Raw genomic sequence first — 55,250 nt, 5'->3', positions numbered from 1 at the left:
GTTCACCAGGAGCTCCTCGCGCGACCGCCGCCGTCCGTGGCGCCAGACGCGCTCGCGCAGCCAGCCGGCGAGGGGGGCGTAGTCGCCCGTCCGCAATCCGTCGGCGACGGCGGCCTCCCGCGTCGCCGTTTCGAAGAGCTGCGCGGCCATGACGTTGCCCACCGTGTAGGTGCAGAACGACCCGATCATGCCGGACGACCAGTGGATGTCCTGCAGGACGCCCTGCCTCGGGTCCGGCGCGTCCAGGCCCAGCCGCGCCTTCACGGCGGCGTTCCACGCCTCGGGAGCGTCCGCGACGGAGAGGCGGCCATTCGTGAGGGCGGCCTCCAGCTCGACCCGCAGCATGATGTGGAGGTCGTAGGTGAGCTCGTCGGCGTCGGTGCGGATCAGGCCCGGGTTCACCGTGGTGACGGCCCGGTGGAAGGCGCCGGCGTCGACGTCGGACAGAGCTTCGGGAAAGAGCGCCCGCAGGTCTCCGAAGTGCAGCTCCCAGAAGCGCCGGCTTCGGCCGACATGGTTCTCCCACAGCCGCGACTGCGACTCATGCGCCCCAAAGCTCGTCCCGCCGACGGCGTAGAGGCCCACGAGATCGCTGGCGAACACCGTGCGGGTGAAGGCCGGGTCGACGTTCTGCTCGTAGAGACCGTGGCCGGTCTCGTGGAAGGCGCCGAACAGCGCGGGGCTGAGGAAGGACTCGTTGTAGCGGGTCGTGATGCGCACGTCGCCGCGCGTGAAGGAGATCTCGAAGGGGTGGACCGTGCTGTCCAGCCGGCCCCGGTCGAAGTCGTAGCCGAAGCGGCGCGAGAACAGCAGCGCGGCCTCGCGCTGCTTCTCGACGGGGAAGCGCCGGCGCAGGATGGCGGCCGCGTCCTGGGGCCGCCGGCGCGCGCCGGCGAGGATGCGGGCTTCCCCGGCCTCCAGCGTGGCGAAGAGCCGGCGCAGGCTGGAGAGGGTCTCGCCCGGCTCGTAGAGGCCGAGCAGGGCGTCGTAGGGGTGCTCGGTCCAGCCCAGGGCGTCGGCGTAGTCGCGCGTGTTCCGGACGGTCTCGGCGAGCCAGGGCTCGAAGATGGAGTAGTCGTTGCGCTCGCGCGCCTCCACCCAGGCGGCGTTGGCGCGGGCCCGCACGGCGGCGCGCCGCTCGATGAGGTCGGCGGGAACGCGGCGGTGCAGGTCGACCGCCCGCCGGATTTGGCGCAGCGCCTCGCGGTCGTCGTGGTCGTCCGGCAAGGAGCGGGCCTGCGCCTCCGCCGCCTCGAGGTCGCGCAGCATCCCGTCGGAGGCGAGCTCGTCGCGCGCCAGCCGGGTGATGGTGGCGATCTGCCTGCCCCGGCTCTCCGCGCCGCCGGACGGCATCATGGTGCGGGAATCCCAGACCAGGAGGTTCAGCGTGCAGAGCAGGTCGGAGACGGTGGCGATGCGGTTCTGGACGGCTGACAGGGTCATGGAATCCGACTCGGGTTCTGGCGGGGGGCTCAGGCGCTCACGGCGGCGCGGGCGGGCGCGGACGCGACGTCGCCGGCCAGGTGGCAGGCCACCTCCCACGCGCCGCCCCGCGGATCGAGCGCCGGGACGATCTCGCGGCAGCGCGGCTCGGCGAGGGGACAGCGCGGATGGAAGGGACAGCCCGGCGGCGGCGCGACGGGGCTCGGCAGCTCGCCGCGGACGGCTTCCCGCTGCGATCTCAGCCCCACCGCGACCTGCGGGACGGCGGACATCAGCGCCCGCGTATAGGGGTGGCGCGGCGCGCTGAAGAGCGCCTCGGTGGCGCCGATCTCCACGACGCGGCCGAGATACATCACCGCGACCCGATGGGAGATGTGGCGCACCAGGCGAAGATCGTGGGTGATGAAGAGCAGCGCGAGGCCGAGCCGCTCCTGCAGCTCCAGGAACAGGTTGACGATCTGCGCCTGCACGGAGACGTCGAGCGCCGAGACGGGCTCGTCGGCGATGATCACGGACGGCTCGACGGCGAGCGCGCGGGCGATGCCGACGCGCTGGCGCTGGCCGCCGGAGAACTCGTGCGGGTAGCGCGAGGCGGCGTCGCGCGGCAGGTGCACGAGGTCGAGCAGCGCGCCGACGCGGGCGGCGATCTCTCCCGACGGCACGATGCGGTGCACCGAGAGGGCCTCGCCGAGGGCGTCGCCCACGCTGATGCGCGGGTTGAGCGAGCCATAGGGGTCCTGGAAGACCATCTGGACTCGCCGGTTATAGGCCCGCCTGTCGTCGCCCGAGAGGGCGAGCGCGTCCCGCCCGCCGAAGCGGACGGAGCCGGCGTCGGGCTCGTAGAGCCGCACCAGGCAGCGCGCCAGGGTGGACTTGCCGCAGCCCGACTCGCCCACGACGCCCAGCGTCTCGCCCCGGGCGACCGACAGCGAGACGCCGTCGACGGCGCGCAATGTCTTGACCGGGCGGCGCATCAGCACGTCCAGCGTCGGACGGCGCAGGGCGAAGCTCTTCTTCAGCCCCTCGACGACGAGGATGGGCTCGGCCGTGTCGGCGGTCCCGATCATGCGCCCGTCTCCCGGGCCGCCAGCCTGTCGGCCGCCCAGCAGGCCGCCCGGTGGTCGGGCGCGACCTCGGCGAAGGGCGGCGCGATGCGGCCGCAGCGCTCTTCCACGAAGGAGCAGCGCGGCGCGAACGGGCAGCCCTCGATGGGCCGGTCGAGCCGCGGCGGCTGGCCCGGGATGGGCGCGAGCGGCTGTCGCGCGGCCAAGCCGTGCGGCATGGAGCGGAGGAGGGCGTCCGTGTAGGCGTGCCGGGGATGGGCGAAGATCGTCTCCACCGGACCGGTCTCGACTACGCGGCCGGCATACATGACGCTGACGCGGTCGCAGGTCTCGGCCACCACGCCGAGGTCGTGCGTGACGAGGATCATCGCCATGCCGAGATCCTGCGTCAGCCGCACCAGCAGCTTGAGGATCTGGTCCTGGATGGTGACGTCGAGCGCCGTCGTCGGCTCGTCGGCGAGGAGCAGTCGCGGCTCGGCGGCGAGCGAGATGGCGATCATGGCGCGCTGGCGCATGCCGCCGGAGAATTCGTGCGGGTAGCTCGCCAGCCGCAGCTCGGGCGAGGAGATCCCCACCAGATCGAGGAGCTCCCGGGCGCGCCTTCGACGGGCGGCCTCGTCGAGCGCGGTATGGGCGACGAGGCTCTCGTCGATCTGCGCGCCGATGGTGAGCACCGGGTTCAGCGCCGTCATCGGCTCCTGGAAGATCACCGCGATCTCGCGCCCGCGGATCTCGCGCAGGCGCCGCTCCGGCGCGGCGAGGAGATCCTGTCCGCGCCACATCACCCGGCCCGTCGCGCGCGCGTTGGAGCGCAAGAGCCGCAGGATGGCCCGCATGGTGACGCTCTTGCCCGATCCGGATTCGCCCACCAGGCCCAGCACGTCCCCGGCCTCCAGGCTGAGGTCGACGCCGTCCACGGCGCGGACCACGCCGCGGCTGGTGTCGAAGGCGACCCGCAGGTCCTCGACGCGGAGCATGGGCTGCGCTGCCGACGTCGCGGCGGCGCCGGCGGGCATTTCCCGGACGCTCATCGCTTGACGTCCAAGAGATCGGCCATGCCGTCGCCGACGAGGCTGAAGCCGATGCCGCAGAGCACGATGGCGAAGCCGGGGAACACCGTGATCCACCAGGCCTGGGTGAAGAAGTTCTTCCCGTCGGCGATCAGCACGCCCCATTCGGCGGCGGGCGGCTGGGCGCCGAGGCCGAGATAGCCGAGGCTCGAGCCGAGCAGGATGGCCAGCGCCATGTCGGTCATCCAGTAGACGAGCACCGGGCGCGCCGCGTTGGGCAGGATGTGGCGGAACAGGATCCGGGCCTCCGAATAGCCGAGCACCTTGGCGGCCGAGACATAGTCGTGGCCGCGCAGCACCAGCACCTCGCCGCGCATGAGCCTGGCGTAGAACACCCAGCCGACCACGCCGACCGCGATATACATGTTGAGCAGCCCCGGCCCGAGCACGGCCACGATGGCGATGACCAGGACGAGGAACGGGAAGGTCACCACGAGGTCGACGAGCCGGCCGAAGACGGCGTCCGCCCAGCCGCCGTAATAGCCCACTAGGAGGCCGATGATCGTGCCGATCGCCAGCGGGCCGACGGTGGCGAAGAGCGCGATCTGCAGGTCGATGGTGGAGGCCGCGATGGTCCGCGAGAGGATGTCGCGGCCGAACTGGTCGGTGCCGAAGGGGTGAGCCGCGCCGGGCGGCTGCAGCAGGGCCCCGTAGTCGAAGGCGAGCGGGTCGTAGGGCGCCACCCATTGCGGCGCGACGGCGCAGATCACGAAGACGAGGACGAGCGCGGCGCCCAGCGCCAGGGAGGCGGGCGTCCTGCGCCAGGTGAGCGCGACGGCGGTCATCGCGCCACCCGCGGGTCGAGCCACATCTGCAGGAGGTCGGTGATCAGGAAGGCGATCGAGACCACGACGGCCAGGATCAGCGTCAGCGCCTGGATGACCGGGTAGTCCCGGGCGAAGATGGAATCGACCATCAGGCGTCCCACGCCCGGCACCGCGAAGACGCTCTCGGTGATGACGGCGCCGCCCAGCAGCGACCCGACATGCAGGCCCACCAGCGTGACGGTGGAGATGAGCGCGTTGCGCAGCACGTGCCGGACCAGGATCACGCGCCGGGGCAGTCCCTTGGCGCGGGCGAAGTCGACGAATTCCGAGTTCAGCACGTCCAGGATCGAGGCCCTGAGATTGCGCATGATCACGGCCGAGAAGCTGAGCGCCAGCGTGACGGCGGGCAGGAACAGGTGCCACAGATTGTCGAGGAGGCCGTCGCCATATCCGCCCACCGGGAAGATCCGCAGCCAGGCGGCGAAGACTGTGAGGAGCACGAGGCCGACATAGAACACCGGCGAGGACAGGCCCACCTGGAACACCGAGCGGATCAGGTAGTCCGGCCAGCGATTGGCGTTGAGCGCGGCCACGAAGGCGAGCGGGACCGCCATGACGAGCGCGAACAGCGTCGCCAGCCCGGTGAGCATCAGCGTCACCGGCAGCCGCTCGACGATGATGGAGGTGACGGGCACCCGGAACGCGATCGAGGTCCCGAAATCGCCCTTCAGCATGCTTTCCACGAAGATCAGGAACTGCGTCCAGATCGAGCGGTCGAAGCCCATCTGCTGGCGCAGGCGCGTCACGGCCTCGTCGGAGGCGCGGTCGCCCAGCATGGCGCTGACCGGGTCTCCGGGCAGCAGGCGGGCGAGCACGAACACCACCACGCCGATGGCCAGGAATGTGGGCGCGATCTGGAACAGCCGCGCCGCGATGACGCCGGCGCGGTTCACGTCGTGGGGTCCGCGGGAGCGGCTCGCGCCGCCCCCGGTGCTTCAGCTGGCGACATCACTTCTCGACGTAGGCGGCTTCGAAGAGGTTGTTGCCGAGCGGGATCTGGACGAAGCCCTTGGCGTTCTTGCGGAACGCGACCGGGTAGGGCGTCTCGTACAGGTACACGATCGGGGCCGCCTCGTTGTAGCGCTGCTGGATCTCCTTGTATTGCTCCGCGCGGGCCTTCGGATCGATTTCCTGCTGGCTCTTCTCGAAGAGCTCGTCCACGCGCTTGTCCTGCCAGTTGGAGTGCAGCGAGTGGATGTTGGGCCAATAGGCGAAATAGGACGTGATCTGGCTCGGGTCGGAGATGTCGTTGGTCCATGCGGAGGTCCGCATGACGAAGTTCTCCTCGCGATAGCGCGCCGTGCGGGTGGCGTTGTCGACCTGGTCGATGCGCAGCTTGACGCCGACCTGGCCCCACATCTGCTGCACGGCCGCGAGGTCGTTGGCGTCGTCGCCATTGCCCGACAGGCTGTAGATCGAGATATCGAAGCCGTTGGGGAAGCCCGCCTCGGCGAGCAGCGCCTTGGCCTTGGCGAGATCGTATTTGTAGAGATCCTGGCCGACGAAAAGCGGCGTCGTCGAGGACATGTAGGAGCGCATCGGCTTGCCGAGGCCCAGCGTGGTGATCTGGATGATCGCATCCTTGTTGACGGCGTAGTTCAGCGCCTGCCGCACCTTCGGATTGGAGGCCGGGTTCGGCTTGCCGTCCTTGAAGGTCGGGCCGGCGTAGAAGGTGAGGTAGCGCACCCGGGTGGACGGCCAGAGCTCCATGCGCAGGTTGGGGTCCGCCTGAAGCTCCTTGACGCGCGCATAGGGGATGAACTCGGTCCCGTCGACCTCGCCGGCCTTCAGCTTGAGGAGCCGGGTCGCGTCGTCCGGGATGATCTGGAATTCGAGCTCGTCCAGATAGGGCAGCGCCTTCCCGTCCTCGCCTTGCTTCCAGTAATGGGGGTTGCGCTTCAGCGTCATGGAGACGCCGCGCTTCCAGGCGGTCATCACGAAGGGGCCCGTGCCGATCGGCTTCTCGGCGAAGGCCTTGGCCTTCTCCTCCGGCGTGGCGCCGGCGGCGGCCTCGAAGAGCTTCTGCGGCAGGATCGCGCTGTTGAAGGTCGCGAGCGCCGGGATCAAGGTCGGGTCGGGATGCTTCAGCGTGAGGACGACGGTGTCGGGCTCCTTGGCGGAGATCGACTCGATGGAGGCCAGCGACGACGACCATGCGCCCGCCTTCGGGTCGCGGGCGCGGTCGAGCGACCACTTCACGTCCTGGGCGGTCAGCGCCGACCCGTCGGCGAATTTGACGCCCTGCCGGAGCGTGACCGTGAGGCTCTTGCCGTCGGCGCTCGGCTCCCACTTGGTGGCGAGGCCGGGCTGGACGCCGAGGCCGTCATTGGTCGGCTGGAGCAGCGTGTCGTAGAGGTTGGTGAGCACCCAGATGTCGACGTTCGCGTCGTTCAGGACCGGGTCCAGGAACAGCGAGTCGGTGTAGCGCGCGTAGACCATCTTGCCGCCGCGGGTTGCGGCTTCGGCCGCGAAGGGCAGGCTGTGCAGGCCGGCGCTCAACGCGACGACAGCTAGGCTCGCCTTCAGGAATGTGCGTCTCATCACTTTTCTCCCCTCGTGGCCTTTTCGGCGACTGTTCTTATGCCTTAGGATGCTAGAAGGACCGCTGGTTGCACGTCAACAACCAGTTCGCGAATATTCCGCCCGATTGCAGCGCCTTGGCGCGGATCGCCTCGCAACTGTGCTAACTGCCTAATACAATGCCAGGCTCTGCACTCCTCAACGACATCGCCAGCGCGCTCGACCGCTCGCTGCCCGTCTCCCTGAGCCTGCAGCTCAAGGGGCTGATCGAGTACGGCATCGCTTGCGGCGAGCTGCCGGCCGGCGCGAGGCTGCCCTCCGTGCGCGAGCTGGCCGACGCCGGCGGCATCGCCCCGATGACGGCGGCGGCCGTCTACAAGGACCTGCGCCGGGCGGGCCTCATCGTGGCGCGGGCCGGCTCCGGCACCTTCGTGGCGGACGGCGCGCGGCCGAACTCGGCGCCCGAATTCGCCCGCATCCAGGCCCATCTCGACGCCGCGCTGGCCGAAGCCGAAGCGCTCGGCGTCGGCGCGCACGAGGTCGCCGCCCTGCTGAGCGCGCGCATCGGCCGGGGACGGGCCCGGGAAGGGCGTTCCGTCCGCATCCTGATGGTCGGCGTGTTCGAGGACGCCACGCGCGCCTACGCGGCCGAGATCGGGCGCCAGCTGAAACCCGGCGACGCCATCGAGGCCGCCACCCTGGAGACCCTGAAGCAGGGCCGGCACGAGCCGGCCGACGTCTATGTGACGCTGGCCAACCGCCGCGCCGAGGTGGAGGAGATCGTGGGCGGGCGCGCGCCCGTGACGACCGTCAGCTTCATGCCGTCCGAAGAGACCAGGGCCAGGCTGGCGGCGGTCGATCCTCTGGCGCGGGTGGGTCTGGTGAGCGTGTTCCCCGAATTCCTGGCGCTGATGAAGCCCGGCGTGCTGCGTTTCACCCCGCATGTGCGCAGCGTCGACGCGGTGCTGCTCGACGACCCGGACCTCGCGCGCTTCCTCGCCGATGTCGACGTGGCGGTCTACGCGACCGGCGCCCAGGCGGCGCTGGAGCGAGGGCCTCCGGGGCTCGTGGCCATCGAATACCGGCACGTGCCCGATCCGCACGCGGTCAAGGGCGCGCTGCTGCCCCTGATCGAGAGCATTCGCAGCGGCGCCGCGCCGGCCATGGGCCGGGACGCGTTTCCGAGGGAGAACATCGGATGAAGATCACCGACATGAACTGGATGCAGGTCGAGGAGCGCGTGAAGCGCGACGACCGCTGCGTCGTGCCGCTCGGATCCACCGAGCAGCACGCCTATCTGTCGCTCTCGGTGGATTCGATCCTGTCGGAGCGCGTCGCCACGGAGGCGGCCGAACCGCTGGGCGTGCCGGTCTTCCCGGTGCAGCCCTATGGGCTGACGCCCTATTTCATGGCCTTCCCGGGCACCGTGACGCTGCGGCTGGAGACCTATGCGGCGGTGATCCGCGACATTCTGGACTCGCTCTACCGCACCGGGTTCCGCCGAATCCTGCTGTGCAACGGGCATGGCGGCAATTCGCCCGCCCAGACCGCCGCGGTGGAGTGGATGGGCGACAATCCCGGCGCGTCCGTCCGCTTCCACAACTGGTGGAACGCGCCCCGGACCTTCGCCAAGGTGCAGGAGATCGACAAGGTCGCCTCGCATGCGTCCTGGATGGAGAACTTCCCCTGGACGCGGCTGCCCAACATCCGCGGGCCGGAAGTCCAGAAGCCCATGGCCGATCTCGACCTGATGCGCCTGCACGACCCGGCCGGGGTCCGCCAGGTGCTGGGCGATGGAAATTTCGGCGGGCTCTACCAGCGCCCGGACGAGGACATGCTGGCGATCTGGTCGGTCGCCGTCGAGGAGACCCGCGCCCTGATCGAGGGGCCGTGGCCGGAGCAGGCCGGGGCGCAGGCCGCCGCCGCCGGGCGGTCCGACCGATGAGCGCCGGGTTTCAGCCGTCCGGGCGGGATCCCATCCTGATCTGGGGCGCGGGGGCCATCGGCGGCACGGTCGGGGCCTATCTGGCCCGGGCCGGGGTCCCGGTGGTCTTCGTCGACCGGGATCTCGATCACGTCGCCGCCATCAACGCGCAGGGGCTCCGCATCGAGGGGCCCATCGAGGAGTTCACGGTCCGCGCGCCGGCCTACGGGCCGGACGACGTCCCGGGCGCGTACCGGCGCACCCTGCTCTGCGTGAAGGCGCAGCACACCGAGGAGGCGGCCCGCAGCCTGGCGAAACACCTGGCCGATGACGGCTACGTCGCCTCGTTCCAGAACGGGCTGAACGAGCTCGTCATCGCGGACGTCGTCGGGCGCGAGCGCACCCTCGGCGCGTTCGTGAATTTCGGCGCCGACTACATGGCGCCGGGCGTGGTCCAGTTCGCCGGCCGCGGCGCGGTGGTGCTGGGCGAGCTCGACGGCGCGATCACGCCGCGCCTGCAGGACCTGCACGCCCTGATGCTGCTGTTCGAGCCGAACGCCATCACGACCTCCAACATCATGGGCTATCTCTGGGGCAAGCTCGGCTACGGGGCGCTCCTGTTCGCGACGGCGCTCACCAACGCCTCCATCTGCGAGGGGCTCGGCTCGCGCGAGCCGCGGGCGCTCCTGCGGGCGCTGGCCGGCGAGGCGGTCGAGGTCGCCACGAAGCTGAAGGTCGACTGCCTGGGCTTCAACGGCTACGACCCCGCCGCCTTCGCGCCCGGCGCGTCCGACGAGGCGGCGGACGCGTCCTTCGACGCCATGGTGGCGCACAACGCTAAGTCGGCGAAGACGCATTCGGGCATCTGGCGCGACCTCGCGGTGCGCAAGAGGCGGACCGAGGCCGACGCGCAGCTCGGCCCCATAGTGACCTTCGGCCAGCAGGTCGGCGTGCGCACGCCGGTCACCAGCAATCTCATCGCCATGATCCACGAGATCGAGGACGGAACGCGGCCGTTCGCCTGGGAGAACCTGGACGAGCTCGGACGCCGCGTCTGGCGCGCGGCCTGAACGGAGACCAGACCCATGCAGATCCAATTCGAAGGCCGGCGCGCGCTGGTGACGGGCGCGGCCCACGGCATCGGCCGGGCCATCGCTGCGGCGCTCGCGCAGGACGGGGCGCAGGTGACGGCGGCCGACATCCTGGCCGATGAGCTCCAAAGCGTCGTCGCCGATGGCGGCGGAAAGATCACCGCGGCGGCCTGCGACCTCACCCGCAAGAGCGACGTGCAGGCGCTGGCGGCCCAGCATGGCCCGTTCGACATTCTCGTGCACAGCGCCGGCGGCGTGTGCGGGCAGGCCGGACGGCCGCTGGAGGAGATCGAGGAGGGCGACTGGGACGCCATCGTGGCCATCAACATGAAGGCCGCGTTCCTGCTCGCCCAGGCCGTCGCGCCGGGCATGAAGCAGAAGGGCTACGGGCGCATGGTGTTCATCTCGTCCGGCGCGGGCCTCGGGGTCAGCCTCACCGGCATCCAGGCCTATGCGTCCGCCAAGGCGGGGGAGATCGGCCTGACGCGGCAATTGGGGCACGAACTCGGTCGCTTCGGCATCACGGTCAACAGCGTCGCGCCGGGCTTCGTGCGCTCCAACCCCAGCACGGAGCGGCAGTGGGAGTCCTACGGCCCGGAGGGCCAGCGGGCGCTGGTCGAGCGCATCGCCACGCGTCGGCTCGGGCGCGCCGACGACATCGCGAACGCGGTGCTGTTCTTGGCCAGCGAGCAGGCGAGCTGGATCACCGGGCAGACCCTGCCGGTGGACGGCGGCAAATGAGCGGCGCCGGCGCAAGCTCCGGATGGGGCGTCGAGGCGATCGAGGCGCGGCTGCGCGCCGGATTGCCGGAACTGGTCGAGACCCTGAAGGCCTTCGTCCGCATCCCGAGCGTGTCGACCGATCCGGCCTATGCGGAGGGCATCGCCGCCGGGGCGCGGTTCGTGGCGGACCAGCTGCGCGCGGCCGGCGTCCCGGACGTCGCGATCAGGCCCACGGGCGGCCATCCGGTCGTGACCGGGGCTTGGCGGGGGGCGCCGGGCGCGCCGACCGTCCTGGTCTACGGCCATTACGACGTGCAGCCGCCGGACCCGGTCGCGGCCTGGCGCTCGCCGCCCTTCGAGCCGGAAATCCGCGACAACCGGCTCTACGCCCGCGGCGCGTCCGACGACAAGGGGCCCATGCTGATCCCCATCGCCACCGTCGCCGCCTTCATGGCGGAGGAGGGGCGCCTGCCGGTCAACATGGTGTTCCTGTTCGAGGGCGAGGAGGAGGTCTCCAGCGCCCATCTGGAGGACTTCGTGTCCGCGAATGCGGACCTGCTGCGGGCTGACTTCGCGCTCTCGGCGGACGGCGCGCAGTGGCGGGCTGACCTGCCCAGCGTCATCGTCGGCAGCCGCGGCATCTGCGCGCTCGAGGTCGTGGTCACGGGCGCGGCCAAGGACCTGCATTCCGGCCGCCATGGCGGCTCGGTGGCGAATCCGATCCAGGCGCTGGCGCGCCTGATGGCCAGCCTCCACGCCGACGACGGCTCCGTCGCAGTCGCGGGCTTCTACGACGATTGCGAGCCCGTGACCCCGGAGGAGCTCGCCGCCATCGAGGCGATCCCCTTCGACGAGGCCGCCTATGTGGCCAGCGTCGGCGCGCCCGAAGGGGCGGGGGAGGCGGGCTACACCCTGCTGCAGCGCAACTGGATCCGTCCCACGCTGGAGTTCAACGGCGTCGTGGGCGGCTACACGGGCGCGGGCAAGAAGACCGTGATCCCCTCGCAGGCCTCCGCCAAGATCAGCTGCAGGCTCGTGCCCGGGCAGAAGCCGGAGCGGATCGTGGCGCTCATCTCCGAGCATCTGATGCGCCGCGCGCCGCGCGGGGTGCGCGTCGAGGTGCGGCCCGAGACGGGAGGCGCGCCGGCTTCCGCCGTGCCGGGCGACCATCCGGGCCTCGCGCTGTCGGAGGACGTGCTGGAATCGGTGCTGGGCCGGCGGCCGGTGCGCGTACGGATGGGGGCGACCATCCCGGTCGGCGACATCTTCAAGCGCGCGCTGGGGCTGGACACCGTGTTCTTCTCCTTCGCCACCGTGGACGAGGACTACCACGCTCCCAACGAGTTCTTCAGGCTGAGCAGCCTGGAGCAGGGCCTGACCGCCTGGGCGCGGTACTTGAGGGCGCTGGGCCAGCGCCGCCCGGCGTGAGACGTCGAGCGGAAGCGGCGGGGGCCGGCCCTTGCGGCTGATGATCCTCGCCCACGCCCTCGCCCAGTCTTGGGCGCGTCAGGACCGGCCCATGCTGGGGCGGAACAGGCGGCCCTTCTCGGCGTAGAGCACGCAGACAAGGGCCAGCACGCCGCATCCCGAGAAGCCCAGCGTCAGGGGCGCGACCGTGCCGTTGAAGCGCTGGCCGATGAAGAAGCCGATCAGGGCGCCGCCGATCGTGGTGATGAAGCCCTGCACCGACGAGGCCGTGCCGGCGACATGGCCCAGCGGCTCCATCGCCATCGCGCCGAAATTCGGGCCGATGAGCCCGAAGGCGAACATCGTGCAGGACTGCAGCGCCGCGAAGGTCCAGAGCGACTCGTGGCCGGCGAGCGCCACGGCCGCGTGCAGGCTGGTGAAGGCGATATAGGCCAGCAGCGCCACATGCGAGACGCGCCGCGTCCCGACCGCGCCGACGATGCGCGAATTCAGCAGCGACGCCAGCGCGATGAACACCGCCACGAGGGCGAAGACGGTGGTGAACAGGTGGGCCGCATGGAAGGCCTCGGCGAAGACCTGCTGGGCCGAGTTGATGAAGCCGAACAGGCCGCCCAGCACGAAGGTCATCGCCAGGATGTAGCCCATGGCGATCCGGTTGCCGAGGATGATGCGGAACGAGGCCGTCACGGCCGCGAAGGAGATCGGCTTGCGGTCCTCCGGATGCAGCGTCTCGGGCAGCCGGATCGCCGACCACAGCGCCACCGCCATCCCGAACGCCGCGAGCAGCCCGAAGATGCCCTGCCAGGGGGTGAACCACATGATCGCCTGGCCCAGCGACGGCGCGATGATCGGCACGCCGAGGAACACGATGAAGGCCAGCGACATCACCCGCGCCATGGTGCGGCCCGAATAGCAGTCGCGGACGATGGAGACGGCGAGCACGCGCGTCGCCGCGGCGCCGATCCCCTGGATGACCCGCGCCAGCAGGATGATCTCGAAGGAGCTGGTGAACACCGCCAGGACGCTGCCCAGCACATAGATGACGAAGCCGGCCATCAGGACGGGCTTGCGGCCGTAGCGGTCGGCCAGGGTGCCGTAGATCAGCTGCGCAGCGCCGAAGCCGAGCAGGTAGATGGTGACGATCCACTGCCGGTCGTTCGGGTTCTGGATGCCGAGCGTGTCGCCCATGGCCGGCAGGGCGGGCAGCATCGCGTCCACGGCGAGCGCGTTGGTCGCCATCATGGCGGCGGTGAGCGCGACGAATTGCCGAAACCCCATGCCGGGGTGGGGGACGCCCGACGGGTCTGGGTGAGGCTTCACGTGCGGCTCTGCGATTGGGGAAGGGATCTCGTGCCGTTGTAGCGCATGCGGCCGCGAAGCAAACCCGCGCCAGCGCATGGCCCCCATCCAGGGCGGCGGCGCGGCGCGTCCGCGCCGCCGCCTGAGGGCTACGCCGCCGCCGCGGGCGAGCCGCGCCGGATCCGCCTCAGCCCGACATATTCGGCTTCGGCCAGCCCGAGCACGAAGAGCGCCTGGGCGATCACGAAGGCGGTCCCGAGGGCGTTCGGGGCGACCCAGCCGGTGGCGAGCATCAGGAGGCTCTCGGCCGACCAGGCGAGGTTCAGCCCGATGACGGCCCAGACGGCGGGTCGCGACGGCTCCGGGCGCGAGGCCAGCCAGCCGACGACGGCCGCGAAGGGCGCAAGCAGCAGGCCGGCGTCCCGCAGGAGCGTCATGGGCAGGCTCAGAAAACCGGAGAGCGGTGAGGCCGCGGCGGCGAGCAGCACGCCCATGGCGGCGCTGGAGACGGCGTCGACTGCGAGCGCGGCGCGCAGGAAGCGGTGGGGGGCGGCGTTTTGCATGATCGGATCCTCCGTGAGTGACCCGCGAAGCCTGCCGTCATCGGCGAGGCGGGTCGATTACCTCCCGGGTCATGGCGCCGCGCCGGGGCTCGGCTATGCTGGCGGCATGACGGTTCAGCATGTGTCTTCCTTCGGCGACGGGCTGCGCAGATGGCGCCAGCATCGCCGCCTGAGCCAGCTCGATCTGGCGCTCGACGCGGAGGTGTCGCAGCGCCATCTCAGCTTCGTGGAGAGCGGCCGCGCCTCGCCCAGCCGCGAGATGGTGCTGCGGCTCACCGAGCGGCTCGACCTGCCGCTGCGCGACCGCAACGCCCTGCTGCTCGCCGCCGGCTACGCGCCGATCTTCCCGGAGCGGCCGCTCGACGACCCCGCGATGGGGCGGGCCCGCGACGCGATCCGGCGGCTGCTGAAGGGGCACGAGCCTTATCCCGCGCTGGCCGTGGACCGGCTCTGGCGCATGGTGGCCTCCAACGCGGCGGTCGCGCCGCTGCTGGCCGGGGTGGCCGACGCGGCGCTGCTGGCCCCGCCCGTCAACGTGCTGCGGCTCAGCCTTCATCCGGACGGCCTCGCGTCCAGGATCGTCAACCTGCCCCAGTGGCGCGAGCATGTTCTGGACCGCCTGCGGCGGCAGGCCGACGCCGCCGCGGACGCCGCCCTGCTGGAGCTGCTGCGGGAGCTGGAGACCTATGCGCCGCCCGCGAGGCCGGCCCGGCGCCGGCCGGCCCGGGAGGAGGGGCCGCATTGGATCGTGCCGCTGGAGATCGAGACGCCGGCGGGCGTGCTGTCCTTCATCTCGACGACGACCGTCTTCGGCGCGCCCATGGACGTGACGCTGGCGGAGATCGCCATCGAGGCCTTCTTTCCCGCCGACGAGCGCACCGCGCAGGCGTTGCGGACGGGGTGATCCGCCTCAGGCCTGGACGGGCGGGGTGCCGTGCGTATGGAAGGACGGGACCGTCTGCAGGCCCCAGGCCTGGCCCTTGCGGCGCTCCGCCTCGGTCCAGACGATGGGCTTCCAGTCGGGCGCGAGCATCAGGCGCGCCCCGGCGTTGGCGAGCTCCACCCGGTTGCCGCCAGGCTCGTAGACATAGAGGAAGAAGGTCTGCTGCACGGCGTGCTTGTGCGGGCCGGTCTCGATGAAGACGCCGTTCTCCAGGAACACGTCGGCGGCGCGCAGGATGTCCTCGCGCGAATCCAGCGCGTAGGTGACGTGGTGGAAGCGTCCCGACGTTCCCGTGTGGTCCTTCGTGAAGGCGATGTCGTAGGTCTTGTTGGTGCAGGTCATCCACGCGCCGGCCTCGACGCCGCTGTCCAGGACGATCTGCTCGGTGAGGCGCATGCCGAAGCCGCGGGCCAGGAACTCGCGCGTCGCGCCGACGTCGACCACCAGCAGGTTGAGGTGATCCAGCCGGCGGGCGTTGCACCCCCGCGCCGGGTAGCGCATGGCCTGGTTCTTCAGGGCCGGCTTCAGATCGTCCGGGGCCTCGTACCAGCGGGTGTCGTAATAGACCTCGAAGACGTGGCCGTCCGGCCCACGCGCGCGAAAGGCCCTGCCGTGGCCGAGGTCGCCGTCGGTCCACCCGATTCCGCGCCCCATGGCCTGCAGCTCGGCGACGCGCCGCTCCAGCGCCTGGGGGCTCGCGGCGCGGAAGGCGACATGGCCGACGCCCGACGTGTTGGAGGCGGTCAGTTTCAGCGTGTGGAACTCGTAGTCGTCCCAGCCGCGCAGATAGACGCTGTCGCCCTCGCGCCCGCTCTCGGTGAGGCCGAGGACGTCGACGAAGAAGCGCAGGCTTTCCTCGGGCTTCGGGGTGAACATCTCGACATGGCCCAGATGGGCGAGGTCGCGGCAGGGCTCTGGCGTGGTCTGTCCGACGGACATCGGCGGGTCCTCTGGGATCCGTCCAGACATGCCCGCCGGCCCGGGCTTGAATCAAATCTGAAGTTTGTCGACATTGATGAGATCGGCGCACCAATCCCGGCGGCGCCCGGGATCCCGCGATGCGCATCGACTATCTCGGCCTGGAGGCCTTCGTCAGCATCGGCGACCGCGGCAGCTTCAACCGGGCCGCGGCCCATCTCAACCTGTCGCAGACGGCGCTGAGCCATCGGCTCAAGAAGCTCGAGGACGATCTCGGCGTGAAGCTCCTGGCGCGCACCACGCGCTCCGTCTCGCTGACGCCGGCCGGCCTGGAGCTGCTGCCCAAGGCGCGCCGGCTGATCGAGGACCTTCAGGCGTCCTTCGAGGACCTGCGCCGGCAGGGCAAGGAGAAGCAGCAGCGTCTCGTCGTGGCCTGCCTGCCGACGCTGGCCGTGCACTACCTGTCGCGCGTGCTGAAGGAGTTCGGGGACGCGCATCCGGGGCTGTCGGTCCGGGTGCATGACAACTCCGCCAGCGAGATCGCCGAACTGGTGAAGTCCGGCCAGGCCGAGTTCGGCCTCACCATCGTGTCGGCCAACCGCTGGGACCTCGACATCGAGCCGCTGGTCAAGGAGCCCTTCGTGCTGGCCTGCCCCAAGGACCATCCGCTCGCCGCCCAGGCGGTGGCGTCGTGGGGCGACCTGGAGGGGCTGCCCCTGGTGCGCATCAGCGCCCAGACCGGCAACCGCACCCTCATCGACGACGCGCTCGGCCCCCGGCGCGAGCAGATGACGTGGCGCTACGAGGTCCAGCATCTGGCCAGCGCGGTCAGCCTGGTGGCGGCGGGGGTCGGGCTCGCCATCGTGCCGCGGCTGGCGGTCAGCGAAGCGGACACGCCCGGCATCGTGGCCCTGACCCTGCGCAATCCGGGCGTGAGCCGGACCCTGGGGCTGATCACCCGCCGCGGCCATCCGCTCTCGCCGGCCGCCTCGGCGTTGCGCGGCCTGATCGAGCGCCGGATCCGCCAGGAGGCCGGCCGCGACTCCGCAAAGAGCAAGACAGGCCGAAAGCCCGCCGCGGCGGAGGCGTGAGCCGGACCGAATTGGTGCATCGGACGCATGAATCCGTCCGGACTGATCATTTGAGCGCGCCGCCCGGCTCCCCCAAGGTCTCCCGACATGGAGGACCGCATGGCGAACGACACCGCCGCGACGACGCGCATCGGCTTCATCGGCTTCGGCGAAGTGGGGGACCTGTTCGCCCGCGGCCTCCTGGCCAGCGGCCGCGTCGCCATCGCGGCCTATGACCTGAAGCTGACCGATCCGGCCCAGCGCGGGCCGATGGCGGAGCGCATCCGCCGGGCCGACGCGCGGGTCGCGTCGACGGCGCAGGACGCCGCGGGCGACGCCGACATCGTCCTCTCGGCGGTGACGGCCTCCGCGGCCGTGGAGGTCGCGGCGGGCTGCGCCGCAGCCCTGCGGCCGGGCGCCGTCTTCTTCGACGTCAACTCCGCCGCGCCCTCGACGAAATGGCGCGCGTCGGCCTGCGTCGCGGCCCATGCGGGCGACTATGTCGAGGGCGCCGTCATGGCCCCCGTGAAGGGCCCCGGCTTGCGCGTCCCGATCCTCACGGGCGGGGAGCGAGCCGCCGAGCTGTCCGAGCGGCTGAACGGGCTCGGCATGAATCTCACGCCGGTCTCCGACGAGATCGGCCGGGCGTCCGCCACCAAGCTGTGCCGCAGCATCGTCATCAAGGGCCTGGAGGCGCTGATGATCGACTGCGCCGCCGCCGCCCGCCGCTTCGGGGTCGACGAGGACGTTTTCGCCAGCCTTGCGGCGACGTTCCCGTCCATCGACTTCGCCGCGCTGGCGGACCTGATGGCGGGCCGCGTGGCCCAGCATGGCGTGCGCCGGGCCGCCGAGATGCGGGAGGCCGCCGAGATGCTGGCCGACGCCGGCTTCGACCCCTCGCTGAGCCTCGCCATCGCGGCGGCGCAGGAGCGGGGCGCGGCGCGCGGCCGGGACGAGCGGAGCGACTGATGCAGGCCAGGATCCGCTGCGCCCTCATGCGGGGCGGGACGTCCAAGGGCGCCTATCTCCTGGCGCAGGACCTGCCGTCCGATCCCGCCGCGCGAGACGCCGTGCTGTTGGCCCTGATGGGCTCGCCCGATCCGCGCCAGGTGGACGGCCTTGGCGGCGCGCACCCGCTCACCAGCAAGGCCGCCGTCGTCAGCCCCTCCTCGTCGCCGGACTGCGACGTCGATTTCCTGTTCGCGCAGGTCGGCGTCGCCGATGGGCGGGTCGACGTCACGCCGAATTGCGGAAACATCCTCGCCGGGGTCGGTCCCTTCGCCATCGAGCGGCGACTCGTCCGGGCCGAATCGCCGGTCACGCGCGTCAAGGTGCGCACGCTCAACACCGGCACCATCGCCGAACTCGCCGTCGAGACGCCCGGAGGTGTCGTGCGCTACGACGGCGACGCCCGGATCGACGGCGTCCCGGGCTCGGCGGCGCCGATCGCCATCGACTTCCTCGACGCCGCCGGGTCCGTCTGCGGCGCGCTGCTGCCGACCGGCCGCGCGGTGGACCATGTCGCCGGGGTCGACGTCACGCTCATCGACAACGGCATGCCGGTGATCGTGCTGGCGGCCGCCTCGGTGGGGCGCACCGGCCGCGAGAGCCGGGACGAACTCGACCGCGACGCCGCGCTGAAGGCCAGGCTCGAGGAGATCCGCCTCGCGGCCGGGCCGCTGATGAATCTCGGCGACGTCTCCCGGAAAGTGGTGCCGAAGATCGCGCTCGTGTCGCCGCCCCGGGCCGGCGGCGCGGTCTCCACTCGCAGCTTCATCCCGCATGAATGCCACGCCTCCATCGGGGTGTTCGCCGCCGTGACGGTGGGGGCCGCCTGCGTGTTGCCGGGCTCCCCCGCGGCGCGCGTCGCGCAGGTCCCCGAGGGCCGGACGAAGACGCTCTCGATCGAGCATCCCACGGGCGAGTTCACGGTGCGGCTGGAGGTCGGCGGCCCGCCCGAGCGCCCGATCGTGGAACGGGCGGGGCTGCTCAGGACCGCTCGTATGCTCTTCGACGGCTACGCCTTCCTGCGGCCTGGCGCCCTGCCTGCGGAACCCGCCGCCGCGCCCCATCCCGGAGACCGGAATGCCTGACCCAAGCACGCAAGCGCCCCCCAGGTCGGGGCTCGTGATCACCGCCCATCCGGGCGACTTCGTCTGGCGCGCGGGCGGGGCCATCGCGCTGCACGCCGCCAAGGGCTACCGGATGAAGATCGTCTGCCTCTCCTATGGGGAGCGCGGCGAAAGCCAGTTCGCCTGGAAGACGGCCGGCGTGCGCCTGGAGGACGTCAAGGCGCAGCGCCGGCGCGAGGCCGAGGACGCGGCCGAGATCCTGGGCGCGGAGATCGAGTTCTACGACGCCGGCGACTATCCGCTGCGGATCACGCCCGGGATGCTGGAGCGCACCATCGACGTGTTCAGGGCCGAGCGGCCGTCTTTCGTGCTCACCCACGCGCTGGCGGACCCCTACAATTTCGACCATCCCACGGCGGCGCATCTCGCCCAGGAGGCGCGGATCGTCGCGCAGGCGGCCGGCCACAAGCCGGACCCCGATCGGGCCTACGCCGCGCCGCCCCTGTTCTGCTTCGAGCCGCACCAGCCCGAGCAGTGCGGCTTCCAGCCCAACGTGATCCTCAACATCACGGACGTCTGGGAGACCAAGCGCCGGGCCTTCGAGATCCTGGCGGCGCAGAAGCATCTCTGGGACTACTACACCCGCGTCGCGCTCAACCGCGGCGTCCAGGGCGGCCGCAACTCAGGCCGCCCCATGACCTATGGGGAAGCCTATCAGCGCATCTTCCCCGCCGTGCTGGAGGAGCTCGCCTGACGCTCCCCGGATCGCGGTCGCCGCCCTAGTTCAGGGCCATGCTTCCCGTCGTCCATCACCCGGCCTACACCGCCGACATCCCCCACGATCACCGGTTCCCGATGGGCAAGTACCAGCGGCTGGCCGAGATCCTCGTGGAGGAGGGGGTGGTGAGCCCGGGCGGCTTCGTCGAGCCCGAGCCGGCCTCCTTCGAACTGCTGGCCCGGGTGCACGCAGCCGACTATGTGCGGCAGGTGTTCGAGGCGCGCGTGCCGCGCGAGATCGAGCGCCAGATCGGGCTCCCCATGACGGCGTCGGTCGCCCGCCGCGCCCGTGCGGCGACGGGAGGCACGCTGCTCGCCGCCCGGCTGGCGCTGCGGCACGGCCTCGCCTGCAACACGGCGGGGGGCAGCCACCACGCCTCGGCTCCGCACGGGGCCGGGTTCTGCACCTTCAACGACGTCGCGGTCGCGGCCGCGGCGCTGCTCGACGAAGGGGAGGCGGGCCGGGTGCTGGTCGTCGACCTCGACGTGCACCAGGGCGACGGCACCGCCTCGATCTTCGCCGACGACCCGCGCGTGTTCACCTTCTCGATGCATGGAGAGAAGAACTACCCCGTGCGCCGGGCGCGCAGCGACCTCGACATCGACCTGCCGGACGGGACTGAGGACGACGTCTATCTCGACGCCTTGCGAAAGGTCCTGCCCGACCTCGTCGACCGCGTGCGGCCGGACCTGGTCTTCTACAACGCCGGCGTCGATCCGCACCGGGACGACCGGCTGGGGCGCCTGGCGCTGAGCGACGACGGGCTCGCCGAGCGCGACGCCTTCGTGCTGCGCGCCTGCCTGGGCAAGGGGCGCCCGGTCTGCGGCGTCATCGGCGGCGGCTATGACCGGGACGTCGAGCGCGTCGCCCGCCGGCATTCCATCCTGCACCGCACGGCGGCCGGCTTCGTCCGCCGCGCACGCTGAGCGGGCCCTGAAGAGCGGGTCGGCCCCGGCCTGGAACGACAAGGCTCAGGCGCGGGTTGTCACGAGCCTTCAGGACAGCACGGGGACGAAACATGGACCAGGATTTCCACTCTGAGACGCGGCAGACGACCGCGTTCTTCGCCACCCGGGAGGCCGCCGACAAGGTCGTGCGCGACCTCGGCGCCATCGGCTACGGGCCCGACCGGGTCAAGCTGGAGCCGAGCGCCGCCGCCGAGGGCGGGCTCGTGCAGTCCGACGCCGAACGCGGCGAAGCGGGCGCGGCGAGCCACGGCTACATCGTGCGGGTCACGGTGACCAACGCCGACTTCGAGCGGGTGACCGCGATCCTTGACGACGACGCCACCGTCACGCTCGACGCGCGCACGGCGGTGCGCACCGGAGCCCGGTCGTTCTCGGGCGGGCAGGGCGGCGGCTCGACGGGACGCACCGCGTCGCGGCAGGGAACGGCCAATCCTCTGGCGTCGCTGAACGTGGACTCGGTGGTGGACTACATCCGCGAGAAGCCGCTCCAGGCGGTGGGCTTCGCGTTCGGGATCGGGCTCTTCCTCGGCCGTCGCTGAGCCGACCTCTCCCGGCCGGCGGGGCGCTCCTCCGCGCCGGCCGCGGCGGCTCTCTCGCGGAGCGCCTTCGTCCGGCGTCCTTCAGTTCGCGGCCGCCCGCTTCGCCTCCGCTTCGGCCCGCGCCAGCAGGGCCGCGGAGGGATATCCGTCCGAGGGCGCGTAGCCGACGCGGCGCTGGAACGCGTGGATCGCCTCGCGGGTGACGGGGCCGAATCGGCCGTCCACCACCCCCTTGTAGTCGCCGAGCGCGACCAAGAGCCTTTGCAGGCGCTCGCGGTCCTGCTGCGGCAGGATCGTCTCGCCCTTGGGCCAGGGAGCGCGCACGCCGGGGCGGCCGGCGATCCGGTCGGCGAGGATCGAGGCCGCCATGGCGTAGCTGTCCGAGAAATTATAGGCCTTCAGCACCCAGAAATTCTGAAACAGCAGGAAGGCCGGCCCGCCCGCCCCCGAGGGCAGGAACAGCATCGCCTCGCCGGCCGTCGGCATCGCCGTCCCATCCGCGGGCCGCAGGCCCGCTCGAGCCCAGGCGGCTGCGCCCTGGCGAAGCACCGGGAAGTCGAAGCCGGCCGGCAGCGTCACCTCGAGCGCGGCCGGCGCGCCGGCCGTCCAGCCCGACTGCCGCAGGAACGAGCCGATCGAGGCGAGGCTGTCGGGCACGGAGCTCCAGATGTCCGGGTTCTGGCGACCCTCCAGCGACACCGCATATTTGAGATAGGCCGAGGGCAGGAATTGCGGGTTGCCCATGGCGCCGGCCCAGGAGCCGCGCAGCCGCTCGCGGGCGACGCCGCGCTGGATCATGACGAGCGCCGCCACGACCTCGTCGCGGAAGCTCGGCGTCTGCGGACGCGCATAGGCCAGCGTCGCCAGGGAGCGCAGGACGTCGCGCGAGCCCTGGTCCCGGCCGAAATCGGCCTCCATGGCCCAGAGGGCCAGCAGCATGGGGCCGGCGACGCCGGTCCGGGCCTCGGCGGCCGCGATGTCCCCCGCCCATTGCGCGGCGAACTGTCGCCCCCTCGCGGCGCGTCCGGGCGAGGCGGCGTCCGCCACATAGGCCTGCAGCGTGCGCGAGAACTCCGGCTGCCGGGTTCCCTGACCGAGCAGCGACGGGTCGGGCGTCAGGCCCTGGAGGTTCTGGTCGATCACGGCCTGGCTCACCCCGGCCGCGAGCGCCTGCTGGCCGATCTGCTGCAGAAAGCCTTGAAAGGCGGCCGTCGCCTGGGCGGCCGCGGGCGTCGCGGCCGCCAGGCCCGCCAGCGCGGCCGAGAGGCTCAGCGCCACCGCCAGAGCGCACAGCTTCGATCTCATGCGGACATCCTCTTGAGGCGCGGCCGGCGCGCCGCCGTCGGCAGGGAACGCCCGCGGCGGCCGAAACTCAAGGGCCGCACTCCCCGTACCGGAGCGTGTGCTGGGTTGCAAAGCTCATGTTCGTGCTAGACTGCGCCTTGCGATCCCAACGCTGGCTGCCGCCTTGAATCTCACCCTCCGGCAACGACTGTTCGCCCTTGCCGTCGTGGCGCTCGTCCCCGCGATCGCCATCATCGTCTCCAACGAGATCACGCTGCGCCGCTCGAGGGTCGCCGAGGTCAACGACATGGCGCTGCGGAGCGCCCGCCTGGCCGCGTCGGAGCTCGACCGGGTCATCGAAGGCGTGAACGGGCTGCTCCTGGCGGTCAGCTCGGCGCCGGGCGTCCGCAACCTCGACGCCGAAAACTGCGCGGATTACCTCAGTCACCTGCAGAACCAGGTGACGCTGGTGACCGGCATCGTCGCCATCGACCTGCAGGGCGGGCTGCGCTGCAGCCGCAATTCCCCGCGCCCGCTGGAGAACTATGCGGATGCAGCGTTCTTCAGGTCCGCGCTGGAGAGCGGCAGGCCGACGGTGGGCGGATACTCGGTGGGGCGCCAGAGCGGCAAGGCGACGCTGCCCGTCAGCTTGCCGATCCGCGGCGTCGACGGGGCCGTCATGGGCGTCTTGGCGGCCGGGATCGATCTCCAGGCGCTCGGCCAGCGCCTTCGCGAACGCGGGCTCTCGCCGGGCGGCGCGCTCACCATCGCGGACGCGGATGGCGTGATCGTCTTCCGCGAGCCCTTCCCGGACCGGTTCCTGGGCACGCGCATCCCGGACGCCTTCCAGCGCCTCGTGCACGCGCCCTCGCCCGGCGTGGAGACCGTCGTCAGCCAGGACGGGACCACGCGGGTGATCGGCTACATCCCGGCCACGCCCCGGCTCCCGCTCTATATCAGCGCGGGGCTCTCCTCCGACGCGAGCTTCGAGGCGATCGACCGCTCGACCGGCGTGGGGCTGCTGATCGCGCTCCTGGGCGTCGCCGGCGCCCTGCTGGGCGCCAGGGAGTTCGGCGAGCGGTTCGTGCGGCGCCCCATCCGCCGCATCCTCGACGCCATCCGCGCCTGGCGGGGCGGCGACCTGACGGCGCGGGTGGGCTCGAGCCCCGAGCAGGGCGAGATCGAGGCGGTCGGCGCCGCGTTCGACGGCCTCATGGACGAGATCGCCCGCCGGCACGAGGAGCGCGACCTTCTCATCCACGAACTCGACCACCGGGTGAAGAACAACCTCGCCATCGTGCAGGCGCTCGTCACCCAGACGCTGCGCCGGGAAGGGGTGAACCCGGCCATCACGGCCAAGCTCGACGACCGCCTGGCCGCGCTGGCCAAGGCGCATGAATTGCTGCTGCGCGAGAGCTGGGAGAGCGCCGGTCTGGACGGCATCCTGGAGGCCGTGCTGTCCCTGCAGCCGCCCGGGCAGCGCGAGCGGATCATCCGCAGCGGGCCGCCGGTGCGCCTGGAGCCGCGCGCCGCGCTCGCCGTGTCCATGGTGATGCATGAACTGCTCACCAACGCGCTCAAATATGGCGCGCTCTCCAACGAGACCGGCCGCGTCGCCATCAGCTGGACCCTCGCGGACGGCGCGCTGCGGCTGGAGTGGCTGGAGCGGGGCGGACCGTCCGTCGTCAGCCCGACCCGCAAGGGGTTCGGCGCGACGATGATCGAGCGGAGCCTCGCCGGGGAAGCGGGCGGGGCGGCGAGGATCGACTACGAGCCCGCCGGCCTGCGCTGCGTCCTGTCGTTCCAGGGCGGCGCCGGCGTCTCCGAGATGCTGGCGGCCGAGTAGGCGATCCGCGCTGGCGCGGCGCGGCGCGGGATGGCATGGAAGGGCGGACCGGGGTCGGAGGCTGTCGCTCATGAAGAGCTGTGGGTCCTGCACGCTGTGCTGCAAGGTTCTGAGGGTCGCGGAACTGGACAAGCCCGCGGGCGCATGGTGCGGCCATTGCCGCAAGGGCGTGGGCTGCGGCGTCTACGAGTCGCGGCCGGGCGAATGCCGCACCTTCGGCTGCCTCTGGCTGGCCGATCCGCAGTTCCCCGCCGAACTGAAGCCCGAGAGGTCCAAGGTGGTCTTCGCGCTCGAGTTCGGGGGAGGGCGCGTCAGCGCCTATGTGGACCCCGACTATCCGGTCGCGTGGCGGCGTCCCGACATCCTGGCCATGCTGAAGCGGATGGCGGCGGTCCAGGCCGCCCGGCGCGGACAGGTCATCGTCTTCGTCAAGGACCGCGCCGTCGCGATCCTGCCCGACCGGGAGGTTGACCTCGGCGTGATCAACCAGGCCGGGCAGGAGATCCGCTACAGCGAGAATCCCGCGACCGGCCGCATCGACGTGCGCGTCGTCGCGCCCGCCGCCTGAAGCCGGTTGCAGGCTTTGATCCTCGCCAGCGCCGGTCGGTAGACCGGACGCGCCTGCGGCGTATGCTGAACGCGTTTCAGGCCCTTTCGGGGCGCCCTTCATTTTTGAATTCTTGGCCGTCGCATGGTTGCGCGTTGGCGGTCCTTTTTCGTGGGTCTCGCCATTCTCCCGGCGCTGGTCGCTGCGGGGAGAGCGGAGCCTCGGGCCGCGGCGCCCGCGCCTGACGGTTTCCTGCGGCCCTGCCCGGATCTCGGCGCCGGCTTCTTCCAGGCGCCCGGACACGCGTTCTGCCTGAAGATCGGCGGCCGGATCCGCCACGATTTCGGCTACGACCAACCGGCGCGCCGCTCGGACGACGCGTCCTGGAGCGAGACGCGCGCGACCCTCGGTCTCGACGCCGCGGCCGCGACCGACCAGGGCCCGGTCCGCGCCATCCTGCGCATGACCTATCTGCGCGCCCCGACCAGCTGGGGCGACTTCCGCCCGCCGGAGCTCGAATACGCCTCCATCGAGTGGTCCGGCCTGACCGCCGGGCGCGCCTGGTCGTTCTTCGATCGCGGCTTCCCGAACGGCGGCGTCACCCTGCTGGGCGGCGGCGCGAACGGGCGCGGCTCGGACCGGGGCGCCGTGGCCCTCGTGGGCTACAGCCGCCCGATCGGGGACGGCTGGTCCGCCTCGGTGTCGCTGGAGGACGGATCCGAGCGGCGCGTCGGCGTGGTCGGCGCGCCTCCGGCCGGCGCGCGGCGGCCGGATGGGGTCGTCACGCTGGGCGGATCCGCCTGGGGCCACCGGCTCCACGTGGCCGGCGCTCTCCACGAGACCAGGCCGGACCTGCCCGGCGCCCGCGCGGTCAATGGCTGGGCGGCGCAGATCTCGTGGGAGACGCCGCCGTTCTGGCCCGACGGCAGGACGCGCTTGCGCGCCCAGGCCGCGATGGCGTCAGCGGCGAGCGACTATGTCGGGTGGGGCTATGCGGGCGTGGCCGGCGTGGTCGCCCGGACCGCCGACGCCTGGGCCACGCGCGCGGGCGCGGCCTCGACCCGGGCCTGGAGCGCCGGCGTCAGCCTGATCCACGACTGGTCGCCGACCTTGCGCGTGGCGGCGTTCGCCGTCAGGGCCGGGCAGGACGCGCCGGCTCCCTACGGCTCGGCGCGGATCGGGGCGGTGGGCGCCAACGTGGTCTGGACGCCGCTCAGGAACTGCCAAATGGCGGCGGAGATCCTGCGCCAGGCGATCGTGGTCGCGCAGCCCCTGGCGGGCCCGGGCGCTCCGGCGCGGTCCGGACGCTCGGCGTGGATGGGCCGCATCCGGCTGCAGCACGATTTCTGAGTCGGCGGCGGGATCGAGGCTTCGGTCGCCAGAAACGCAACCCGCGTTGCGCGTCCTCAACCCGACTTGCCGTTTAAGGTTGTGCGAATTGTTACTTTTTAAGCACACGCCTCATGGCGATGATTGATAAAGGCCAATTTAGGGACTGATTTTATTGTGTCCTGGGCCGTCATCCGACAACGTGACGACGTGAAGGAATGCCGCTGAGGGGCTGACTCCGGCGGGGCATTTTCAGGAGCACATAATGAAGTTTTCCTCCGTCCTCTTCTCGTCGGCGGCGCTGCTGGCGACCGGGGTCGCGGCCCAGGCGGCCGACCTCCCCAGCAAGAAGGCGGCTCCCGTCGAGTACGTTCGCGTTTGCTCGACCTTCGGAGCCGGCTTCTTCTACATCCCGGGCACTGACACCTGCATCCGCGTCGGCGGCCGCGCCCGGTTCGAATACCAGTACAACCAGCCCTACGAGCGCGCCAACAACCTGACGGGCTCGCGCGCCGTCGGCCGCATGTTCGTCGACGCCCGCACCGCGACCGAGTACGGCCTGCTGCGCGCCTATGTGCGCTATGAGCTGCATCGCCGCATCGGCACGCTCTCGTCCGGCACGACGAACCGCATCGGCCAGGGCTTCGCCGGCACCTCGACGGACTTCACGTCCGCGCAGACGGGCGTCTACCTCGATCGCGCCTTCATCCAGTTCGGCGGCCTCACCGCCGGCCGCACCCAGTCGGCCTTCGAGTTCTACGCCGGCGACCTCGAGTTCAGCGGCATCACGGCCGGCTCCTCGCTCGGCCCGACAAACCTCCTGTCCTACACCGCTTCCTTCGGCGGCGGCTTCTCGGCCACCCTGTCCATCGAGGACGGCGTCGAGCGTCGCCAGGCCATCAGCGACCTGACGGCGGGCGGCTTCGGCGCTCCGGCCGGCGGCTTCGGCTATGCGGGCTATTCGGGCAACAGCGCTCCCGACGTCGTCGCGGCGCTCAACGTGACCCAGGGCTGGGGCTCCGCCCAGCTGTCGGGCGCGCTGCACCAGATCCGCATGGCCGGTCCGGCCGCGGTGGGCGGCTTCGCTCCCAGCACCGAGTACGGCTTCGCAGTCAACGCTGGCGTGAAGATCAACCTTCCGATGCTGGCCGCTGGCGACGCCCTCTACCTGCAGGGCACCTACTCCAAGGGCGCCACGACCTATGTGACGTCGAACGGCTTCGGCTTCGGCAAGGCGCTCTGGGGCGTCGGCGCCTTCGGCGGCTCGGCTCCCGACGCCGTCGTGGTCGCCAATGGCGGCGCCGGCAACCTCGAGCTCACCACGCAGTGGGGCCTCACAGCCGCCATGCTGCACTACTGGGCTCCGACGGTTCGCCAGGGTCTCTTCGCGTCCTACGTGAAGACGGACTTCAGCAACGCCGCCAGCAACGCCGGCTCCAAGTACGCTCCCGGGATCGCCGCCAACGTGAACGGCAACACCTTCCGGGATTGGAACTACTACGCCATCGGCACCAACCTGATCTGGTCGCCGGTCAAGGATCTCGATATCGGCGTCGAGGTGGAGTATGTCCGCGCCAGCGGCAGCTACACGGTGAGCCAGTTCAAGAGCGATCCGACCGGCAAGCTGGTCAACAAGGACGATCAGATCATCTCGCGCATCCGCATCCAGCGCGACTTCTGATCTCTCTCGCATCGCGGAAAGGCCCCGGAGTCCCCGGGGCCTTTTTGCGTTTTGAGGGTCCCGAAGGGCCCTCGCAGGCGGTGTGCCCAAGCTGCAACACTGACGATCCAATCAAGGCAGTGACTAGCATTTATCAAATTAATAATTGCGATCCGACATCCCCGCGCGCAGTGTCGCTCCAGGCGATAGCCAAAAAGGGGACTGATTCAAATGCGCTTTTCTAACCTCCTGCTCGGGTCGGCGGCCGTTCTCGCCACCGGTTCCGCCTATGCGGCGGACCTCCCGTCCAAGAAGTCCGCTCCCGTGGAATACGTTCGCGTGTGCTCGGCCCAGGGCGCAGGCTTTTTCTATATTCCTGGCACCGACACCTGCATCCGCATCGGCGGCCGCGCGCGTTTCGACTACGGCTATGGCCAGCCCTTCACCCGCGGTGACAACGTCACCGGCATGAAGTCGCTCGGCCGCATCCAGGCCGACGTCCGCAACGCCACCGAGTACGGCCTCCTGCGCGCCTATGTGCGGCTCCAGCTCGGCCGCGGCAACGGCGCTCTCGCCAGCGGCACCGGCAACGGCACCGCGATCGTGGGCTCTGCGGTGCCCAGCACCTCCACTTCGATCGAGCTCGACCGCGCCTACGTCCAGTTCGGCGGCCTGACCGCCGGTCGCACGCAGTCGTTCTTCGACTTCTACGCCGGCGACCTGGAAGTGATCGGCACGACGGCCGGCGACGGCTCCGCCCACAACATGCTCGCCTATTCGGCCAGCTTCGGAAAGGGCTTCTCGGCCACGATCGCGCTCGAGGATCCGATCGAGAGCCGCAGCGGCGTGACGGTCGTCACCGGCCCGTCCATCGGCAAATACGCCGGCGCGGGCGCTCCCGACGTCGTCGCCAATCTCCGCGTCGAGCAGGGCTGGGGCGCTGCGCAGCTGTCCGGCGCCATCCATCAGGTCCGCGTCGTGAACACGACGGCGGCCATCGGCGGCTTCGCTCCGAGCGCGGATTACGGCTTCGCCGTCAATGGCGGCGTGCAGTTCAACCTGCCCTTCGCCGCTGGCGATCAGCTCTGGTTGCAGGGCACCTACACCAAGGGCAATCCGAGCCGCGTCACCGGCAACGGCATCTCCACGGGCGTCGGCGCCATCGGCTTCGGCCTGCCGGACGCCTTCTCGACCGCCAATGGCGGAACGGGCAAGCTCGACCTCGTGACGGCCTGGGGCGTGACCGCCGCGGCGATCCACAACTGGACGCCCACGGTCAGCACCTCGGTGTTCGGCAGCTACGCCAAGGTCGACGTGGGCGGCGCGACGTTCACGGCCGCCGGCGGCGCGATCGGCACCAACAGCGTTCGCGATTTCACCTACTGGACGGTCGGCGGCAACGTCGCCTGGTCGCCGGTCAAGGACTTCGTGATCGCGGCCGAAGTCGACTACCTCCGCGTCGAGGGCTCGAAGGGCGGCGTCTTCTCCGGCCTCTCGAACTCCCCGCGGGTGCTCGTGAAGTCTGACGACGCGATCATCTCGCGCCTGCGCTTCCAGCGCGACTTCTGATCCTGCCTCTCTCCAGAGAAGCCCCGGCGCCCTGCGCCGGGGCTTTTTTGATTCGGCGTCGCCCGCGCGTCCGGCGACGTCCCGGCGGCGCCGCGCCCAATCGTTAGGCACGTCGCGCAATCCTTTGGCGCCTCTCGCCTTTTCGCCTTCGACGATTGTTGCCGCCCCGTCACACCCATGGCGGAACCAATCCGCGTTAGGCCTCTGGAACGCAATCGTAGGTTGTATGCTGCGGGTGCGAACGACATGCTCGGTCCCATCGAGATTTGAAGGCCGTTTGCGCCAAAGGGGACTGATCGATGCGCGTTTCCACCCTCCTGCTCGCCTCGGCGGCGGCTTTCGTGACCACTGCGGCGGGTGCGGCGGACCTCCCGTCCCGCAAGGCGGCGCCGGTCGAGTATGTCCGGGTCTGCTCGACGATGGGCGAGGGCTACTTCTACATCCCCGGCACGGACACCTGCATCAAGATCGGCGGCCGCGCCCGTTACGAGTACCAGTACGGCCAGCCTTTCGCCCGCAACGACGCGACGACCGGCTCGCGCACCACCGGCCGCATCTATATCGACGCGCGCACCGCCACCGAATACGGCATGCTGCGCGCCTATGTGCGCTATGACGTGTCCCGCCGCATCGGCCAGATCTATTCCGGCTCGTCGGCCCGCCAGGGCGTCGCCTATACGGGCACGGGCGTGGACTACGCCGGCCAGGCGCAGACCGAAGTTGCGCTCGACCGCGCCTACATCCAGTTCGGCGGCCTCACGGCCGGCCGCACCGAGTCCTTCTTCGACTTCTACGCCGGCGACCTCGAATATGTGGGCACCACGGCCGGCTCGGCGCTGAACACCAACCTCCTGGCCTATACGGCGTCCTTCGGCGGGGGCTTCTCGGCCACGCTGTCGATGGAAGAGCATGTCGAGCGCCGGCAGTCGATCTATGACCTCGTCGGCGGGGCCAACCCGTTCTACGCCTATACGGGCGACACCACGCCGGACGTCGTGGCCAATCTGCGCGTCGAGCAGGGCTGGGGGAGCGCGCAGGTGTCGGGCGCGCTGCACCGCGTCCGCGTCGGCCAGGTCGGCTCGCTCGCCACCAACAACGGCCTCTCGCCGGACAGCAAATACGGCTTCGCCTTCAACGCCGGCGTGACCTTCAACCTGCCCTTCGCGGCCGGCGACCAGCTGACCTTCCAGGGCACCTACACCAAGGGCGCGGCCAGCTACATCGCCTCCAACCCCTTCGGGATCGCGACCTCCTTCGGCTCGGGCATCGGCGGCCTCGGCAACCTCGCCCTTCCGGACGCCACCTTCTACGCCACGAGCCCGTTCAACGGGAAGCTCGACCTGACGACCGCCTGGGGCCTCACCGCCGCCGGCCTGCACTACTGGACGCCCACCATCCGCCAGGCGCTGTTCGCGTCCTACATCAAGTCCGACGTTCCCGGCGGCGCCTTCCTGGCCGCCGGCGGCGCGACCTTCGGCAACCCGCTGCGCGATTTCGACTACTGGACGGTGGGCACCAACGTGACCTGGTCGCCGGTCAAGGACTTCGACATCGGCGCGGAGGTCGACTATGTGCGGATCAAGTCCAACAACGGGCCGATCTTCACCGCCGTCTCGACCGATCCCGGCGCCCGGCTCTACAGCCAGGACTCGGCCTTCATCGGCCGCCTGAAGATCCAGCGCGACTTCTGATCTCCCGCTCCGGCGAGGACGTTTCGACCCCGGCGCGAAAGCGCCGGGGTTTTTCGTCTGGCGGGTCGCCGCAACCGCGAGACCGTCAGCCCGCGACGGCCTCGCCGTCCTCGACGGCCGCCACGAAGGCGGCGATGCGGGCCATGGTGGGCGCGTCGCGCAGGAGCGGCGCATGCCCCTGGCCCGGCACGATCCAGCGCGCCATCCCGGGATGAGCGGCCTCCATGGCGTCCAGCGTCTCGGGCGAGAGCAGGTCCGACCGCTCGCCCCGGACGGCCAGCAGCGGCAGCCGCTCGAGGGCTCCGAACAGCGGCCAGAGCGTCGGCAGGGGGGCCTCCAGGTCCAGGCCGGCGAGCGGCTTCATCAGCGCCGGGTCATAGCTCGGGCGCAGGACGCCCTGGTCCTCCACGAAGGAGCCCGCCGCGAGCACGCGCCAGTCCTCGTCGGAGAGCGCCGGGAAGCGCGCGTCGGAGATGCGCTTCAGCAGATCCGCGGCCTCGTCCATGGTGCGCGGGGTCGGCAGCTTTCCCACATAGGAGCGGATGCGGATCAGGCCCTTGGCCTCGATCACCGGCCCGATGTCGTTCATCACGACGCCGCGCAGGAGGCCGGGCCGGGCGGCCGCGATCGCCATGGCGATCAGCCCGCCGCGCGACGTGCCGACCGCGACGGCGCCCTCCACGCCGAGCGCGGCGAGTTGGGCCAGCACGTCGCCTGTCTCCACCTTCACGTCGTAGTTCTTCCACTCGGGATCCCAGTCGGAGAGGCCGCGCCCGCGATAGTCGAGGACGACCACGCGCCGGGGTCGGCGCCGATGCCGGGAGAGGGCCAGGGCGAGGTCGTGGAAGTCGATCGCGTTGCGGGTCAGGCCCGGCAGGCAGACCACCGGCAGGCGCGCGCCGGCGCGGTCGCCATAGTCGCGGGCGTGCAGCCTCAGCCCGTCCTGGGCGCTGGTGAAGACGCTTTCGAACCCCTCGGCGTTGCTCTCTGCCATGTGGCGGCGTCTCCCCGGAATCGCCCCGCATCCTGCGGAGGGGAGACGCGCCTGTCGAGAGGCGAGGGGATCAGCGGTTCACGCCGCGCTTGAAGTCGTCCCCGATCAGCAGCGTCGAGCGTTCGGTGAGCCGGCAGCGATAGACCTGCAGGTTCTCCATGACGCGCTGGACGTAGTTGCGGGTCTCGGTGAACGGAATGCGCTCGACCCAGTCGACGGGGTCGATGGCCGACGACCGGGGGTCGCCATAGGCGTCGATCCACTTGCGGACATTGCCGCCGCCGGCGTTGTAGGAGGCGATCGTCAGGACGTAGGAGCCCTTCCAGTCGCCGACGAGGTCGCCCAGATGCGCCGCGCCGAGGCGGGCGTTGTAGCCTGGGTCGGCGGTGAGCTTGTCGGCGTCGTAGCCCACCCCGGTGCGCTGGGCGGTCTGGCGCGCCGTCGCCGGCATGAGCTGCATGAGGCCCCGGGCGCCGGCCGAGGACACCACCTTCGGGTCGAAGGCGCTCTCCTGCCGGGCGATGGCGAAGACGAGCGGCTTTTCGATGGCGTTGGCGGCGAGGTTCAACTCCGGCACGCCGATGGTCGGGAAGGCGTGCTCGTCGAGCGGGAAGCCGCGCTGGGTGGCGGCCTTGCCGACGATCAGGAGCCCGCGGGCGTCGCCCTTCTCGGCCGGGATCCGGGCCAGCGCGTCCAGCTCGCCCGGATCCTCGAGCGTGTTGGCGAGGTCCGCCATCAGCGGCTGGGCGACGTCGCGGGCGTCGGCCTCGTACAGCATGCGGACGGCCCGCAGGGCGCCGACCGAGTCGGGCAGGGTGAGTTCGCCCCGCAGCACGCGGCGCACCGGAAGGTCGCGCCAGTCCAGCCGGGCGCGGGCGAGCTGCCCGTAATAGGTGATGCCGTGCTGGGCGGCCTTGCGGTAGTGCTCCTCGGCGGGCTGGCCGGCGGCCTCCGCGGCGCGGCCGAGCCAGTATTCGGCGCGGGCCGTCGTCATCGGGGTCGAGGCGGCCTTGGCGATGTCGGCGAAGTGCTTCTCGGCCACGAGCGGCTGGTTGAGGAAACGCAGGGCGATCCAGCCGGCGTGGAACTCGGCGTCCGTGCGGGTCTTGGCCGGAGCGTCCGCCGGCATGCCGCTGGCGACCTCATAGGCGAGCTTCTGCTCGCCGAGGTCGAGGAGCTTGCGAGCCACGAGGCGCCGCTCGGTCCACCACTCGTCGGCGGTGTCGGGTCGGACCGCATCGCGCGGCGTCGCCGTGAGCGCCTTGCCGGCGTCGACGAACTTCTCCTGCCGGCGCAGGAATTGAGCCCTCGCGAACAGATAGGCGGGATCCTTGCGCAGCTCCTTGGGAACCTCCTCCAGGGCCTGCGCGGCGTTGGAGGCGCTGCGGCCCACCGCGGCGCGCGCCTTGGCGAGCTTCACGGCGTCGCCGCCCGCCTTGTTGGCGACCCGCAGCGCGCCGGCCCAGTCCTCGGCGAAGAGCAGCGTCTCCATCCGGGCCCGGTGGTCGGCGGCCTCCAGCAATTCCGGGAAGGTCTCCAGGAACCGGCTCTCCATCTCCTGGCCGAAATTGTCGTTGCGCCAGGCGGAGCGCACCAGCGCGGCCGCTTCCGCGCCCTTGTCCTCCTCGATCAGGGCGCGGGCGAGCGCGATCTTGCCCCCGGCCGTCAGGGGCGCCTGTCCCTTGAAGAAGGCGCGCACGACCTTGGCCTTCTGGCGCTCCGCGACGAGCGCCTCCTCGGCGCGGCGACGCATCAGCTTCTGGGTCGGCCAATCCGGGTTGGCGCGGATGAAGGCGTCGATGCGGGCGAAGCCCAGGTCGCGGGCCATGTAGCGGATGGCGACCCATTCCAGCAGGCGCCGCGACGTCGCGTCCGGGATGGCGGAGGCGGCGGCGTCGGCCGCGGCGAGGTCGCCCTTGCGGTAAAGATCGACGGCGCCCTTCAGCGCCGCGAGGTCCACGGCGGGCCTGGGCGGCTCGGCCAGCGCGGGCGCGGCCGGTCCAGTCGAGGACGCGGAGGAGGGCGTGGCGGGCGCCGGCCCGGCGTCACGCCGCATGTCGGGCGCGGCGTCCGGGGCGGCGGCGGAGGCCGGCTCGGCGGCGCTGGAACCGGAGGAGGCCGGAACCGTTACGGCAGGGACGGCCGCATCGGTGGAAGCGGGCGTCTCGGGCGCGGGCGTCTTTTCAGGGCCGACCGTCATGAGCGCCGACGGGCTGGAGCCGATCGAGGCCAGCACGCTGGCGAGCGGGTGAACGACTGCGGAAATGTCCGTAGCTCCGCCGTCCGCAGAAGCCATCATCAGGATGGAGTCGTCCGCCGATCGGGTCGAAACGCTCGATGCGGGTATCACCGCACAGGCGAACAGGGCGGCCGTCAGCCGCGCAGTCCGAGATCGGGCCATCGCATCACCTGCAAAAGCATGCCCCCGCCCCACTCTGGGCCGGTCTCGTTAGCGAATGGTGAACCAAGTCCGTCGGTCTGTGAAGGACCCGCGGAACCGAAGAGGCTCATCAACGATGCGCATGCTGTGACGCACCACCATGGCCAGAAGGCGGCGGAGCGAAGCCGCGGGCCTGCGGTTCGCCTGCGAACCCCCGCCGGCGGGGCCGGATTGCGCTCTTTCTCTTTTCCGGGGCGCGGCTTGCGGTTATGTGTGGGCCTGCGCAGATCTCGCCGCGCAAGGGTTTGGAAGCCGGAGCGTGCGAAGCATGTCCGGCGCCGCAAGAGCGGACGAAACAGGGAAACGCCCGAATGACCAAGAGCCGCTTGTTCCAGGGGTCCTACACGGCTCTGGTCACGCCTTTCCGCGACGGCAAGCTGGACGAGGCGGCGTTCCGCGCCCATGTCGACTGGCAGATCGAGAACGGCACGCACGGGCTCGTTCCGGTGGGCACCACGGGCGAGAGCCCGACCTTGTCGCACCAGGAGCACCGGCAGGTGGTGGAGTGGTGCATCGCCCAGGCCCGCGGCCGCGTGCCGGTCATCGCCGGGGCCGGCTCCAACAACACCCAGGAGGCGATCGAGCTCGCCCGCCACGCCGAGACGGCCGGCGCCGACGCCGTGCTGGTGGTGACCCCCTACTACAACAAGCCCGGCCAGGAAGGGCTCTACCAGCATTTCAAGGCGATCAACGACGCCATCGGCATCCCGATCATCATCTACAACATTCCGCCGCGCTCGGTGATCGACATGTCGGTCGACACGATGAAGCGGCTCTACGAGCTCAAGAACATCTGCGGCGTGAAGGACGCGACCGCCAAGATCGACCGCGTGAGCCTGCAGCGGCAGGCGATGGGCCCCGATTTCGTGCAGCTCTCGGGCGAGGACGGCACGGCGCTGGGCTTCATGGCGCAGGGCGGCCATGGCTGCATCTCGGTGACGTCGAACGTGGCGCCCAAGCTGTGCTCGGATTTCCAGAAGGCGTGCCTGGCGGGCGACTACGCCACGGCCCTGACGATCCAGGACCGGCTGATGCCGCTGCACACCGCGCTCTTCCTTGAAACGAACCCGTCGGGTCCCAAATATGCGCTCTCGGCGCTGGGCCGCATGTTCGACGAGGTCAGGCTGCCGATGGTGCCGGTGAGCGAGCCGACGCGCGCCGCCATCCGTTCCGCCCTGACCCATGCCGGGCTGCTGAACGGCTGAGAAACGACAGGAAACCATGTCCAAATCGAAGGACGCGACCGAGTTCAAGATCGCAGCCGACAACCGCAAGGCGCGCTTCAACTACCATATCGGCGAGACCTTCGAGGCCGGCATCATGCTGACCGGCACGGAGGTCAAGTCGCTGCGCGGCGGCAAGGCGACCATCGGCGAAAGCTATGCGGGAGAGAAGAACGGCGAGATCTGGCTGGTCAACGCCTATATCCCGGAATACCTGGAGGCGAACCGCTTCAACCACACGCCCAAGCGTCCGCGCAAGCTCCTGCTCCACAAGCGCCAGGTGAACCGCCTGACCGCCGCCGTGCAGCGCGAGGGCATGACGCTGGTGCCGCTGAAGATCTATTTCAACGAGAAAGGCCGCGCCAAGGTCGAGCTCGCCCTCGCCAAGGGCAAGAACGTCGCCGACAAGCGCGAGACCGAGAAGAAGCGCGACTGGGACCGCGAGAAGGCCCGCGTCATGCGCGACAAGGGCTGACGAGGCGGCTCAGCGCCAGCCCATGCGGCCCCTCAGCTCGTCCCAGGCGCCCTGGAACGGGCGAAAGACGAAACGAACCTCGTGCGCGCCGGGCCCGACCGGGACGGCCCGGAAGATGACGTTGGCGCGCAGCAGCGGGGCGGGCTTTCCGTCCACCTCTGCGTACCACCAGGGGTGCCAGCTGTCGTTCAGCACCACATAGCCGCCCGTCGGGGAGGAGGCTGCGGCCGTGACCTGCGTGTTGGCGTAGCGCCGCAGCGAGACGGAGCCCGGCTCGACGGCGTCAGGCCCGGGCGGCGGGGCCGGCCCGTCCAGCAGCACCATGCGGGCCGGGTCGAAATCCGCCGGCCAGGCGCCGGTCCGCAGCAGCGCCTCGAAGTCGGCCTGCCTCGCCTGCGTGGCGAAGAGCACGCGGGGGAGGGCGCGCGGATTCTCGTAGATCCGGCCGTCCGGCGTGCGGGCGATCTCGATCAGGTCGCCCGGCTTCAGGGTGGGATCGATCTCGGCCACGTCCCCGCGCGTGACGATGAAGCGCAAGCCCAGCATGTCGACGAGCAGCGAGCGGTAGGACGGCGCCAGCGGGGCGAAGCCGCGCTGGCTGGGCAGGGCGACGTGGTCCTGCGCCCCGGTGGCGCGGCTGTAGTGGTCCAGGCGGATGGGATTGTAGCCGAGCGTGTTGTCGAGCCCGTGCGTCATGCTGGCGTTGGGCCAGTGGAAATCGACCCCGGCGAACTCGATCCTGTCGCGCCGGTCCGGCGCGGCGCCTTCGGCGAGCTTCGCCTTGAGCAGCGCGATGGTGGGGTTGCGGCTGTCGGGCCGCAGCACGTCGTAGGTCTCAGGCGGGAGGGCGGTGGATTCGTTCGGCCCGTTGCTGAGGGCTAGGTCGGCCGTCAGGGTCGCGGCCAGCAGCGCTGCGGCCGCGACGGGCCTGGCGGGCGAGAGCCGCGAAGCGGCCCAGAGCGCCGCCGCCGAGGCCGCCGTGAGCGCGAGGCCGAGCGCCAGAGGCCCCGCGGCGGCCGCGAGGCGATCCTTGGCCATGGCGACCGCCCCGCAGAGCAGGAAGCCCGCAGCGACGAGGCCGGCGCCCGCGGCGAGGCGGCCCGGGGTCGCGGGGCGCAGCGTTCCGGCGAGGAGCCGATGCACGCCGTAGCCCGCCAGCACCGCGGCCACGGCGCCGAGCGTGAAGGTCGCGTCCGCCGGCCGCCGGAACAGGTTCGAGCCCGGCAGATGGTAGAGCAGCGCGAAGCCCGGCGTGTAGCGCCCCAGCGCGTAGACGAGCAGGACGCCGAACGCCGCCACGGCGAAGCGGATCTCGCGCGCGGCGAAGGCGCCCCGGGCGACGCCGAGCGCCAGCAGCGCCAGAAGCGGGATCGCGCCCAGATAGACGTCGCCCATGTTGCGCGCCAGATAGAGATCCACCGGGCCCCAGGCCGGGCTGGGCGGCCCCCAGAAATCGGCGAGAGGGCCGTCCGTGCCGAAGAGGTTCGCCGCGAAGGCGGTGAGCAGCGAGGCGGGGTGGAGGGAGCCCTTGGCCGCTCCCTCGTAGTCGATGGCCGGTCGATTGGAGTCGCCCGCCAGGAGGACCGTCATCAGCAGCGGCAGCCCCGCGGCCATGACGCCGCCCGCCACGCCCGCGCCGAGCGGGGCGAGGCTGGACCGGACCGCCGCGCGGACGTCGCCGGAGGCGGCCCAGAACCAGGCCACGACGCCGACCAAAAGCCAGACGCCGAGCCAGGCGACCTGGTCGCGGCCGAGCACCATCATGCCGGCCACGAGTCCGGCCGAGAAGCCATAGCCCGCGCTTCGGCGCGCCAGCGCCCGGTCGAGCAGCCACCACGCCACGGGCAGGTAGGAGAGGCTGAGGATCTGGCCCGTATGCTGGATCCGCCAGGCCGCCGACGCGCCGAACGCGAAGGCGATGGCCGCCGTCACCGCGCCGCCCTGGCGCCAGCCGCGGTCGCGGAAGATCAGCACGACGCCGAGCGCGCCGAAGGCCAGCATGCCCAGCGCCAGCGCGTCGGCCGCGCGCAGGCTCGGCGCCGGATCGAACAGCGCGAGCAGCAGATGCGGGGGCGAGAAAATCAGCGACTGCGGGTCGGCGATCTGCGGCGAGCCCGCGAAGACATAGGGGTTCCAGAACGGCGCCTCGCCCCGGTGCAGGCTGGCCGCCAGGAACGAGAGCTGCGCCTGGAAGTGGGCCTTCGCGTCCCACGGAATGGCGACCCGGCCCGACAGCCAGGGCCAGGACAGCGTCGTCCAGGCGGCCGCCACGATCAGCAGCACCGGGCCGAGCGGCCATCGGGCGGCGGGCGCCACGTCAGTCCTGGATGGGCAGATGCGCGGCGAGGTCGTCGAAATCGATATAGTGCCCGGCGCGGTCGCGCTTCGACGCGAGATAGAGGACGTTCTCGGCCGTCTGCCGGCCATAGGCGCGGCGGTCCTCCACGACGTCGAGGCCTGCTCGCTGCAGGGCCGCGATCTTCAGGGGGTTGTTGGTGTAGACGGCGACCTGCGCGACGCCGAGCTGCTTCAGCATCTCGGCCGCGAAGTCGAAGCGGCGCTGGTCGAAGCCGAAGCCCAGCACCTCGTCGGCGTCATAGGTGTCCCAGCCCTGGCTCTGCAGCTGATAGGCGCGCATCTTGTTGGCGATGCCGTTGCCGCGGCCTTCCTGGTCCAGATAGAGCAGCACGCCTCCGCCGTTCTCGGCCATGAAGCGCACCGTCCCGCGCAGTTGGTCGCCGCAGTCGCATTTCAGGCTTCCGAACAGGTCGCCGGTGAGGCAGGCCGAATGCAGCCGGACCGGAACGGGCTTCGTGAAGTCGGGCGTCCCGACGATGATCGCGACCTGGTCGCGCAGGCCCTCGCCGCCGCGGAAGACCACGAACTCGGTCTCCGGAGCCCCGTCCAGCGGCACCGGGGCGCGGCTGACGATCTTGATGGTGCGGGCGAGGCCCCGGCGGTAGCAGCGCACCGCCTCGGCTTCGACGCTGAGCAGTCCGGCGGGCGCGCCCTCGGCGTTCAGCGGCACGGCGATCACCGCCGGCAGCAGGAGCGCCAGCGAGGCGAGCTCCAGCGCCACGACGTCGAGGGGGCCGGCGGGGCCGACCGGCGCATCGATGCGGGCGTCGATCTTGAGCGCCAGCGTCTCGACCCGCGCGAGGTCCACGGCCGGCAGCGCGATCATGCCGGGCGCGGCGCGCTCCACGCCGAGCCGGCGCAGGCGGGCGGGCGGCAGCACGAGATGCGCCGGGCCGAGCCGTCCCAGCGCGGAGGCGAGGGCGGGCTCGAGCGCTTCGACGCCCGTGGCGACCAGGGCCTGGTGCCCGTCGACGATGACGATGGGGCGTCCGGCGCGGAACTCCGAAATGGCCCGTTCAACGCTGGCGTTTACTGGATCGCCGAAAAGCGATTCGACGTCGGTCCGGCTATGCATGACTCTTCCGCGAACCTTTCCGAACCGTCTCGTCCTAGACGCGTTCAAGCCATAGGTTAGGCTTCGCGTCCGAGCTTTCAAGCGGTTGCGCCCCGGGCGCAATCGGCCCGAGGTGACACCGTCGATGCCTGACGCCGATTCACACGCATCCTTCAGGAAAATCAACCCGGACGAAGATCACGGTCAGGAGAACGAGCGGGACGCGCTTCTCGGCCCGCTCCGGAACGCCCCTCGAGGGCGCGCCTTCGTGATCGCGCAACTCGGCCAGTCGCTCGATGGGCGGATCGCGACGGTGTCGGGGGAATCCCGCTACATCAACGGGCGGGACGCGCTGGACCACCTGCACCGCATCCGGGCGCACGTGGACGCCGTGGTGGTGGGCGTTGGGACGGTGTTGGCGGACGACCCCCAGTTGACCGTGCGCCGTTGCGCCGGCGCCAGCCCCGCCCGCGTGGTGATCGATCCGGATGGCCGCCTGCCGGCGGGCATGCGCTGCATGGGTCAGGACGGCCCCCGGCGCCTCCTGGTCCGCCGCCGCGCCGGGCCCACGCCGCCGGGCGCTGAAGAAATCGTGATCCCCTGCGACGGTCCGATCCCGCCCCGCCGGATCGTGGATGCGCTGTTCAGCCGCGGGCTGGGCCGGATGCTGATCGAGGGCGGAGCGCGCACCATCTCGCACTTCATCGACGCCGGGTGCGTCGACCGGCTGCATCTGCTCGTGGCGCCGCTCATCATCGGGTCGGGGCGCGCGGGGCTGGAGCTCAGGCCGGAGCCGGACCTGACGCGGGCGCTGCGCCCGCCGGCCCGGGTGCACCTGTTCGCCGATGGCGACGTGCTGTTCGATTGCGACCTGGCCGCGCCGCGGTCCGTCGCGGGGGAGGGCGGACCATGACGACGAGCGCGCGCGAGGCCGGCTATTCCACGCCCGCCCGGTGGCTGCACTGGCTGACGGCGCTGTGCGTCTTCATCCTCGTCCCGGTCGCGGTGGCGATGACCAATCTGGGCGAGGGAGCGCTGACCAACGCTCTCTACGAGGTGCACAAGTCGGTCGGCATGATCGCCTTCGCGATCGTGGCCGTGCGGCTCGCCTACCGCCTGCTCCGGGGCGCGCCGCCGCCCGAATCGGGGCTGACGCCCGTCGAGCGCGTGGTCTCGCTTTGGACGCACCGGGTCATGTACGCGATCGTCTTCGTCATGCCGATCCTGGGCTATGCGGGCGTGTCCATGTGCTGCGCGCCCGTGAACCTGTTCTGGACGATCCCCATCCCCATTACGGTCACGGGGAGCGAAGAGGCGACCAAGCGCATCCTGTCCATCCACCAGGTCCTCGGCTTCGCGCTGACCGGGCTGGTGGCGCTGCACATCGCCGGAGCGCTGTATCACGCCCTGATCAAGCGCGACGGCGTGCTGCGGCGGATGTTGCCCAGCGCCTGAGCGCGGCGCGTCAGCGCGGGGGCGTGGCGAAGAGGTCCTCGTGCCCGACGAGCACGCGGCTCGCGCCCGCCCGCGCCTGCGCCCAGCCCTGCGCCTCCCCGGGCGTCACGTCGCCCGTCTCGACCGCCGCCTGGGCGATCCCGGCCGCGAGCTCGCGGATCAGCTCGGACTGCTGCGGACCCAGCACCCAGGCGCTGTCGGCCGTCGCGACGGCGTAGCCGACCCGCCCGAACGCGGCCGCGAGGGCCGCGACGGAACCCGGGCCGGCGGCCGGCCCGAATCCCTTGTCGCGCCCCTGGTGCCGATGGAAGGCGGCCAGGATCCGCTCGTCCAGAGGGTGCTCAGGGCGCCAGATCTCCCGTCCGTCATAGGTCAGCACGGCGTAGAGCGGCGCGCCGCAGGCGGCCAGATCGCGGGCGAAGCCGTCCATCCAGGACGCCGAGACGAGGTCGAATAGCGCGGCGGCGGTGACGAGGTCCGGGGTCGGCGACAGCAGCGCGGCGACGCCGGACCTCAGGTCGGCCTGCTCGAAGGCGACCCGGATGTGCTTCTCGCCCTTCTGCAGGTGCAGATCGCCGCCGGACTTGCGCTCGGAGGCGTCGGCCCAGCTCTCCAGCCGGTCGCGGGCCGCTTCCAGCAGCGCGGCGTCGTGGTCGACGAGGCGCCAGAACTGGTGGTCGGGCAGCGCCGGCGCGAGCGCCCGCAGGTTCGACCCCGAGCCGCAGCCGAGGTCCAGCACCATGGCGTTGTCGCGCTCGCCGAGGCGGCCCGCGACGAGGTCCTCGAGCTCCGGGTCGCGGGCGTCGTGGTCGGCCGGCTCGCGCAAGGCGAGCCAGGACGGGCTGAAGCCGCTCATGAGGCGCGTCTCCCGGCGTGCGTGAGCGCGGCGCGGCGCAGCGCGCCCGCGACCGCGGCGGCGGCGTCCCGCCAGCGCGGCAGGGACTGGCCGGCCGCCCAGGAGGCGTCGGCGCAGCCGCTGCGGCGGGCGGGGTCGTCCAGCAGGGCCGCGAGGGCCCCGCGCAGGGCGGCGACGTCGCCGGGCGCGACCTTGAGGCCCGCCCCGTCCGGAACCGTGTCGGCCGCCGCTCCGCCGGTCGTGGACACGATCGGCAGGCCGCGCGCGAGGGCTTCGGCGAGCGCCATGCCGTAGCCCTCATACAGGGCGGGATGGACGAAGAGGTCCGCCTCCGCGAAGGCGGCGTCCAGCTCGGCGGCGGTCGCCGCGCCTTCCAGCGCGACGCGGTCCGCCAGGCCTGCGTTCTGGATCAGCGACGTCACCCGCGCCGCTTCCTCAGGGTCGCGGTCCAGGGCGCCGACGATGCGGGCCTTCCAGGGGCGGTCCCGCAGGCCGGCGAGCGCCTCGACCAGCACGCCATAGGCCTTGCGGGGCGACGCGGCGCCGACGCTGAGCAGCACGGGCGTCGCCGATCCCGAGCCGGTCGAGCGCGGCGCCGGGTCGGCGCCCGGCTCGGCGATGGTCAGCGCCGCGGGCGCGACGCCGTACTCCTCGACCAGGAGCCGGCCGGTGGCCCGGCTCGTGGCGATCACGCCGGCCGCCCGGGCGAGGGCGGCGCGTTCGCTGCTGAAAAGCGCGCGGCGGCGCCGCTCGGGCATGCCCGCCTCCATGGCCAGCGGATGGTGGACGAGCGCCACGATGGGGCGGAACACGCTGTTGAGCACCAGCTCGGTCATCGACCCGTAGGCGAGGCCGTCGATCAGCAACACGGCGTCCTCCGGCGTGCCCTGCAGCAGGCCCTGCGTCTCGGCGAGGTCCGCCACCGACGCCCACGGAAAGGAGCCGGGCAGCGCCAGATGGCGCACGTCCACGCCCTCGCCGGGCAGCAGCTCCAGGATGCGACGGTCATAGGCGTAGCCGCCGGTCGGCGCCTGGATGTCTCCCGGGATGGCGAAGACGACCTCAGGCACGGGCGACCGGCCCCTCGAACCAGGCCCGCGCCACATGGGATTCGTGCAGCTGGACGCGGATCTTGACGATGCCGTCCGATCCGGGTCCGAGGTCGCCCGCCCGGCAGGCCTGCGCCATGCGGTCGAAGATGTGGCGGGACAGGAACTCCGTCGTGGTCTGCTGGCCGGCGAACTCGGGGACCTCGTCGAGGTTGCGGTAGTTGAGCGGACCCAGCACGGCCTTCAGCGCGTCATGCGCTCGGCCGATGTCGACGACGACGTTCTCCGGCGTCAGGCTTTCGCGGAAGAAGGCGACGTCGACGACGAAGGTCGCGCCGTGGAGGCGCTGGGCGGGGCCGAACAGCTCGCCCTGAAAGCTGTGCGCGATCATGATGTGATCACGGACCTCGACGGCGTACATGCGGGACTTCTCCGGTCAGTAGCGGATGGCGGTGGCGAGGCCGGGCGCGCCCGGGGCCAGGATACGCGCGAGCGCGGCGGGCAGATCGGCGAAAGCGACCTCTTCGGTGATCAGGGCGTCAAGCCGTTCGTCCCGCAAGAGGCCGAGCGCCGCCGCGAGCCGGCGGGCGTGGGTCCAGCGCGGCCGCCGCGACGGCGACACGGCGCCCACCTGGGAGGAGACAAGCTTCAGCCGGCGGCTGTGGAAGGCCCCGCCGAGCGGCGCCGGCACGTCGCCTTCGCCGTACCAGCTCATCTCGACGACGGAGGCCTCGGTCCCGGCGCAGGCGAGCGCGGTCGCGAGGCCGGCGGGGGAGGCGCTGACATGGAACGCCACGTCGGCGTCCCGGGGGGCGTCCGGCGGGAGCGAGAAGCCGGCGCCGAGCAGCCGCGCCGCCTCGGCGCGGGCCGGTTCGACGTCGACGACGGTGACCTCGGCGCCGGGCAGCCGCGCGGCCAGCGCGGCGACCAGCAGGCCCACGAGGCCGCCGCCGACGACGACGATCCGGTCGGCCGGCCCGGCGCCCGAATCCCACAGCGCGTTCAGCGCCGTCTCCATGTTGGCGGCCAGGATGGCCCGGCGCGCCGGGACGCCGTCGGGCAGGGCTGCCAGCATCGAGACGGGCGCGACGAACCGGTCCTGGTGGGGATGCAGCGCGAAGACCTCGCGGCCCAGGAGATCCTCCGGGCCGTCCTCGACCACGCCCACCGCGCAATAGCCGTATTTCACCGGGAACGGGAACTCGCCCTCCTGCAGGGGCGCGCGCATCCTGCCATGCTCGCCCACCGGCACCTTGCCGGCGGCGACCAGCCGCTCGGTGCCGCGGCTGACGCCCGACCAGACGGTCCGCACCGTCGCCAGCGCGGCGGGGTCCTGCGGCGAGGACAGCGGCGATGTGCGCAGTTCCGCCCGGCCGGGGGCGACGCACCACAGCGCCGTCGCAAGCGGCTCGCGAGCTTTTGACGGCTCTGCGTCAAAAGTCACCAGACGTACCCCCTTGTCGACGGACGGGCTTTGACGTCATCTGCCGGACATTCCTTCCCACTGCGTCCGGGCGCGATGCTCGGCGATCCCGCCGCGCTCACCTCACGGACCGCATGTCATCGACCACTCCCACGGGCTCGCAGTCAACCCGCGATCTGGCGGCGCGCCGCCAGATCGTCGCCGTTCTCAACCTCGCCACCTTCGGGGCGCTCGGCCTGGCGCTGGCGAGCGTCCTCGGCGCGGGCGGCTGGACGGTCGTGGACGTCCTGATGATGCTGTGCTTCGTCATGGCCGCGCCGTGGAGCGTGCTGGGATTCTGGAACGCCGTGATCGGCCTGTGGCTGCTGCATGGCCGGCGCGACGGCCTCGCCGAGACGTCGCCCTTCGCCTATGTGGGCGAGGCGGACGAGCCCTTGCGGGCGACCACGGCCGTGCTGATGACGCTGCGCAACGAGGATCCGGCCCGCGCCTTCCGCCGGCTCGCCATCGTGAAGGCCAGCCTCGACGCGACCGGGGAGGGCGCCCAGTTCTCCTATTTCGTGCTCAGCGACACCGACCGGCCGGACGTGGCCGCCGCCGAGGAGCGGAACTTTTCCGCCTGGCGGGCGCAGTCCGACACGCCGCACCGCCTGCACTACCGCCGCCGGGAGACGAACGAGGGCTACAAGGCCGGCAACCTGCGCGACTTCTGTCGTCGCTGGGGCGGCGACTTCGATTTCATGCTGCCGCTGGACGCCGACAGCCTGATGTCGGGCGAGAGCATCGTGAAGCTCGCGCGCATCATGCAGGCCTATTCGCGGCTGGGGATCCTGCAGAGCCTCGTCGTCGGGCTGCCGGCGCGCAGCGGCTTCGCCCGGCTGTTCCAGTTCGGCATGCGCCAGGGCATGCGGCCCTACACGATGGGCTCCGCCTGGTGGGCCGGGGATTGCGGACCCTTCTGGGGCCACAACGCGCTGGTGCGCATCGCTCCCTTCATCGACCATTGCGATCTCCCGACGCTGCCCGGCGGCCCGCCCCTGGGCGGGGCCATCCTGTCGCATGACCAGGTCGAGGCGGCGCTCATGCGCCGCGCCGGCTACGAGGTCCGCGTCATCCCGGTGGAAGGCGGCAGCTGGGAGGAGAATCCGCCCACCGTGCTGGAATTCACCCGCCGCGACCTGCGCTGGTGCCAGGGCAACATGCAGTATGGCCGGCTGATCGGCCTGCCGGGGCTGCATGTCATGAGCCGCTTCCAGCTCGCCTGGGCGATGCTGATGTTCCTTGGCGTTCCGGCCTTCACGCTGATGTTCGCGCTCGCGGCGGTGAAGCCGCTGGAGACGGCGGACCTCGCCGCAGGCTACCCGGCGGGGACCGCCGTCGCGGTCTATCTGGCCTTCCTGGGCATGTATCTGGCGCCCAAGCTGGCGGGCTGCGCCGACGTGCTGCTGACGCCCGGCGCGGCTGCGCGCTATGGCGGCGCCGGCCGCTTCTTGCAGGGCGTCGGCGCGGAGCTCGTCTTCTCCTTCCTGCTCGGCGCCGTGACGACCCTGCGGGTGAGCCTGTTCATGGTCGGGCTCCTGTTCGGCAAGTCGGTGGGCTGGAACAGCCAGGAGCGCGACGCGCACCGGCTGTCCTGGGGCTCCGCGGTCCGCGGGCTGTGGCCGCAGACGCTGTTCGGCTCGGCCGTGATCGTCATGCTGGCGCTGCACGCGCCGCTGGCGCTGCTGTTCGGCCTGCCGCTGCTGGCGGGCTTCCCGCTCGCCATCCCGTTCGCGGTGCTCACCGCCGATCCGCGCTTCGGCGCGTGGCTGGCCGCCCGGGGCGTCGGGTCCATCCCGGAGGACATCGCGCCGCCGCCCGAGATCCGCGCGCTCGAGGCCGTGGCCGCCGCCGAGCCCGCCCGCGAGGCGGCGTGAGCCTGTTCGGCGCCTGGGCCGGGCTGTGGCGTTCCGTCCGGGTCTATCATCTCGACCGGGCCCATCACCGCGCCATGGACGCGCTCTATGCGCGCTTCGTCCGCCCGGGCGACCTCGTCTTCGACATCGGCGCCCATGTGGGCGACCGCGTCTCCAGCTTCCGGCGCCTCGGCGCGCGGGTGGTCGCGCTCGAGCCGCAGCGCGGACCGGCCGCCGTCATCGGCCTGCTGCACGGCCTCGACCGGGAGGTGACGATCCTGCGCGCCGCCGCCGGCGCCGCCGAGGGCTCGCTGACGCTGCAGGTCAACAGCCGCAACCCGACCGTCACCACCGCCTCGGCCGACTTCGTCCGGTCCGCGGCGGGCGCGCCGGGCTGGGACGGCCAGGTGTGGGACGCCTCCGTGACGGTCCCGATGGTGACGCTGGACGGGCTGAGGGCGCGGTTCGGGGAGCCGGCCTTCGTCAAGATCGACGTGGAGGGTTTCGAGGACGAGGTGCTGCGCGGCGCGGTCCGGCCGCTTCGGGCGCTGTCCTTCGAGTTCACCACCATCCAGCGCGACGTGGCGCGTCGCGCCCTGGACCGGCTGTCGGCGCTCGGCGGCTACCGCTTCAACGTGGCGCTGGGCGAGACCCAGACGCTGGCGCTGGCCGCCGACGTGACCGGCCCGGAGATGGCGGCCTTCATCGACGGCTTGCCAGAGGAGGCCAATTCGGGCGACGTCTATGCGGTCCTGAACGGATGAGCCGGGCGTGTCGCTCCGGCCCGGGGCCGCACACGGGGGAGGCGTTTCGCGCATGGGGCTGATCACCCGCCGTTCCTGCCTGGCGGGCGGCATGGCCGGGCTCGCCGCCGGCCTGCTGCCGCGCGGAGCCTTCCCGGCCACCGGCGCCGCCGACGAGCTCGCGGTGCGGGTGAGCAATCTCAGCGAGCCCGTGCTCTGCGCCGAGAAGGACAATGTCGACCTGCGCTTCGCCTCGCCGCAGGTCCGCGGCATGCGGATCCAGGCCGTCCACCCGGCCTATATCGGCGCGCTGACGGCCGACCGCTGGGCCCCCGACTTCACCAGCTGCGACATGTCCTCCGACCCGTCCTTCGCCGCGCAGGCGCGCCGCGTGACTTTCTGGGAGAGCACGGAGTTCTGGCTGACCGGCTACGCCTATCCGTCCTTCTGGCGCCCGGCCGCGACGCAGTTCCGCGTCGGCGACCGGGTCGAGCGCGGGCTGCACGTCGTGCAGCTCTGGATGCTGCACCAGGAGCGCGCGGAGGAGATCCTCGTCGTCTACCCGCCCGACGGCTATTGGCGCGCCCGGCCGCTGCCGCCGGCCCATCTGCGCTGGAGCGCCTATGGCAGCTCCTTCCTGGTCGGTCCGGTGGAGGTTCAGGAACGGCCGATCGTGGCGCTGCGCGAGATCGCCTTCGATCCGGCGACGCGCAGCTTCACGCTCTCTTTCGCGCAGGGCGGGTCCGCCACGCTGCGGCTGGACACGATCGACGTCGATCGCCAGATCCTCGACATCGGCTTCGACGGGCCGATGCCCGGCGGCGCGCCGTTCGCCGCGTTGCGCTCGATGTATGCGACAAGCTTCAACTGCGACGTGGCGCGGACGGCGTGGCGCGCGCCCGGCGCCGCCGCCTGGGGCGAGAGCGCGATCATGGACTGGAAGGGCGCGGACGCCACCGAGGTCTGGGCGGGGCGGCTGACGCCGTCGCGGCACAATACGAGCGCGCCCGACATGGTCTTCGGGAGCTTCAGCGCCGTCCGGCCCGCGCCGCCCGCGGCCGCGTCGGACTCCAGGACGCCCCGCAAGGGGTGAAACGCAGGACAGGCGGGAGAGAATCATGAGCTCATCGCAACCGGGCGACGCCGCCGCCGCCGCGGCGCAGACGCCCTCCCACGACGCGCTGCCCGCCGATCTGCCGGTTCCGGTGAACGACGGGGCGACCGATCACCTGCGCGCCATGCAGCTTCCGCAGATCCCGTTGCCGAGCACGTCCGGCGGCGCCGTCTCGCTGGGCGGCCTGAACGGCCTGACGGTGGTCTACGCCTATCCGCGCACCGGCGAGCCGGGCAAGCCCTCGCCGGACGGGTGGGACGCCATCCCGGGCGCACGCGGCTGCACGCCCCAGTCCTGCTCCTTCCGGGATCACTTCGCGGAGCTGCGCGGGCTCGGCGTCGACCATGTGTTCGGCCTCTCCACGCAGACGACCGACTACCAGAGCGAGATGGCCGAGCGGCTGCACCTGCCCTTCGCCATCCTGTCCGACCATGCCTTCGCGCTGACCGACGCCATCCGCCTGCCGACCTTCGAGGCCGGCGGCATGCGTCTCCTCAAGCGCTTCACGCTCATGATCGACAATGGGCGGGTGGCCCATGTGTTCTATCCGGTGTTCCCGCCCGACCGCAGCGCGCAGGACGTGGTCGACTGGCTGAAGGCGCGGCCCTGAAGGTCAGCCTTCCTGGTCCAGGAAAGCCCGGACGCCCGCGAAGACGTCGCGGAACATCTCCGGCGTGAGGCGCCGGGTGGAGGTGTTGTAGCGGGAGCAGTGGTAGCTGTCGAAGAGCGCGACGCCGCCGCCCATCTCGTGCCGCGCGTTGTGGGCGAAGCGGTGGTCGTCCTGGCGGCGGGCCAGCGCGCGCAGCGTCGATTCGTGGGCGATCCGGCCGAGCGCCACCACGGCGCGCAGGCGGGGCAGCGCGTCGAGCGTCCCGGTCAGGAAGGGCCGGCAGGCGGCGATCTCGGCGCCGACAGGCTTGTTTTCGGGAGGCACGCAGCGCACCGCATTGGTGAGGCAGCAGTCCACGAGCCTGAGGCCGTCGTCCGGGCTCGCCCGGTAGGCTCCCTCGGCGAAGCCGAAGGCGAGCAGGGTCCCGTAGAGGAGGTCCCCGGCGAAGTCGCCCGTGAAGGGGCGGCCGGTGCGGTTGGCCCCGCGCAGCCCCGGCGCGAGCCCGACGACCAGCAGCCGCGCGTTCGGATCGCCGAAGGACGGGACGGGCCCGTTCCACCAGCCGGGCTCGCGGGCCCTGGCGGCCTGCCTGAAGGCGACGAGCCGCGGACAGATCGGGCAGTCCCGGTCGGGATCGTGCCGGTGAAACGAAGAACCCCCGGCTCCGCGAGGGCCGGGGGCTGAAAGCGTAGAGGCCATCCGGCCTGATTACACGTCCTGGCTCGGATCGTCGATGGCGCCCGGATCGCGATGCGGGCGACGCTCGAAGGTCCGGGCCGGGCGCTCGGCGCGCTCGGAAGGGTCGCGTCCGATCTTGGGGATCAGGGTGACGATGTCGATGAACTCGTCGGCCTGCCGGCGCAGTTCGTCGGCCACCATCGGGGGCTGCGAGGTGATCGTCGAGACCACCGACACGCGCACGCCCCGGCGCTGCATCGCCTCGACGAGCGACCTGAAGTCGCCATCGCCGGAGAACAGCACCATGTGGTTGATGTGAGGCGCGAGCTCAAGCGCGTCGATCGCGAGCTCGATGTCCATGTTGCCCTTGACCTTGCGGCGCCCGGTCGAGTCCACGAACTCCTTGGTCGGCTTCGTGACCACCCGGTAGCCGTTGTAGTCGAGCCAGTCGATCAGCGGCCGGATGGAGGAGTATTCCTGATCTTCGATCAGGGCGGTGTAATAGAAGGCGCGGACCAGATACCCACGGGTCTGGAATTCCTTCAGCAGCCGCTTGTAGTCGATGTCAAAACCCAGCGCCTTGGCGGTCGCGTAGAGATTGGCGCCATCGATAAAAAGTGCTGTGCGCTCAGTCTGCATGATGTTTCCCAAAAATCCGGCGGCCATCGGCTGTCGACACCCAAATCGCGCGCGGCCTCGATGTCACTTTCTCCGCGGCGCCTGCAAGGTCGCCGTCAGGATCATCGAAAAGCGCAAAAAATGCGTAAGCCTATGGCTGTTCAACCATTAGTTGCGCATTTTAGAGATGGGCGGGATCAGCAAGTCAAGCCGCAACCGGAACGATCTATAGATATGGCAAACGGGGGGGATTTGCCGGACATGGATGATTGACGCAGGATCCCGCGACGGGCGTCGCTTGCGCGAGCCGCCGCAAGAGTGTATCAGCCGACGCTCCGCTTCAAGCGCTGTTTCACCTTTGGCCCACCTTCAGGCCCCACGGAGCGTTCATGGCTCGCGTCACCGTCGAAGACTGCATCGACAAGGTCGATAACCGATTCGAACTCGTCCTGCTCGCCAGCCACCGGGCCCGCATGATCTCGTCCGGCTCGCCCCTGACGGTGGACCGCGACCGGGACAAGAACCCCGTCGTGGCGCTGCGCGAGATCGCCGACACCACCATCTCTCCCGAGGACCTCCAGGAGGACCTCATCCACTCGCTGCAGAAGCATGTGGACGTGGACGAGCCGGAGCCCGAGTCGGTGCCGATGATCGGCGCGTCCGCGGACGCCGGCGGCGGCGGCGAGGATGCGGCCGTCGAGTTCGACCGCATGACCGAGGAAGACCTGCTGCGCGGCCTCGAGGGCCTCGTGCCCCCGGCCGAGACCGACGACGAAGGCGAGTGACTCGCCCATTTTCGATCCCATGATCGCAAAGCCCGGCCCTCGCGCCGGGCTTTTTCGCGTCCGCGGCGCGGCCGCGCCCCCCGGTCCCCGGCGTCGGCTGGGCGCATAGCGGCCTTGTGTCACGTTTTCAGATGCTTAGGCCGGTGACGTGTTGCGGAGGCCGCTGCGGGCCCCGATACTAGGCGCGTGGGACGCCGCGCGTCGCGCCGGATCGCGGATTCGGCCGGGCGTGAAGCGTCGAGGATGCGCGAGGTGCGCCGCCCATGATGCGGCAATACGAGCTGGTCGAGCGGGTCAAGAGCTACAATCCGAACGCCGACGAGGCGTTGCTGAACCGAGCCTATGTGTACGCCATGAAGGCGCATGGGACGCAGAAGCGCGCCTCCGGCGATCCCTACATGTCGCATCCGCTCGAGGTCGCCGCGATCCTCACCAAGCTGCGGCTCGACGACGCCACCATCGTGGCGGCGGTGCTGCACGACACCATCGAGGACACCGAGGCGACGCGCGAGGAGATCGACCATCTCTTCGGCCACGAGATCGGCGCGCTGGTCGACGGCCTCACCAAGATCAAGAAGCTCGACCTCGTCTCCAAGAAGGCCGCGCAGGCGGAGAACTTCCGCAAGCTGCTGCTGGCGATCGCCGACGACGTGCGAGTCCTGCTGGTCAAGCTCGCGGACCGCCTCCACAACATGCGCACGCTGCATTTCGTACCGCCGGAGAAGCGCACCCGCATCGCCGAGGAGACGCTCGACATCTACGCCCCGCTGGCCGGCCGCATGGGCATGCAGGAGATGCGCGAGGAGCTCGAGGACCTCGCCTTCCGGCATTTCTCGCCCGAGGCGCACGGCATGATCCAGGCGCGGCTGGACGAGATTTCCAACAAGAGCGGCGGGGTGATCGAGGAGATCGAGCGCGAGCTCACGGCCAAGCTCTGCGCCCATGGGCTCAAGGCCAGCGTCAAGGGCCGGCGCAAGCGCGCCTACTCCATCTGGAAGAAGATGGAGCGCAAGTCGGTGTCGTTCGAGCAGCTCTCCGACATCTTCGGCTTCCGCATCATGGCCGCCGACGTGCCCTCCTGCTACGCGGTGCTGGGCATCGTCCACACCACCTGGCCGGGCGTGCCGGGGCGGTTCAAGGACTACATCTCCACCCCCAAGCAGAACGACTACCGCTCCCTCCACACCACCGTGGTCGGCCCGGGCCGCCAGCGCGTCGAACTGCAGATCCGCACCGAGCAGATGGACCGGATCGCCGAGTTCGGCATCGCCGCCCATGCGCTCTACAAGGACAACCGGGCCGCCGACCGGTCGGCCCTGGCGCGCGAGAGCCGCGCCTATGAGTGGCTGCGCCGCACGGTGGAGACGCTCGCGGAAGGCGACAGCCCCGAGGAGTTCCTGGAGCACACCAAGCTCGAGCTCTTCCACGACCAGGTGTTCTGCTTCACGCCGAAGGGCCGCCTCATCGCGCTGCCGCGCGGGGCGACGCCGATCGACTTCGCCTATGCGGTCCACACCGACGTCGGCAACACGGCGGTGGGCTGCAAGGTCAACGGGCGCATCGTCCCGCTGCTGTCCGAGCTCCATAACGGCGACGAGGTGGAGATCGCCCGGGCTCCGGGCCAGACGCCGCCGGCCGCCTGGGAGGCCATCGTGGTGACCGGCAAGGCGCGGGCCGCCATCCGGCGCGCCACCCGGGCCGCCGTCCGCAAGCAATACGCCGGGCTCGGCCGGCAGATCGTCGAGCGCGCCTTCGAGCGGGGCAAGAAGCCCTTCTCCGAGGAGAAGCTGAAGGCGGCGCTGCCGCGCCTGGCCCGCACCTCGCTGGAGGACGTGCTGGCCGCCGTGGGACGGGGCGAGATCTTCTCTGGCGACGTCGTCAAGGCCGTGCACCCCGACTACAAGGAGGAGCGCGCGGCGGGTCCCGAGGCCGACCGCACCGAGGGCGGCTGGTTCGGCATCAAGAAGGCCGAGGGCCTCGTCTTCAAGGTGCCGGGGGCGGGCAACGCCGCCGACGCCCGGCGCTCCATCCCGATCCGCGGCCTCAACGGGGACCTGCCCGTCCGCTTCGCGCCCAATGGCGGCGCGGTGCCGGGCGACCGCATCGTCGGCATCCTGACCCCGGGCGACGGCATCACCATCTATCCGATCCAGTCGCCGGCCCTGACGGCCTTCGACGACCAGCCGGACCGCTGGCTGGACGTGCGCTGGGACATCGACGAGACCGAGCCGCAGCGCTTCCCGGCGCAGATCGCCATCACGGCCATCAACGAGCCGGGGACCTTGGCGCAGATCGCCCAGATCATCGGCGACAATGACGGCAACATCGATTCCATCTCGGTGACCGGCAAGAGCACGTCCGACTTCCGCGACGTCGTCATCGACCTGGAGGTCTGGAACCTCAAGCACCTCAACGCCATCATGAACCAGCTGAGGGCCAAGCCCGTCGTCAGCGACGTCCAGCGCGTCAACGGCTGAAGGCGGGCCCGGCCGGGCGTTCTTCGCCGCGACGGCCCTCGCCGCCGGGGCTCTTGCAAGGGGCCGCGCCTTCTGCGATGGCAGGGACGCTGAGGGGGTGGCGCATGATGACCAAAGACGAGGTTCTGGCCGAGTTCCGAGACGCCGGCGCGCTGCTCGAAGGGCATTTCATCCTGTCTTCGGGCCTGCGCAGCCCGGTGTTCCTGCAGAAGATGTTCATCTTCCAGGATCCGGTGCGCACCGAGCGCCTGTGCAAGGCGCTGGCCGAGAAGGCGCAGGCGGCCTTCGGCCACATCGACGTCGTGGTCTCGCCCGCGGTCGGCGGCATCGTTCCGGGCTACGAGACGGCTCGCCATCTCGGGGCCAAGGCCATCTTCGTGGAGCGCGAGGACGGCCGGTTCCGGCTGCGGCGCGGCTTCGAGATCCCGGAGGGCGCGCGCGTCCTGATGGTGGAGGACATCATCACCACGGGGCTCTCCTCCCGCGAGTGCATCGGGGCCATCCGCGAGCATCCCGGGACGCTGGTCGGCGCGGCGTGCCTGATCGACCGGTCCGGCGGCGCGGCCTCGATCGGGGTCGACCTCGTCAGCCTCGCCCAGCTCGACATTCCCACCTATTCTCCCGACGCGCTGCCGCCCGAACTGGCCGCCATCCCGGCGACCAAGCCCGGCAGCCGCGGACTGAAGGCCTGAGCCATGCCGCTGCCTCCGCTTCGCCTCGGCGTCAACATCGACCACGTCGCCACCCTGCGCAACGCGCGCGGCGGCGCCCGGCCCGATCCGGTGCGGGCCGCCCTGCAGGCCATCGCGGCCGGGGCGGACGGGATCACGGCGCATCTGCGCGAGGACCGCCGGCACATCCGCGACGAGGACATCCGGCGCCTGCGGGCCGAGATCTCCAAGCCGCTGAATTTCGAGATGGCGGCGACCGACGAGATGGTCGCCATCGCGCTGGCCGTGAAGCCGCACGCCGTGTGCCTCGTGCCCGAGAAGCGGACCGAGCGCACCACCGAGGGCGGGCTCGACGTGGTGAAGGGCCATAACGAGCTCGCGCCGATCGTGCGGCGCCTCGGCGAGGCGGGGAGCCGGGTCAGCCTGTTCATCGAAGCGGACGAAGCCGCCATCCGCATGGCCGTCCAGCTTGGGGCGCCGGTCGTCGAGCTGCACGCCGGCTCGTGGTGCGACGCCGTCGAGCATGGCGAGTCCGACCGGGCCGAAGCCGAGTTCCAGCGGCTGGCGCGCGGCGCGGCGCTGGGCGCGTCGCTCGGCCTGGAGATGCACGCAGGGCACGGCCTCGATTTCGACACGGCCGAGCGGCTGGCCTCCGTGCCGGACTTCGTGGAGTTCAACATCGGCCATTTCCTGATCGGAGAGGCGGTGTTCGTCGGCCTCGACGCCGCGATCGCGCGCATGCGCGCCGCCATGACGGCCGGCCGGGAGCGGGCGACGCGGGCATGATCATCGGCATCGGCTCGGATCTGTGCGACATCCGGCGGATCGAGCAGACGCTGGAGCGCTACAAGGAGCGCTTCATCGCGCGCTGCTTCACCCCCGTCGAGCAGGCCAAGGCCGAACGCCGCGCCGACCGCGCCGGGACCTACGCCAAGCGCTTCGCCGCCAAGGAGGCCTGCTCCAAGGCGCTCGGCACGGGCTTCCATCAGGGAGTGTTCATGCGCGACATGGGCGTGGTGAACCTGCGCTCCGGCGCCCCCACCATGGCGCTCACGGGCGGCGCGGCGGAGCGCCTGAAGGCGCTGACGCCTCCCGGCCACGAGGCCGTCATCCATGTGACGCTCACCGACGAGCATCCGCTCGCCCAGGCCTTCGTGATCATCGAGG

Annotated in this window: 51 protein-coding genes (2 of these 51 cut by a window edge); 31 read left to right on the top strand and 20 right to left on the bottom strand. The window is 71.2% G+C overall.

Going from position 1 to position 55,250, the window contains the following annotated elements:
- The 6 genes in view from ACYVO7_RS12950 to ACYVO7_RS12925 are tightly spaced (at most 55 nt apart) and all read right to left on the bottom strand, a layout consistent with a single transcriptional unit that may run on beyond the window.
- Positions 1-1,443: the 5' portion of a carboxypeptidase M32 gene (locus ACYVO7_RS12950; RefSeq protein WP_460450232.1), read on the bottom strand. Its footprint begins 81 nt before the window's first position; 1,443 of the gene's 1,524 nt are visible here — the first part of the coding sequence; its start codon is at positions 1,441-1,443; its stop codon lies off the left edge, out of view.
- 29 nt (positions 1,444-1,472) lie between these two features.
- Positions 1,473-2,510 carry an ABC transporter ATP-binding protein gene (locus tag ACYVO7_RS12945; RefSeq protein WP_460450231.1) on the bottom strand — a complete coding sequence of 346 codons (1,038 nt, stop codon included), beginning with the start codon at positions 2,508-2,510 and terminating at the stop codon, positions 1,473-1,475.
- Positions 2,507-3,484: an ABC transporter ATP-binding protein gene (locus ACYVO7_RS12940; RefSeq protein WP_460450230.1), complete on the bottom strand. Its 978-nt coding sequence runs from the start codon at positions 3,482-3,484 to the stop codon at positions 2,507-2,509. The genes ACYVO7_RS12945 and ACYVO7_RS12940 overlap by 4 nt, the downstream gene beginning before the upstream one ends.
- A 50-nt stretch (positions 3,485-3,534) precedes the next feature.
- Positions 3,535-4,362 carry an ABC transporter permease gene (locus ACYVO7_RS12935; RefSeq protein WP_460450229.1) on the bottom strand — a complete coding sequence of 276 codons (828 nt, stop codon included), beginning with the start codon at positions 4,360-4,362 and terminating at the stop codon, positions 3,535-3,537.
- Complete coding sequence (locus ACYVO7_RS12930; protein WP_460450228.1) at positions 4,359-5,297, bottom strand: ABC transporter permease; 939 nt, start codon at positions 5,295-5,297, stop codon at positions 4,359-4,361. Before ACYVO7_RS12930 ends, ACYVO7_RS12935 begins: the two co-directional genes overlap by 4 nt.
- A gap of 55 nt (positions 5,298-5,352) precedes the next feature.
- Positions 5,353-6,945 carry an ABC transporter substrate-binding protein gene (locus ACYVO7_RS12925; protein ID WP_460450227.1) on the bottom strand — a complete coding sequence of 531 codons (1,593 nt, stop codon included), beginning with the start codon at positions 6,943-6,945 and terminating at the stop codon, positions 5,353-5,355.
- A gap of 158 nt (positions 6,946-7,103) precedes the next feature.
- On the opposite strand from ACYVO7_RS12925, the gene ACYVO7_RS12920 reads away from it, so the two are divergent.
- From ACYVO7_RS12920 to ACYVO7_RS12900, 5 genes are read left to right on the top strand one after another with little or no spacing between them, the layout of a single operon-like run.
- Positions 7,104-8,126 (top strand): GntR family transcriptional regulator, encoded by a 1,023-nt coding sequence (locus tag ACYVO7_RS12920; protein WP_460450226.1) that lies wholly within the window; start codon positions 7,104-7,106, stop codon positions 8,124-8,126.
- Positions 8,123-8,869: a creatininase family protein gene (locus tag ACYVO7_RS12915; protein ID WP_460450225.1), complete on the top strand. Its 747-nt coding sequence runs from the start codon at positions 8,123-8,125 to the stop codon at positions 8,867-8,869. Before ACYVO7_RS12920 ends, ACYVO7_RS12915 begins: the two co-directional genes overlap by 4 nt.
- A complete protein-coding gene (locus ACYVO7_RS12910) occupies positions 8,866-9,918 on the top strand; it encodes a ketopantoate reductase family protein (protein WP_460450224.1) in 1,053 nt (350 codons plus the stop codon). Before ACYVO7_RS12915 ends, ACYVO7_RS12910 begins: the two co-directional genes overlap by 4 nt.
- A 15-nt stretch (positions 9,919-9,933) precedes the next feature.
- Positions 9,934-10,680, top strand: a complete 747-nt coding sequence (locus ACYVO7_RS12905; RefSeq protein WP_460450223.1) for an SDR family NAD(P)-dependent oxidoreductase — start codon at positions 9,934-9,936, stop codon at positions 10,678-10,680.
- Positions 10,677-12,089, top strand: a complete 1,413-nt coding sequence (locus ACYVO7_RS12900) for a dipeptidase (RefSeq protein WP_460450222.1) — start codon at positions 10,677-10,679, stop codon at positions 12,087-12,089. Before ACYVO7_RS12905 ends, ACYVO7_RS12900 begins: the two co-directional genes overlap by 4 nt.
- Positions 12,090-12,167: 78 nt before the next feature.
- Here ACYVO7_RS12900 and ACYVO7_RS12895 read toward each other — a convergent pair whose 3' ends face one another.
- Both ACYVO7_RS12895 and ACYVO7_RS12890 read right to left on the bottom strand, forming a co-directional pair.
- Complete coding sequence (locus ACYVO7_RS12895; protein WP_460450221.1) at positions 12,168-13,409, bottom strand: multidrug effflux MFS transporter; 1,242 nt, start codon at positions 13,407-13,409, stop codon at positions 12,168-12,170.
- A gap of 128 nt (positions 13,410-13,537) precedes the next feature.
- Entirely contained in the window at positions 13,538-13,951 is a 414-nt protein-coding gene (locus tag ACYVO7_RS12890; RefSeq protein ID WP_460450220.1) for a hypothetical protein, read from the bottom strand.
- Between the two features lie 106 nt (positions 13,952-14,057).
- Here ACYVO7_RS12890 and ACYVO7_RS12885 point away from each other — a divergent pair, with 106 nt between their 5' ends.
- Positions 14,058-14,855 carry a helix-turn-helix domain-containing protein gene (locus ACYVO7_RS12885; RefSeq protein WP_460450219.1) on the top strand — a complete coding sequence of 266 codons (798 nt, stop codon included), beginning with the start codon at positions 14,058-14,060 and terminating at the stop codon, positions 14,853-14,855.
- A 6-nt stretch (positions 14,856-14,861) separates the two neighbouring features.
- On the opposite strand, the gene ACYVO7_RS12880 is transcribed toward ACYVO7_RS12885, so the two are convergent.
- Entirely contained in the window at positions 14,862-15,833 is a 972-nt protein-coding gene (locus tag ACYVO7_RS12880; protein WP_460450218.1) for a catechol 2,3-dioxygenase, read from the bottom strand.
- Between the two features lie 119 nt (positions 15,834-15,952).
- Here ACYVO7_RS12880 and ACYVO7_RS12875 point away from each other — a divergent pair, with 119 nt between their 5' ends.
- The 6 genes from ACYVO7_RS12875 (at position 15,953) to ACYVO7_RS12850 (ending at position 21,239) form a co-directional block, all read left to right on the top strand.
- Positions 15,953-16,903, top strand: a complete 951-nt coding sequence (locus ACYVO7_RS12875; RefSeq protein WP_460450217.1) for a LysR family transcriptional regulator — start codon at positions 15,953-15,955, stop codon at positions 16,901-16,903.
- 99 nt (positions 16,904-17,002) lie between these two features.
- A complete protein-coding gene (locus tag ACYVO7_RS12870) occupies positions 17,003-17,851 on the top strand; it encodes a DUF1932 domain-containing protein (RefSeq protein WP_460450216.1) in 849 nt (282 codons plus the stop codon).
- Positions 17,851-18,975 (top strand): 4-oxalomesaconate tautomerase, encoded by a 1,125-nt coding sequence (locus tag ACYVO7_RS12865; protein ID WP_460450215.1) that lies wholly within the window; start codon positions 17,851-17,853, stop codon positions 18,973-18,975. Before ACYVO7_RS12870 ends, ACYVO7_RS12865 begins: the two co-directional genes overlap by 1 nt.
- Positions 18,968-19,708 (top strand): PIG-L deacetylase family protein, encoded by a 741-nt coding sequence (locus ACYVO7_RS12860; protein ID WP_460450214.1) that lies wholly within the window; start codon positions 18,968-18,970, stop codon positions 19,706-19,708. Before ACYVO7_RS12865 ends, ACYVO7_RS12860 begins: the two co-directional genes overlap by 8 nt.
- Before the next feature lie 38 nt (positions 19,709-19,746).
- Positions 19,747-20,658 carry a histone deacetylase family protein gene (locus tag ACYVO7_RS12855; RefSeq protein WP_460450213.1) on the top strand — a complete coding sequence of 304 codons (912 nt, stop codon included), beginning with the start codon at positions 19,747-19,749 and terminating at the stop codon, positions 20,656-20,658.
- 92 nt (positions 20,659-20,750) lie between these two features.
- Positions 20,751-21,239 carry a hypothetical protein gene (locus ACYVO7_RS12850; protein ID WP_460450212.1) on the top strand — a complete coding sequence of 163 codons (489 nt, stop codon included), beginning with the start codon at positions 20,751-20,753 and terminating at the stop codon, positions 21,237-21,239.
- 81 nt (positions 21,240-21,320) lie between these two features.
- Here the strand turns inward: ACYVO7_RS12850 and ACYVO7_RS12845 are convergent, their stop codons facing one another.
- Positions 21,321-22,544, bottom strand: a complete 1,224-nt coding sequence (locus ACYVO7_RS12845; RefSeq protein WP_460450211.1) for a lytic murein transglycosylase — start codon at positions 22,542-22,544, stop codon at positions 21,321-21,323.
- Between the two features lie 163 nt (positions 22,545-22,707).
- Here ACYVO7_RS12845 and ACYVO7_RS12840 point away from each other — a divergent pair, with 163 nt between their 5' ends.
- The 6 genes from ACYVO7_RS12840 to ACYVO7_RS12815 all read left to right on the top strand — a co-directional run bounded on the left by ACYVO7_RS12840 (position 22,708) and on the right by ACYVO7_RS12815 (position 31,165).
- Positions 22,708-24,369 carry a sensor histidine kinase gene (locus tag ACYVO7_RS12840; protein ID WP_460450210.1) on the top strand — a complete coding sequence of 554 codons (1,662 nt, stop codon included), beginning with the start codon at positions 22,708-22,710 and terminating at the stop codon, positions 24,367-24,369.
- A 70-nt stretch (positions 24,370-24,439) separates the two neighbouring features.
- Complete coding sequence (locus ACYVO7_RS12835) at positions 24,440-24,937, top strand: hypothetical protein (protein ID WP_460450209.1); 498 nt, start codon at positions 24,440-24,442, stop codon at positions 24,935-24,937.
- 150 nt (positions 24,938-25,087) lie between these two features.
- Positions 25,088-26,266: a porin gene (locus ACYVO7_RS12830; protein WP_460450208.1), complete on the top strand. Its 1,179-nt coding sequence runs from the start codon at positions 25,088-25,090 to the stop codon at positions 26,264-26,266.
- A gap of 244 nt (positions 26,267-26,510) precedes the next feature.
- Positions 26,511-27,926 (top strand): porin, encoded by a 1,416-nt coding sequence (locus ACYVO7_RS12825; RefSeq protein WP_460450207.1) that lies wholly within the window; start codon positions 26,511-26,513, stop codon positions 27,924-27,926.
- A 210-nt stretch (positions 27,927-28,136) separates the two neighbouring features.
- Complete coding sequence (locus ACYVO7_RS12820; RefSeq protein ID WP_460450206.1) at positions 28,137-29,474, top strand: porin; 1,338 nt, start codon at positions 28,137-28,139, stop codon at positions 29,472-29,474.
- A gap of 299 nt (positions 29,475-29,773) precedes the next feature.
- Positions 29,774-31,165, top strand: coding sequence for a porin (locus ACYVO7_RS12815; protein ID WP_460450205.1), 1,392 nt, complete (start codon positions 29,774-29,776; stop codon positions 31,163-31,165).
- Between the two features lie 85 nt (positions 31,166-31,250).
- Here the strand turns inward: ACYVO7_RS12815 and ACYVO7_RS12810 are convergent, their stop codons facing one another.
- Complete coding sequence (locus ACYVO7_RS12810; protein ID WP_460450204.1) at positions 31,251-32,159, bottom strand: alpha/beta fold hydrolase; 909 nt, start codon at positions 32,157-32,159, stop codon at positions 31,251-31,253.
- Positions 32,160-32,229: 70 nt separating this feature from the next.
- On the bottom strand, positions 32,230-34,458 hold the full coding sequence (locus ACYVO7_RS12805) for a lytic transglycosylase domain-containing protein (RefSeq protein ID WP_460450203.1): 2,229 nt from the start codon (positions 34,456-34,458) through the stop codon (positions 32,230-32,232).
- A gap of 452 nt (positions 34,459-34,910) precedes the next feature.
- Between ACYVO7_RS12805 and dapA the strand changes: the two genes are divergently transcribed.
- Together dapA and smpB are read left to right on the top strand one after the other, a co-directional pair.
- Positions 34,911-35,804: a 4-hydroxy-tetrahydrodipicolinate synthase gene (gene dapA, locus ACYVO7_RS12800; RefSeq protein ID WP_460450202.1), complete on the top strand. Its 894-nt coding sequence runs from the start codon at positions 34,911-34,913 to the stop codon at positions 35,802-35,804.
- Positions 35,805-35,820: 16 nt separating this feature from the next.
- Positions 35,821-36,297, top strand: a complete 477-nt coding sequence (gene smpB / locus ACYVO7_RS12795; protein ID WP_406853701.1) for an SsrA-binding protein SmpB — start codon at positions 35,821-35,823, stop codon at positions 36,295-36,297.
- A gap of 9 nt (positions 36,298-36,306) precedes the next feature.
- Here the strand turns inward: smpB and ACYVO7_RS12790 are convergent, their stop codons facing one another.
- Positions 36,307-38,613 (bottom strand): hypothetical protein, encoded by a 2,307-nt coding sequence (locus ACYVO7_RS12790; protein ID WP_460450201.1) that lies wholly within the window; start codon positions 38,611-38,613, stop codon positions 36,307-36,309.
- Between the two features lies 1 nt (position 38,614).
- A complete protein-coding gene (gene ribA, locus ACYVO7_RS12785) occupies positions 38,615-39,730 on the bottom strand; it encodes a GTP cyclohydrolase II RibA (RefSeq protein ID WP_460450200.1) in 1,116 nt (371 codons plus the stop codon).
- A gap of 124 nt (positions 39,731-39,854) precedes the next feature.
- Here ribA and ACYVO7_RS12780 point away from each other — a divergent pair, with 124 nt between their 5' ends.
- Together ACYVO7_RS12780 and ACYVO7_RS12775 are read left to right on the top strand one after the other, a co-directional pair.
- Positions 39,855-40,622 carry a RibD family protein gene (locus tag ACYVO7_RS12780; RefSeq protein WP_460450199.1) on the top strand — a complete coding sequence of 256 codons (768 nt, stop codon included), beginning with the start codon at positions 39,855-39,857 and terminating at the stop codon, positions 40,620-40,622.
- Positions 40,619-41,164 carry a cytochrome b gene (locus ACYVO7_RS12775; protein WP_460450198.1) on the top strand — a complete coding sequence of 182 codons (546 nt, stop codon included), beginning with the start codon at positions 40,619-40,621 and terminating at the stop codon, positions 41,162-41,164. The genes ACYVO7_RS12780 and ACYVO7_RS12775 overlap by 4 nt, the downstream gene beginning before the upstream one ends.
- Before the next feature lie 10 nt (positions 41,165-41,174).
- Here ACYVO7_RS12775 and ACYVO7_RS12770 read toward each other — a convergent pair whose 3' ends face one another.
- From ACYVO7_RS12770 to ACYVO7_RS12755, 4 genes are read right to left on the bottom strand one after another with little or no spacing between them, the layout of a single operon-like run.
- Positions 41,175-42,020: a class I SAM-dependent methyltransferase gene (locus tag ACYVO7_RS12770; protein ID WP_460450197.1), complete on the bottom strand. Its 846-nt coding sequence runs from the start codon at positions 42,018-42,020 to the stop codon at positions 41,175-41,177.
- Complete coding sequence (locus ACYVO7_RS12765) at positions 42,017-43,090, bottom strand: glycosyltransferase family 4 protein (protein WP_460450196.1); 1,074 nt, start codon at positions 43,088-43,090, stop codon at positions 42,017-42,019. Before ACYVO7_RS12765 ends, ACYVO7_RS12770 begins: the two co-directional genes overlap by 4 nt.
- On the bottom strand, positions 43,083-43,490 hold the full coding sequence (locus tag ACYVO7_RS12760; protein ID WP_460450195.1) for a 6-pyruvoyl trahydropterin synthase family protein: 408 nt from the start codon (positions 43,488-43,490) through the stop codon (positions 43,083-43,085). Before ACYVO7_RS12760 ends, ACYVO7_RS12765 begins: the two co-directional genes overlap by 8 nt.
- A 15-nt stretch (positions 43,491-43,505) precedes the next feature.
- Positions 43,506-44,513 (bottom strand): zinc-dependent alcohol dehydrogenase, encoded by a 1,008-nt coding sequence (locus tag ACYVO7_RS12755; protein WP_460450194.1) that lies wholly within the window; start codon positions 44,511-44,513, stop codon positions 43,506-43,508.
- Here ACYVO7_RS12755 and mdoH point away from each other — a divergent pair.
- From mdoH to ACYVO7_RS12735, 4 genes are read left to right on the top strand one after another with little or no spacing between them, the layout of a single operon-like run.
- On the top strand, positions 44,423-46,408 hold the full coding sequence (gene mdoH / locus ACYVO7_RS12750; protein ID WP_460450193.1) for a glucans biosynthesis glucosyltransferase MdoH: 1,986 nt from the start codon (positions 44,423-44,425) through the stop codon (positions 46,406-46,408). The two genes, ACYVO7_RS12755 and mdoH, sit on opposite strands and share 91 nt — an antisense overlap.
- A complete protein-coding gene (locus ACYVO7_RS12745) occupies positions 46,405-47,151 on the top strand; it encodes an FkbM family methyltransferase (RefSeq protein WP_460450192.1) in 747 nt (248 codons plus the stop codon). Before mdoH ends, ACYVO7_RS12745 begins: the two co-directional genes overlap by 4 nt.
- A 52-nt stretch (positions 47,152-47,203) precedes the next feature.
- On the top strand, positions 47,204-48,223 hold the full coding sequence (locus ACYVO7_RS12740; RefSeq protein ID WP_460450191.1) for a hypothetical protein: 1,020 nt from the start codon (positions 47,204-47,206) through the stop codon (positions 48,221-48,223).
- Positions 48,224-48,248: 25 nt separating this feature from the next.
- On the top strand, positions 48,249-48,854 hold the full coding sequence (locus tag ACYVO7_RS12735; RefSeq protein ID WP_460450190.1) for a peroxiredoxin: 606 nt from the start codon (positions 48,249-48,251) through the stop codon (positions 48,852-48,854).
- Positions 48,855-48,857: 3 nt separating this feature from the next.
- Here the strand turns inward: ACYVO7_RS12735 and ACYVO7_RS12730 are convergent, their stop codons facing one another.
- Together ACYVO7_RS12730 and ACYVO7_RS12725 are read right to left on the bottom strand one after the other, a co-directional pair.
- Entirely contained in the window at positions 48,858-49,553 is a 696-nt protein-coding gene (locus tag ACYVO7_RS12730) for a uracil-DNA glycosylase (protein WP_460450189.1), read from the bottom strand.
- 9 nt (positions 49,554-49,562) lie between these two features.
- Complete coding sequence (locus tag ACYVO7_RS12725; RefSeq protein WP_460450188.1) at positions 49,563-50,171, bottom strand: LabA-like NYN domain-containing protein; 609 nt, start codon at positions 50,169-50,171, stop codon at positions 49,563-49,565.
- 368 nt (positions 50,172-50,539) lie between these two features.
- On the opposite strand from ACYVO7_RS12725, the gene rpoZ reads away from it, so the two are divergent.
- The 5 genes from rpoZ to acpS form a co-directional block, all read left to right on the top strand.
- Positions 50,540-50,935: a DNA-directed RNA polymerase subunit omega gene (rpoZ, locus tag ACYVO7_RS12720; RefSeq protein ID WP_406853686.1), complete on the top strand. Its 396-nt coding sequence runs from the start codon at positions 50,540-50,542 to the stop codon at positions 50,933-50,935.
- Between the two features lie 263 nt (positions 50,936-51,198).
- A complete protein-coding gene (locus ACYVO7_RS12715) occupies positions 51,199-53,412 on the top strand; it encodes a RelA/SpoT family protein (RefSeq protein ID WP_460450187.1) in 2,214 nt (737 codons plus the stop codon).
- A gap of 107 nt (positions 53,413-53,519) precedes the next feature.
- Complete coding sequence (gene pyrE / locus ACYVO7_RS12710; protein WP_460450298.1) at positions 53,520-54,104, top strand: orotate phosphoribosyltransferase; 585 nt, start codon at positions 53,520-53,522, stop codon at positions 54,102-54,104.
- Between the two features lie 3 nt (positions 54,105-54,107).
- Positions 54,108-54,869 (top strand): pyridoxine 5'-phosphate synthase, encoded by a 762-nt coding sequence (locus ACYVO7_RS12705; RefSeq protein ID WP_460450186.1) that lies wholly within the window; start codon positions 54,108-54,110, stop codon positions 54,867-54,869.
- Positions 54,866-55,250, top strand: the 5' portion of a protein-coding gene (gene acpS / locus ACYVO7_RS12700; protein WP_460450185.1) for a holo-ACP synthase. Its footprint extends 29 nt past the window's final position; 385 of the gene's 414 nt are visible here — the first part of the coding sequence; the start codon lies at positions 54,866-54,868; its stop codon lies beyond the right edge, outside the window. Before ACYVO7_RS12705 ends, acpS begins: the two co-directional genes overlap by 4 nt.

It is taken from the genome of Alsobacter sp. SYSU BS001988, from assembly GCF_054796215.1.
This window is presented reverse-complemented; position numbering and strand designations above follow the sequence as displayed.

What these genes read in the sequence shown, in the direction of transcription:
- ACYVO7_RS12735 (WP_460450190.1), top strand. Translation starts at nt 48,249, where the DNA reads ATGAGCTCATCGCAACCGGGCGACGCCGCCGCCGCCGCGGCGCAGACG.
- ACYVO7_RS12900 (WP_460450222.1), top strand. Translation starts at nt 10,677, where the DNA reads ATGAGCGGCGCCGGCGCAAGCTCCGGATGGGGCGTCGAGGCGATCGAG.
- ACYVO7_RS12850 (WP_460450212.1), top strand. Translation starts at nt 20,751, where the DNA reads ATGGACCAGGATTTCCACTCTGAGACGCGGCAGACGACCGCGTTCTTC.
- ACYVO7_RS12910 (WP_460450224.1), top strand. Translation starts at nt 8,866, where the DNA reads ATGAGCGCCGGGTTTCAGCCGTCCGGGCGGGATCCCATCCTGATCTGG.
- rpoZ (WP_406853686.1), top strand. Translation starts at nt 50,540, where the DNA reads ATGGCTCGCGTCACCGTCGAAGACTGCATCGACAAGGTCGATAACCGA.
- ACYVO7_RS12890 (WP_460450220.1), bottom strand. Translation starts at nt 13,951, where the DNA reads ATGCAAAACGCCGCCCCCCACCGCTTCCTGCGCGCCGCGCTCGCAGTC.
- ACYVO7_RS12740 (WP_460450191.1), top strand. Translation starts at nt 47,204, where the DNA reads ATGGGGCTGATCACCCGCCGTTCCTGCCTGGCGGGCGGCATGGCCGGG.
- pyrE (WP_460450298.1), top strand. Translation starts at nt 53,520, where the DNA reads ATGACCAAAGACGAGGTTCTGGCCGAGTTCCGAGACGCCGGCGCGCTG.
- ACYVO7_RS12865 (WP_460450215.1), top strand. Translation starts at nt 17,851, where the DNA reads ATGCAGGCCAGGATCCGCTGCGCCCTCATGCGGGGCGGGACGTCCAAG.
- ACYVO7_RS12870 (WP_460450216.1), top strand. Translation starts at nt 17,003, where the DNA reads ATGGCGAACGACACCGCCGCGACGACGCGCATCGGCTTCATCGGCTTC.
- ACYVO7_RS12915 (WP_460450225.1), top strand. Translation starts at nt 8,123, where the DNA reads ATGAAGATCACCGACATGAACTGGATGCAGGTCGAGGAGCGCGTGAAG.
- ribA (WP_460450200.1), bottom strand. Translation starts at nt 39,730, where the DNA reads ATGCATAGCCGGACCGACGTCGAATCGCTTTTCGGCGATCCAGTAAAC.
- ACYVO7_RS12940 (WP_460450230.1), bottom strand. Translation starts at nt 3,484, where the DNA reads ATGCTCCGCGTCGAGGACCTGCGGGTCGCCTTCGACACCAGCCGCGGC.
- ACYVO7_RS12835 (WP_460450209.1), top strand. Translation starts at nt 24,440, where the DNA reads ATGAAGAGCTGTGGGTCCTGCACGCTGTGCTGCAAGGTTCTGAGGGTC.
- mdoH (WP_460450193.1), top strand. Translation starts at nt 44,423, where the DNA reads ATGTGCGCAGTTCCGCCCGGCCGGGGGCGACGCACCACAGCGCCGTCG.
- ACYVO7_RS12860 (WP_460450214.1), top strand. Translation starts at nt 18,968, where the DNA reads ATGCCTGACCCAAGCACGCAAGCGCCCCCCAGGTCGGGGCTCGTGATC.
- ACYVO7_RS12715 (WP_460450187.1), top strand. Translation starts at nt 51,199, where the DNA reads ATGATGCGGCAATACGAGCTGGTCGAGCGGGTCAAGAGCTACAATCCG.
- ACYVO7_RS12810 (WP_460450204.1), bottom strand. Translation starts at nt 32,159, where the DNA reads ATGGCAGAGAGCAACGCCGAGGGGTTCGAAAGCGTCTTCACCAGCGCC.
- ACYVO7_RS12805 (WP_460450203.1), bottom strand. Translation starts at nt 34,458, where the DNA reads ATGATGGCTTCTGCGGACGGCGGAGCTACGGACATTTCCGCAGTCGTT.
- ACYVO7_RS12925 (WP_460450227.1), bottom strand. Translation starts at nt 6,945, where the DNA reads ATGAGACGCACATTCCTGAAGGCGAGCCTAGCTGTCGTCGCGTTGAGC.
- ACYVO7_RS12730 (WP_460450189.1), bottom strand. Translation starts at nt 49,553, where the DNA reads ATGGCCTCTACGCTTTCAGCCCCCGGCCCTCGCGGAGCCGGGGGTTCT.
- ACYVO7_RS12815 (WP_460450205.1), top strand. Translation starts at nt 29,774, where the DNA reads ATGCGCGTTTCCACCCTCCTGCTCGCCTCGGCGGCGGCTTTCGTGACC.
- ACYVO7_RS12935 (WP_460450229.1), bottom strand. Translation starts at nt 4,362, where the DNA reads ATGACCGCCGTCGCGCTCACCTGGCGCAGGACGCCCGCCTCCCTGGCG.
- dapA (WP_460450202.1), top strand. Translation starts at nt 34,911, where the DNA reads ATGACCAAGAGCCGCTTGTTCCAGGGGTCCTACACGGCTCTGGTCACG.
- ACYVO7_RS12945 (WP_460450231.1), bottom strand. Translation starts at nt 2,510, where the DNA reads ATGATCGGGACCGCCGACACGGCCGAGCCCATCCTCGTCGTCGAGGGG.
- ACYVO7_RS12880 (WP_460450218.1), bottom strand. Translation starts at nt 15,833, where the DNA reads ATGTCCGTCGGACAGACCACGCCAGAGCCCTGCCGCGACCTCGCCCAT.
- ACYVO7_RS12725 (WP_460450188.1), bottom strand. Translation starts at nt 50,171, where the DNA reads ATGCAGACTGAGCGCACAGCACTTTTTATCGATGGCGCCAATCTCTAC.
- ACYVO7_RS12705 (WP_460450186.1), top strand. Translation starts at nt 54,108, where the DNA reads ATGCCGCTGCCTCCGCTTCGCCTCGGCGTCAACATCGACCACGTCGCC.
- ACYVO7_RS12875 (WP_460450217.1), top strand. Translation starts at nt 15,953, where the DNA reads ATGCGCATCGACTATCTCGGCCTGGAGGCCTTCGTCAGCATCGGCGAC.
- ACYVO7_RS12825 (WP_460450207.1), top strand. Translation starts at nt 26,511, where the DNA reads ATGAAGTTTTCCTCCGTCCTCTTCTCGTCGGCGGCGCTGCTGGCGACC.
- ACYVO7_RS12905 (WP_460450223.1), top strand. Translation starts at nt 9,934, where the DNA reads ATGCAGATCCAATTCGAAGGCCGGCGCGCGCTGGTGACGGGCGCGGCC.
- ACYVO7_RS12760 (WP_460450195.1), bottom strand. Translation starts at nt 43,490, where the DNA reads ATGTACGCCGTCGAGGTCCGTGATCACATCATGATCGCGCACAGCTTT.
- ACYVO7_RS12770 (WP_460450197.1), bottom strand. Translation starts at nt 42,020, where the DNA reads ATGAGCGGCTTCAGCCCGTCCTGGCTCGCCTTGCGCGAGCCGGCCGAC.
- ACYVO7_RS12920 (WP_460450226.1), top strand. Translation starts at nt 7,104, where the DNA reads ATGCCAGGCTCTGCACTCCTCAACGACATCGCCAGCGCGCTCGACCGC.
- smpB (WP_406853701.1), top strand. Translation starts at nt 35,821, where the DNA reads ATGTCCAAATCGAAGGACGCGACCGAGTTCAAGATCGCAGCCGACAAC.
- ACYVO7_RS12820 (WP_460450206.1), top strand. Translation starts at nt 28,137, where the DNA reads ATGCGCTTTTCTAACCTCCTGCTCGGGTCGGCGGCCGTTCTCGCCACC.
- ACYVO7_RS12855 (WP_460450213.1), top strand. Translation starts at nt 19,747, where the DNA reads ATGCTTCCCGTCGTCCATCACCCGGCCTACACCGCCGACATCCCCCAC.
- ACYVO7_RS12780 (WP_460450199.1), top strand. Translation starts at nt 39,855, where the DNA reads ATGCCTGACGCCGATTCACACGCATCCTTCAGGAAAATCAACCCGGAC.
- ACYVO7_RS12845 (WP_460450211.1), bottom strand. Translation starts at nt 22,544, where the DNA reads ATGAGATCGAAGCTGTGCGCTCTGGCGGTGGCGCTGAGCCTCTCGGCC.
- ACYVO7_RS12885 (WP_460450219.1), top strand. Translation starts at nt 14,058, where the DNA reads ATGACGGTTCAGCATGTGTCTTCCTTCGGCGACGGGCTGCGCAGATGG.
- ACYVO7_RS12775 (WP_460450198.1), top strand. Translation starts at nt 40,619, where the DNA reads ATGACGACGAGCGCGCGCGAGGCCGGCTATTCCACGCCCGCCCGGTGG.